This window comes from Pseudomonas sp. 05N36, assembly GCF_056397385.1.
In genome coordinates, this window is the sequence record NZ_JBFTNH010000002.1 from 226,359 (window position 1) to 284,029 (window position 57,671).

At 57.9% G+C, this 57,671-nt stretch carries 47 protein-coding genes (2 of these 47 cut by a window edge); 22 read left to right on the plus strand and 25 right to left on the minus strand.

All coding sequences use genetic code 11. The features are described 5' to 3' along the window. Positions 1–62, plus strand: partial view of a DMT family transporter gene (locus tag AC1DIH_RS04125; protein WP_477770694.1) — the end only. 832 nt of this gene lie to the left of the window's left edge; the window shows 62 of its 894 coding nt (coding positions 833–894); its start codon lies beyond the left edge, outside the window; it ends in the stop codon at positions 60–62. On the opposite strand, the gene AC1DIH_RS04130 is transcribed toward AC1DIH_RS04125, so the two are convergent. The 4 genes from AC1DIH_RS04130 to recQ all read right to left on the minus strand — a co-directional run bounded on the left by AC1DIH_RS04130 (position 56) and on the right by recQ (position 4,925). Next, positions 56–343: an Rdx family protein gene (locus AC1DIH_RS04130; protein WP_054596244.1), complete on the minus strand. Its 288-nt coding sequence runs from the start codon at positions 341–343 to the stop codon at positions 56–58. The two genes, AC1DIH_RS04125 and AC1DIH_RS04130, sit on opposite strands and share 7 nt — an antisense overlap. 116 nt (positions 344–459) lie before the next feature. Then, positions 460–2,115 (minus strand): motility hub landmark protein FimV, encoded by a 1,656-nt coding sequence (locus tag AC1DIH_RS04135; RefSeq protein WP_477770695.1) that lies wholly within the window; start codon positions 2,113–2,115, stop codon positions 460–462. Between the two features lie 127 nt (positions 2,116–2,242). Then, positions 2,243–2,677 carry a MarR family transcriptional regulator gene (locus tag AC1DIH_RS04140; protein WP_427529828.1) on the minus strand — a complete coding sequence of 145 codons (435 nt, stop codon included), beginning with the start codon at positions 2,675–2,677 and terminating at the stop codon, positions 2,243–2,245. Positions 2,678–2,795: 118 nt separating this feature from the next. Then, positions 2,796–4,925 carry a DNA helicase RecQ gene (recQ, locus tag AC1DIH_RS04145; RefSeq protein WP_477770696.1) on the minus strand — a complete coding sequence of 710 codons (2,130 nt, stop codon included), beginning with the start codon at positions 4,923–4,925 and terminating at the stop codon, positions 2,796–2,798. Between the two features lie 275 nt (positions 4,926–5,200). Here recQ and AC1DIH_RS04150 point away from each other — a divergent pair, with 275 nt between their 5' ends. From AC1DIH_RS04150 to lapD, 3 genes are all read left to right on the plus strand, one after another. Beyond that, the gene (locus AC1DIH_RS04150; RefSeq protein WP_103315564.1) at positions 5,201–5,788 is read left to right on the plus strand and encodes a UPF0149 family protein; all 588 of its coding nucleotides are present in this window, start codon (positions 5,201–5,203) and stop codon (positions 5,786–5,788) included. A 10-nt stretch (positions 5,789–5,798) separates the two neighbouring features. Then, on the plus strand, positions 5,799–6,194 hold the full coding sequence (locus tag AC1DIH_RS04155) for a YbaN family protein (RefSeq protein WP_019692443.1): 396 nt from the start codon (positions 5,799–5,801) through the stop codon (positions 6,192–6,194). Positions 6,195–6,342: 148 nt separating this feature from the next. After that, positions 6,343–8,283, plus strand: a complete 1,941-nt coding sequence (lapD, locus tag AC1DIH_RS04160) for a cyclic di-GMP receptor LapD (protein WP_477770697.1) — start codon at positions 6,343–6,345, stop codon at positions 8,281–8,283. Positions 8,284–8,328: 45 nt separating this feature from the next. Here the strand turns inward: lapD and AC1DIH_RS04165 are convergent, their stop codons facing one another. Further along, positions 8,329–8,928, minus strand: a complete 600-nt coding sequence (locus AC1DIH_RS04165; protein ID WP_477770698.1) for a tRNA-uridine aminocarboxypropyltransferase — start codon at positions 8,926–8,928, stop codon at positions 8,329–8,331. Positions 8,929–8,942: 14 nt separating this feature from the next. Next, complete coding sequence (locus AC1DIH_RS04170; protein WP_054596237.1) at positions 8,943–9,836, minus strand: LysR family transcriptional regulator; 894 nt, start codon at positions 9,834–9,836, stop codon at positions 8,943–8,945. Between the two features lie 372 nt (positions 9,837–10,208). Here AC1DIH_RS04170 and speB point away from each other — a divergent pair, with 372 nt between their 5' ends. From speB to AC1DIH_RS04185, 3 genes are all read left to right on the plus strand, one after another. Further along, entirely contained in the window at positions 10,209–11,159 is a 951-nt protein-coding gene (gene speB, locus AC1DIH_RS04175) for an agmatinase (protein WP_477770699.1), read from the plus strand. A gap of 381 nt (positions 11,160–11,540) precedes the next feature. After that, a complete protein-coding gene (locus tag AC1DIH_RS04180) occupies positions 11,541–12,920 on the plus strand; it encodes a sodium:solute symporter family protein (RefSeq protein ID WP_477770700.1) in 1,380 nt (459 codons plus the stop codon). Between the two features lie 85 nt (positions 12,921–13,005). Further along, complete coding sequence (locus AC1DIH_RS04185) at positions 13,006–13,731, plus strand: MBL fold metallo-hydrolase (protein ID WP_103315559.1); 726 nt, start codon at positions 13,006–13,008, stop codon at positions 13,729–13,731. Between the two features lie 73 nt (positions 13,732–13,804). Here the strand turns inward: AC1DIH_RS04185 and AC1DIH_RS04190 are convergent, their stop codons facing one another. After that, positions 13,805–13,933, minus strand: a complete 129-nt coding sequence (locus tag AC1DIH_RS04190) for a PA1414 family protein (protein WP_009042667.1) — start codon at positions 13,931–13,933, stop codon at positions 13,805–13,807. A 73-nt stretch (positions 13,934–14,006) separates the two neighbouring features. Next, a complete protein-coding gene (gene ptrR, locus AC1DIH_RS04195) occupies positions 14,007–14,942 on the minus strand; it encodes a putrescine utilization regulator PtrR (protein ID WP_477770701.1) in 936 nt (311 codons plus the stop codon). 103 nt (positions 14,943–15,045) lie between these two features. Between ptrR and AC1DIH_RS04200 the strand changes: the two genes are divergently transcribed. Then, positions 15,046–16,224, plus strand: coding sequence for an MFS transporter (locus tag AC1DIH_RS04200; protein ID WP_477770702.1), 1,179 nt, complete (start codon positions 15,046–15,048; stop codon positions 16,222–16,224). Here AC1DIH_RS04200 and AC1DIH_RS04205 read toward each other — a convergent pair. Together AC1DIH_RS04205 and AC1DIH_RS04210 are read right to left on the minus strand one after the other, a co-directional pair. Beyond that, positions 16,172–17,101 (minus strand): DMT family transporter, encoded by a 930-nt coding sequence (locus AC1DIH_RS04205; protein ID WP_477770703.1) that lies wholly within the window; start codon positions 17,099–17,101, stop codon positions 16,172–16,174. The two genes, AC1DIH_RS04200 and AC1DIH_RS04205, sit on opposite strands and share 53 nt — an antisense overlap. A gap of 97 nt (positions 17,102–17,198) precedes the next feature. Continuing rightward, on the minus strand, positions 17,199–18,035 hold the full coding sequence (locus AC1DIH_RS04210) for a CvfB family protein (protein ID WP_019692453.1): 837 nt from the start codon (positions 18,033–18,035) through the stop codon (positions 17,199–17,201). Between the two features lie 352 nt (positions 18,036–18,387). On the opposite strand from AC1DIH_RS04210, the gene AC1DIH_RS04215 reads away from it, so the two are divergent. Further along, positions 18,388–18,576 (plus strand): hypothetical protein, encoded by a 189-nt coding sequence (locus AC1DIH_RS04215; protein WP_017337097.1) that lies wholly within the window; start codon positions 18,388–18,390, stop codon positions 18,574–18,576. Positions 18,577–18,752: 176 nt separating this feature from the next. Beyond that, positions 18,753–19,622 carry a DUF6279 family lipoprotein gene (locus AC1DIH_RS04220; RefSeq protein ID WP_477770704.1) on the plus strand — a complete coding sequence of 290 codons (870 nt, stop codon included), beginning with the start codon at positions 18,753–18,755 and terminating at the stop codon, positions 19,620–19,622. Here AC1DIH_RS04220 and AC1DIH_RS04225 read toward each other — a convergent pair. Beyond that, the gene (locus AC1DIH_RS04225) at positions 19,619–20,011 is read right to left on the minus strand and encodes a transcriptional regulator (protein ID WP_477770705.1); all 393 of its coding nucleotides are present in this window, start codon (positions 20,009–20,011) and stop codon (positions 19,619–19,621) included. The two genes, AC1DIH_RS04220 and AC1DIH_RS04225, sit on opposite strands and share 4 nt — an antisense overlap. 192 nt (positions 20,012–20,203) lie before the next feature. Here AC1DIH_RS04225 and AC1DIH_RS04230 point away from each other — a divergent pair, with 192 nt between their 5' ends. The 5 genes from AC1DIH_RS04230 (at position 20,204) to AC1DIH_RS04250 (ending at position 23,640) form a co-directional block, all read left to right on the plus strand. Further along, entirely contained in the window at positions 20,204–20,941 is a 738-nt protein-coding gene (locus tag AC1DIH_RS04230) for a DUF899 domain-containing protein (RefSeq protein WP_477770706.1), read from the plus strand. A 266-nt stretch (positions 20,942–21,207) separates the two neighbouring features. Continuing rightward, positions 21,208–21,807 carry a papain-like cysteine protease family protein gene (locus tag AC1DIH_RS04235; protein WP_477770707.1) on the plus strand — a complete coding sequence of 200 codons (600 nt, stop codon included), beginning with the start codon at positions 21,208–21,210 and terminating at the stop codon, positions 21,805–21,807. 8 nt (positions 21,808–21,815) lie between these two features. Beyond that, positions 21,816–22,424 carry a hypothetical protein gene (locus tag AC1DIH_RS04240; RefSeq protein ID WP_477770708.1) on the plus strand — a complete coding sequence of 203 codons (609 nt, stop codon included), beginning with the start codon at positions 21,816–21,818 and terminating at the stop codon, positions 22,422–22,424. A 668-nt stretch (positions 22,425–23,092) separates the two neighbouring features. Continuing rightward, positions 23,093–23,377: a DUF3077 domain-containing protein gene (locus tag AC1DIH_RS04245; protein WP_477770709.1), complete on the plus strand. Its 285-nt coding sequence runs from the start codon at positions 23,093–23,095 to the stop codon at positions 23,375–23,377. Then, positions 23,374–23,640, plus strand: coding sequence for a short-chain dehydrogenase (locus AC1DIH_RS04250; protein WP_477770710.1), 267 nt, complete (start codon positions 23,374–23,376; stop codon positions 23,638–23,640). Before AC1DIH_RS04245 ends, AC1DIH_RS04250 begins: the two co-directional genes overlap by 4 nt. Positions 23,641–23,798: 158 nt before the next feature. Here the strand turns inward: AC1DIH_RS04250 and AC1DIH_RS04255 are convergent, their stop codons facing one another. After that, on the minus strand, positions 23,799–24,422 hold the full coding sequence (locus AC1DIH_RS04255) for a glutathione S-transferase family protein (RefSeq protein WP_477770711.1): 624 nt from the start codon (positions 24,420–24,422) through the stop codon (positions 23,799–23,801). A 269-nt stretch (positions 24,423–24,691) separates the two neighbouring features. Between AC1DIH_RS04255 and AC1DIH_RS04260 the strand changes: the two genes are divergently transcribed. Further along, positions 24,692–25,393, plus strand: coding sequence for a helix-turn-helix transcriptional regulator (locus AC1DIH_RS04260; RefSeq protein ID WP_477770712.1), 702 nt, complete (start codon positions 24,692–24,694; stop codon positions 25,391–25,393). Positions 25,394–25,685: 292 nt separating this feature from the next. Here AC1DIH_RS04260 and AC1DIH_RS04265 read toward each other — a convergent pair whose 3' ends face one another. The 9 genes from AC1DIH_RS04265 to AC1DIH_RS04305 form a co-directional block, all read right to left on the minus strand. After that, complete coding sequence (locus AC1DIH_RS04265; RefSeq protein ID WP_477770713.1) at positions 25,686–26,084, minus strand: hypothetical protein; 399 nt, start codon at positions 26,082–26,084, stop codon at positions 25,686–25,688. Positions 26,085–26,346: 262 nt separating this feature from the next. Then, positions 26,347–26,778 (minus strand): hypothetical protein, encoded by a 432-nt coding sequence (locus AC1DIH_RS04270; RefSeq protein WP_477770714.1) that lies wholly within the window; start codon positions 26,776–26,778, stop codon positions 26,347–26,349. Between the two features lie 228 nt (positions 26,779–27,006). Continuing rightward, positions 27,007–27,588, minus strand: a complete 582-nt coding sequence (locus AC1DIH_RS04275) for a hypothetical protein (protein WP_477770715.1) — start codon at positions 27,586–27,588, stop codon at positions 27,007–27,009. Between the two features lie 158 nt (positions 27,589–27,746). After that, complete coding sequence (locus AC1DIH_RS04280; protein WP_477770716.1) at positions 27,747–28,139, minus strand: Imm50 family immunity protein; 393 nt, start codon at positions 28,137–28,139, stop codon at positions 27,747–27,749. Positions 28,140–28,146: 7 nt separating this feature from the next. After that, positions 28,147–28,278, minus strand: coding sequence for an HNH/endonuclease VII fold putative polymorphic toxin (locus AC1DIH_RS04285; RefSeq protein WP_477770717.1), 132 nt, complete (start codon positions 28,276–28,278; stop codon positions 28,147–28,149). A gap of 29 nt (positions 28,279–28,307) precedes the next feature. Then, entirely contained in the window at positions 28,308–28,610 is a 303-nt protein-coding gene (locus AC1DIH_RS04290; protein WP_477770718.1) for a hypothetical protein, read from the minus strand. Further along, a complete protein-coding gene (locus AC1DIH_RS04295; RefSeq protein WP_477770719.1) occupies positions 28,607–44,770 on the minus strand; it encodes a hemagglutinin repeat-containing protein in 16,164 nt (5,387 codons plus the stop codon). The genes AC1DIH_RS04290 and AC1DIH_RS04295 overlap by 4 nt, the downstream gene beginning before the upstream one ends. A 25-nt stretch (positions 44,771–44,795) precedes the next feature. Next, a complete protein-coding gene (locus AC1DIH_RS04300; RefSeq protein ID WP_477770720.1) occupies positions 44,796–46,511 on the minus strand; it encodes a ShlB/FhaC/HecB family hemolysin secretion/activation protein in 1,716 nt (571 codons plus the stop codon). A gap of 271 nt (positions 46,512–46,782) precedes the next feature. Continuing rightward, entirely contained in the window at positions 46,783–48,129 is a 1,347-nt protein-coding gene (locus AC1DIH_RS04305) for a DEAD/DEAH box helicase (RefSeq protein WP_019692457.1), read from the minus strand. Positions 48,130–48,322: 193 nt separating this feature from the next. Here AC1DIH_RS04305 and AC1DIH_RS04310 point away from each other — a divergent pair, with 193 nt between their 5' ends. Continuing rightward, positions 48,323–49,621, plus strand: a complete 1,299-nt coding sequence (locus tag AC1DIH_RS04310) for a mechanosensitive ion channel family protein (protein WP_477770721.1) — start codon at positions 48,323–48,325, stop codon at positions 49,619–49,621. Between the two features lie 114 nt (positions 49,622–49,735). On the opposite strand, the gene srmL is transcribed toward AC1DIH_RS04310, so the two are convergent. Further along, positions 49,736–50,884, minus strand: coding sequence for a PheS-related mystery ligase SrmL (srmL, locus tag AC1DIH_RS04315; RefSeq protein ID WP_477770722.1), 1,149 nt, complete (start codon positions 50,882–50,884; stop codon positions 49,736–49,738). 478 nt (positions 50,885–51,362) lie between these two features. Here srmL and AC1DIH_RS04320 point away from each other — a divergent pair, with 478 nt between their 5' ends. Beyond that, a complete protein-coding gene (locus tag AC1DIH_RS04320) occupies positions 51,363–52,298 on the plus strand; it encodes a CgnE/CgnB domain-containing protein (RefSeq protein WP_477770723.1) in 936 nt (311 codons plus the stop codon). Between the two features lie 14 nt (positions 52,299–52,312). On the opposite strand, the gene AC1DIH_RS04325 is transcribed toward AC1DIH_RS04320, so the two are convergent. The 3 genes from AC1DIH_RS04325 to AC1DIH_RS04335 form a co-directional block, all read right to left on the minus strand. After that, positions 52,313–53,179, minus strand: a complete 867-nt coding sequence (locus AC1DIH_RS04325) for a carboxylate/amino acid/amine transporter (RefSeq protein ID WP_477770724.1) — start codon at positions 53,177–53,179, stop codon at positions 52,313–52,315. Positions 53,180–53,524: 345 nt separating this feature from the next. Continuing rightward, complete coding sequence (locus AC1DIH_RS04330; RefSeq protein ID WP_054596217.1) at positions 53,525–54,124, minus strand: FMN-dependent NADH-azoreductase; 600 nt, start codon at positions 54,122–54,124, stop codon at positions 53,525–53,527. A 149-nt stretch (positions 54,125–54,273) separates the two neighbouring features. Continuing rightward, complete coding sequence (locus tag AC1DIH_RS04335) at positions 54,274–54,588, minus strand: 3-phosphoglycerate kinase (protein WP_477769613.1); 315 nt, start codon at positions 54,586–54,588, stop codon at positions 54,274–54,276. A 49-nt stretch (positions 54,589–54,637) separates the two neighbouring features. Here AC1DIH_RS04335 and AC1DIH_RS04340 point away from each other — a divergent pair, with 49 nt between their 5' ends. The 4 genes from AC1DIH_RS04340 to AC1DIH_RS04355 form a co-directional block, all read left to right on the plus strand. Next, positions 54,638–55,561: a PA3225 family LysR-type transcriptional regulator gene (locus AC1DIH_RS04340; RefSeq protein WP_477769614.1), complete on the plus strand. Its 924-nt coding sequence runs from the start codon at positions 54,638–54,640 to the stop codon at positions 55,559–55,561. 14 nt (positions 55,562–55,575) lie between these two features. Beyond that, positions 55,576–56,379, plus strand: coding sequence for an alpha/beta fold hydrolase (locus AC1DIH_RS04345; RefSeq protein ID WP_477770725.1), 804 nt, complete (start codon positions 55,576–55,578; stop codon positions 56,377–56,379). A 3-nt stretch (positions 56,380–56,382) separates the two neighbouring features. Then, positions 56,383–56,949: a peptidylprolyl isomerase gene (locus AC1DIH_RS04350; RefSeq protein ID WP_477770726.1), complete on the plus strand. Its 567-nt coding sequence runs from the start codon at positions 56,383–56,385 to the stop codon at positions 56,947–56,949. Positions 56,950–57,037: 88 nt separating this feature from the next. Next, positions 57,038–57,671 carry the start of an ABC transporter ATP-binding protein gene (locus AC1DIH_RS04355; RefSeq protein ID WP_477770727.1) on the plus strand. It continues 1,199 nt past the right edge of the window, so the window shows 634 of its 1,833 coding nt (coding positions 1–634); its start codon is at positions 57,038–57,040; the stop codon falls past the right edge of the window.

The following is a 57,671-nucleotide window of genomic DNA, read 5'->3' on the forward strand; positions in this document are numbered from 1 at the left end:
CCAGCAGTCTGTCTGGCAGCTCAAGCAAGAAAAGCGTGGCGGCCGAAGCCGCCTCTCACTGAGTTCTATCGTTGTGTCCGAGATCGCGGTCGGGATCGATCTGATCCCGGACCCGCTGCTTGAGCACCTTGGCTTCCGGGAAGCCACCATCGGCCTTGCGCTCCCAGATCTGCACCCCGTCGCAGGTAATGAAAAACACCCCGCCAGTTCCTGGCACCAGTGAAACTTTGCCCAGATCGTCACTGAAGGTACTGAGCAGCTCCTGGGCCAGCCAGGCGGCGCGCAACAGCCACTGGCATTGCGTGCAGTAAGTGATGACAACTTCCGGTTTGTGTGTGGTCATGGCGTGCTGGACTCCTGAGCTCGATCGCGCCGCTATGATAGCCGCCTTTGCCGCTCGGTTTACCTGAGCCTTGGGCAGACGTACTGATCGCAGAGGCTTCGCTGGTTCAGAAGAAGTCAGCGTATGCTGGCCAACAGGCTGCGGGCGGTTTGCTTCAAGGATTCGTCACTGTCCTTGAGCAACTCGTTCAATAGCGCAATGGCGCTGTCCAGATCACCGTCGTCGATGCAGTTCTGCGCCTCTTCCAGTTTGCCTGGGTGGATCTCTTCGTGCTCAGGCACTGCGAGCACACCCGACAACGGCTCAAGTTCCAGGGGCGGCGATGCATCGGCGAAATCGTCGAGAAAGCCATCGTCCAATGGTTCCAGCTGATTCATGGGTTCAGCCGTTGCCGCTGTCGTGTCGGACGGGCTGATCAGATCCCAGCTCGAATCCATCGACAAGTCATCCAGATTCAACTGGAACTCATCCCGTACCGAGGCAGCAGGTTCTGCCGTCGTTTCAGCCGTCGATTCAAGAGTCGCCAACGATTGCGCACTGGCCAGTTTTGGCGAACGTGCGCGAATCTGCTCCAATACCTCGGTGCTGTAACCCGCTTCAAGCAGGCTGTTTTCGTGGTCCGAATAAGCTGCGCTGTCGCCCTGCAGCCCCAGTACCTCCAACAACTTCAGGTTCAAATCGCTGCGCTGCGGCTCTTTGAGCAAGGCTTCGCGCAATAGACTGACCGCCTCAGTGAAACGCTCATAGGTCAGGTAGATACCGACACCCTCGAGCACTTCTGCCCCATGAACGGTTTCGCGGTTCACCGGGGTGGCCAGCGTCGTAGCAAGCTCAATCGATGGTTTCTGCGCAGCATCGGGCGCTCCCCGACCGACCATCGGTTCATGTCGCGGCGCAGACTCTGACGCAAGCTGTACCCGCCGCTGACGGAGCGCAAACAGGCCCAGCAGCAACAGCGCGCCAAGCACCGACAGGCCGCCGATCAGCCACAATCCCCATCCACTGCTCGTCTCATCCACGGCGGCTACAGGCACCGGGATTGGCGCGGCAGCAATGGCAGGTGCAGACACCGGCTTTTTGGCTTCGGCCAACTCGGTTTGCAGATCGCTGACTTGCTTGCGCTGGCTGGCAAGCTGCTCATCTTGGGCTTGTAGCCGGGTGTTCAATTGATCGACCGTTTGTTTCAGTTGCTGGTTTTCCAGGACGCTGGCTGCCAGCAACTCGGAGGTGCGGTCGGTAGTTGCAGATGCCGTGCTTACCGGGGGGGCAGCAGGCGTTTTGACGGGTGCGGTGGCAGTGGGTTGCTGGCTGATCGCCGGGGCCGGCTCGACATCATTCGCCGGTACGATCCCCGGTGAGCCCGGTGGATCGATCAGCAGCGTGTATTCGCGCAGCAAATGCCCATTGGGCTGGTTCGCCTGCACCAGAAAGTTCAGGAATGGTTCATTGACCGGCTTACTGGACACCACCCGAATCACGCTGCGATCACCACGCAGAACGACGGTAAAACGCAGGTCGTTGAGAAAAAACACTCGCTCGACACCGGCGCGGGCGAACTCGTCCGCCGTCGCCAGGCTGATCGAGAGTTCACCGTCACTCAGGGCGCCGGGATCGACCAAGGCGATTTCGGCATTCAACGGCTGGTTCAAGGCTGAGTGCAACGTGATGTCGCCCAGCCCCAGTGCGGGTGCCAATGCGGAGTAACACAAGGCACCGGCGACCGACAACAGGCTGACGGAGCGCCGTAACACAGACTGCAAACTCTTGAGCATGAGCATTCCTTAGCTAACCAGAATCAACCTGTGCGCATTCGCACATCCAGTGTGAACACGTTATTGCCTGGTAGTTCTTATAGTCTGCTCTGCGCCAGTTCTCAAAAGTCTGCGGTGTGGTTATGCCTCAAGATTTTTCCAGATTGGCCAGAATGTGCCCATGGACCCGCATGCACACCCGCAAATCTTCCTCGTCGACGCCCTCGAACAGCTCGTGGCGCAACTCGGTGGCAATGGTTTCAATTTGTTCGATCAAGGGACGGGCGGGCGCACACAGCACGATCTTTTTCGCCCGGCGGTCTTCCGCCACGGCCTGACGCAGCACCAACCCCTGGGTTTCCAGGCTATCGAGCAGGCGTGCCAGCGTCGGCCCTTCAACACCGACACTTTGTGCCAACTCACGCTGAGTCGGGGCTTCTTCGAAACGCGCCAGGTGCAACAGCACCAGCCAGCGGGCCTGGGACAGGCCAAGGCCGGCAAGACGGCGATCCAGTTCGGCGCGCCAGCCGCGAGACATCTGCGCCAACTGCATGCCAAAACGGTGTTGATCGGTTAACGGCATAAAAAACTCATGGTTAGACTGAAATAGGCTGAAACTAATTATTAGTCAGCTAAGCATGACCCTCGACTCTAGGCAAGGCTCGGTCTGTACTGAATCGTTACATCTTGATCTTCGACACTTAAATTTCAAACTCAGACTGCAATGCCGCTCTCACACAGTACAAAACGCCCTCAGGGACACGGCCGGCAAACAATGCGGAAATCTCCGACACTGGCGGCAACTCGCCCTCACCGTCCAGAAATGCGTCCTGGACTTCGCCCATCAGGTCTTCCGGAAGGTCCAGTGCCTGCTCCAGCGACAGTTGCTGCTTGCCGATGGCCTCGGCGAGCATCGTGTACACGTTCTTTTCCGAACACTGCAACTGACCGGCAATCTGCATCGGCGTCATGCCGGCACGCGCCAGCGTGATCAATTCGTGGCGCAAATCGGCAACCACTTTCGGCGCCTCGGCCTGGCCGCCCAGCACTTCGAGGAAGGCCTCGCCATAGCGCTCCAGCTTGCGCGCACCGACGCCGCTGACCCTGGCCATTTCCGCCAAGGAGCTTGGCTGGCTGCGGAGCATTTCGAGCAAAGTCGAATCCGGGAAGATGACGTACGGCGGCACGCCATGCTCTCCGGCAAGCTTGCGGCGCAGGGCGCGCAAGGCTTCCCACTGCTCGCGTTCTTCGCCTCGCACCAACTGGCTGGCCTGGCTGGTGCTGCTGCTTTTCGCCGTGGTTTGCGGTTTGAGATCGCGGCGCAGTTCCAGGGTCACTTCACCCTTGAGCAGCGGCCGGCAGCTGTCGCTTAAACGTAGGCCGCCGTAGCCTTCCAGATCGATGTCTGCCAGACCGCGTGCCACCAACTGCCGGAAAAGCGAACGCCATTCGCCTTCAGCCCGCGCCTTGCCGACACCGTACACCGACAGATGCTGGTGGCCGAAGCTACGGATCTTTTCGTTGTCCTTGCCCAGCAACACGTCCACCAGATGCCCGACGCCATAGCGCTGGCCGGTGCGGTAGATCGCCGACAGTGCCTGACGGGCGGGTTCGGTGGCATCCCAGGTCTGCACACCGTCGACACAGTTGTCGCAGTGCCCGCAGGGCTGCGGCATGTCTTCGTCGAAGTAGGCCAGCAGCGTCTGACGGCGGCAGCGGGTTTCTTCACACAGCGAGAGCATGGCATCGAGCTTGTGCTGCTCCAGTCGCTTGTGGCGCTCATCGCCTTCGGAGTTCTGCAGCATCTGCTTGAGCATCACCACGTCTTGCAGGCCGTAAGCCATCCATGCGTCTGCCGGCAGACCGTCACGGCCACCCCTACCGGTTTCCTGGTAATAGGCCTCAAGGGATTTCGGCAAGTCCAGATGCGCGACAAAGCGCACGTTGGGTTTGTCGATACCCATGCCGAACGCCACGGTGGCGACCATGATCAGGCCTTCCTCGTTGAGAAAGCGCTTCTGGTGGTGGGCCCGCGTATCGTTGGGCAGGCCGGCGTGGTACGGCAACGCCGGGAAACCTTGCTCGCTGAGGAATACCGCTACTTCGTCGACCTTCTTGCGCGACAGGCAATAGACGATGCCGGCATCGCTGCGCCGCTCCGCAAGGAACGCCAGCAACTGCTTGCGTGGCTGCTCCTTGGGCACGATGCGGTAGAAAATGTTCGGCCGATCGAAACTCGACAGAAAGCGCTCGGCGTTCTGCAGGTGCAGGCGTTCGACGATTTCTTCCCGGGTGCGCTTGTCGGCCGTGGCGGTCAGGGCGATGCGCGGGACGTTGGGGAACAGTTCCGCCAACTGGCCCAGTTGCAGGTATTCCCGGCGGAAATCGTGCCCCCATTGCGATACGCAGTGCGCTTCGTCGATGGCGAACAGAGCGATTTCAAGACTTTGCAGGAATGCCAGCATCCGTGGCTGGACCAGGCGCTCAGGTGCCAGGTACAGCATCTTCACTTCGCCGCGCTTGATCCGCGCCGCCAGATCGCGCTGTTGCTCGGCACTCAAGGTCGAATTGAGCGCTGCCGCGGCCACACCGAGTTCTTCGAGGGTCGCGACCTGATCGTCCATCAAGGCAATCAGCGGTGAAACCACCACCGCCAGGCCGTCGCGCAACAGCGCCGGGACCTGGAAGCACAATGATTTGCCGCCGCCGGTCGGCATCAGCACCAGAGCGTCACCGCCGCTGGCCACGCGCTCAATGATGGCACCCTGACGGCCACGAAAACTGTCGTAGCCGAAGATGTCCTTGAGGACGCGCTGAGCCTGTTCGAGCATGAAAAACTCCAAATGGTGCTGAATATCCCTGTATGCAGGCTGGATCAAAAAACCACGTTGTCACGGACAGATCCGTAAGCGGATTTGTCCGGGACCGTCGCGATACCTGCAGGGCTTTGCAAAACGCGCGAGTATACCCGAGCGATACCGGGCAATGGGGGTCACTGACGAATAGCCGCAACAACACACAATGCGGGCAAATCTGCCGTGCGGCTGGCCGGACCGCTCAAGAACGCCTAGAATTGGGCATCGTATATTCCCAAGGTAGCCCTTCAATGTCCTTCGCTGAGCAACTAACCCGCCTGCAAGCCTTCCTCGACGCCGACGAGCTGCATGACGAGGCGCTGGACTATGTGGCCGCCCACGGCTACCTGACGGCGCTGTCGATCTGTTCCGAGACGGTGCCTGATCGTGAGTGGATCGACGCGCTGTTCGCCGAAGAGCCGCATTATCGCGACGACGCCGAGCGTGCAGAAATCGAATCGACCCTGATTGCCCTCAAGGCTCATATCGCTCGCCAACTGGCCTCCGATGAAGAGTTCGAGCTGCCATGCGACCTGGACCTGGGCGAAGAGCCGGATGATTCCGACCTGCGCGGCTGGTGCATCGGTTTCATGGAAGGCGTATTCCTGCGTGAAGAAGCCTGGTTCGAGACCGCCGAAGACGAAGTCAGCGAAATGCTGCTGCCGATCATGGTCGGTTCCGGCCTGTTCGACGAACAGCCCGAGTTCTCCGACATCGCGGCCGACGCCAACCTGATGGACGACATGATCGTGCAGATCCCGGAAGCCCTGACCGCGCTGTACCTGCTGTGCAACGCGCCAGACGAAAAACCGGCGATCCTCAAGCCTCGTCACCACTAAGTCCTTGCCTGTGGCTGACCCCATAGGCAATCGTCCCCTGATCCTGCGCTATGTGCTGCTGGCCATCGGCTGGCTGAGCGTAGCGTTGGGGGTGATCGGGATCTTCCTGCCTGTACTGCCCACCACCCCTTTCCTGCTGTTGGCGGCCGCCTGTTTCGCCCGCAGTTCGCCGCGTTTTTATCAATGGCTGGTCGAGCATCCTCGACTCGGCCCATGGATCCGCGACTATCTGGACGGCAATGGCATCCCGCTCAAGGGCAAGGTCTACGCCATTGGCCTGATGTGGCTGAGCATCGGCCTGTCCTGCATCCTCGTCCCACTGCCTTGGGCACGCGGCTTCATGCTGACCAGCGCAGTGCTGGTGACGGTGTATATCCTGCGGCAGAAAACCCTGATCAAACCCTGAATACGCCTCGCCGCATAAGCTCATCCATCCCCCCGCTCCCGACAATCTGCCCTGCCTCCTGCAAAACAGCGCCTAAACTCCAGGCATCTGCACGTCTGCGGCCAGACATATCCCGTCGTCCAGGAAGGTCAACGCTCCGGAGCGTCTCATGTCGCTACTCAAACAGTTGTTTTTGGCCATCTGCCTGTTCTTGCTGGTCGCCTTCAGCGGCAGTTTCTTTGTCGGCCTGGAAAGCTCGCGTGCGCAGATACTCAGCCAATTACGCGCCCATGCCCAGGACACTGCCACCGCACTGGGGCTGTCGTTGACCACACAGATCGACGACCTGGCGATGATTGAATTGATGGTCAGCTCGGTCTTCGACAGTGGCTACTTTTCCAGTATCCGGGTCATCAATATCGAGGACGAGCGCGTCCTGGTCCAGCGCAATGCGGTCGCCACCACCGAACGCGTACCGGGTTGGTTCGTCGATCTGGTGAACCTGCATCCGCAAGGCGGGGATGCGTTGGTGATGCGCGGCTGGGAGCAAGCCGCGCGCGTTGAAGTGGTGAGCAATCCACAGTTCGTCCTGAGCAAACTGTGGGACAGTACCCTCGGCAGTCTGATCTGGTTACTGCTGTGCGGGTTGCTCAGCGCGATGTTCGGCGGCTGGTTGCTGCGTCGGCAACTGCGCCCGCTGGACGCCATGGTCAAACAGGCCGAAGCCATCAACAAACGCGAGTTTCTCAGCCTGCCGAAGGTGCCCAGAACCCCGGAACTCAAACGCGTGGTGCTGGCGATGAACCAAATGGTCGAAAAGCTCAAAGGGCTGTTTGCCGAAGAAGCCGCACGTAGCGAGCAACTGCGCGCCGAGTCGTTTCAGGACAGTCTCACGGGGCTGGCCAACCGCCGTTTGCTCAACGAACAACTCACCGATCAGTTGCTGGTGACTGAGCAGAGCAGCGCCGGACACCTGCTGATGTTGCGGATCAATGACCTGACCGGGCTCAACCAGCGACTGGGTGGCCAGCGCACCGATGCCCTGATCAGCGCCGTGGGTCAGTTACTCAAACGCCTGACTCAACAGCCGGATCGCCATACCTGGCTGGCCGCACGCAATCGGGGTGGTGAGTTCAGCCTGCTGACCCCTGGCCTGGACAGCAAGGACGCCGCGCGCCTGGCCGCAGAGATCAGCGCCACCCTGGAAAACCTGCGCCTGACCGGCGCCAGCGACTGCATGCCGGTGGCGCATCTGGGAATCGTCGCCTACACACCCGGCGAAGCTTCCACCGACATTCTGCTGCGCCTCGATCAGGCACTGACTCAGGCCCAGCAGCATCCCGAACGGCCGTGGGTGCAACTGCAGCAGTCCGATAACCCACCGAACCATACGCAGCACGACTGGCGCTCCTGGATCGATGACGCCCTGACTCACGGCAAAATGCAGCTGTACTTCCAACCCGTGGTGCAATGCGCCGACACCAGCCAGGTGCTGCACCACAAGGTGCTGGCACGCCTGCTCGATCCACAGGGCAAAACCATTTGCGCCGGGCACTTTCTACCCTGGATAGAACGGCTGGGCTGGTCGGCGCGATTCGACCTGGCAATGCTCGAACACACCCTCGACTACCTTGCCGAACACCCTTGGCCGCTGGCCCTGAGCTTGTCCGGCAGCACCCTGCGCGATGCCGCGCAACGGCGCCTGATCCTCGATATGCTCGACGGCCTGCCCAGCCTCGGCCCCTTGCTGACCCTTGAACTCGACGAACGCCAACTGCCGCCCCCCGAAGAGTTGCGTCAACTGTGCCTGAGCCTGCACAACACCGGCTACGGGATCGGCCTGCAGCACTTCGGTGGCAGCTTCAGCCAGATCGGCAACCTCACCCAACTCGGTTTGGCCTACCTGAAAATCGATGGCAGCTACATTCGCGCCATCGACCAGCAAAGCGACAAATGCCTGTTCATCGAAGCCATTTTCCGCGCGACCAACAGCATCGATTTACCGTTGATTGCCGAACAGATAGAAACGCCGGGGGAACTGGAGGCAATCAGGTCGCTGGGACTGTTCGGCGTCATGGGCCGGCTGATCGGACCACCGGAACCCATGTAGTACGCAGGCGTGGCCGCCCCGTGGCACGAACTAGCGTCGCCGCCTCTAGGCTTTGCCACCATGATTACGCTGGTACGTCTCCTCCCCCATCGCCGCGATCTGCCCTTCGATCAGCGCTTCAAACGGTCGCAATAACGGCTCGAAGGTCGTGGGTGCTTCAAGGGTTTGCAACGCCTGCACGATCGCCTCCACCGTGGACAACGCCCCAGGCCCCGGAGCCTTGCGCAACCGGTAACGCGAAACCGCGCCTTCGGCCAGCGTCACTCGGGGCAACGCTGCCAGCAATGGATTGAGGTGCAACATCTTGCGCGCCTTGCGCCAGGTGCCGTCCGGCACCACCAGCAGCAACGGTTGATCGTCAGGCGTATAGGCCTGCAACGGTTGCGCATCGTCGGCCGGGAACAACAAGCGGGCCCGGTAACCCGGTTGATTCAACAGACGCGGTAAATCCTCGAACACTTCGCCGACGACCAGCTCGGCATTGTTCAGCCCCAACGCCGCCAGCCGTGCGGTGTTCAACGCATGGTTCACCTCGCTCGGATGCTGCAACAGCAGCACCCGGGTGCGGCTGTCGAGGCTCGGAATCAACGGGCACAGGCAATGGGTTTGCGGGCGCAGGCAGCGGGCGCATTGAATTCTGGACATACGATTCCCCCCGATCAGACCTGATTGAGCTGCGCTTTGAGCAAATCGCGGAAGGTCTGGATCAACGGCTCGCGACTGCGCCCACGACGCACGATCATCGAAAACGGTGCCTGGTAGCCAAAGGTCGCCGGCAGTAGCACGCGCAAATCGCCCTTGTCGGCCCAGGCTTGAGCGTAGTGCTCCGGCAGGTAGCCGATGTAGGCGCCGGACAACACCAGAATCAGCTGTGCTTCCATACTCTCCACAGTCGCCGCGCTGTGCTTGAAGCCGTGGCGGGCCAATTCGGCCTGGCTCCAGTATCCGCGACCGACCATGCGCTGCTGGGTGATGACTTGTTCGGGAATGCGCCGCTCGTTGAACAAGGGATGACGATTGCTGCAATACAGCCAATGTTGTTCACGGTACAGCGGCATGTAGACCAGCCCGCTCATGCGCGTGGAGAACGCACCGATGGCCAGATCGAGTCGGTTGTCCTGCACGCCGAGTTGCAGTTCGTAAGGGCTCATCACTGACAGGTGCAAATGCACCGCCGGGTGCTCCTGGCTGTAGGCACCAATGGCTTCGGCGAACGGCAAGGCCTTGTCGCTGACGGTCGAGTCGATCACCCCGAGGTTGAGCGTACCGCGCAATTCGCCCTTGAGCGCCGCGGCGTATTGCTCGAAACCTTCAAGTTCACCGAACAGGCGCAACGTCTCCTGATGGAACAGCTCGCCCTTGCTGGTCAGGCTGAAACCGCCACGCCCGCGATGGCAAAGCACCAGCCCCAATGCCGCTTCGAGCTGGCTCATGTAGGTGCTGATGGCCGATGTCGAGAGGTTGAGCTCCTGCTGCGCATTGGCAAACCCCTGATGACGCACCACGCTGACGAAAATGCGCAACAGTTTCAGGTCGGGTAAAGCGTTGGCCAAGGTGAAGACTCCAAGTGAAATGCTGTTGTCGTCGCGACACAGCCCCCGTAGCAGCTGGCGTAGCCTGCGTTCGGCTGCGCAGCAGTCGTGATTGCGATACTTGAGCTTTCAGGAAAATTGAGTTGCCTGGATGGCGACCGCTCCGCGGCCGAACGCAGGCTGCGCCAGCTGCTACAGGACGTATTCCAGCTTTCATTGGGGGGAAGTCTATCTCCCTCCTCGCCATTAGTTTAGAAAAATATGAACTAAGTATTTGCCGGCAGCGATTCTTCTCCCACCCTGCATTTCGCAGAATCCGCTCAACAGGTGCCTGTGCGATCCCTTTGCGCGGTGCAACCCCATAAATAAAACAATGATGATGAGGCCATACCCGTGGACAAGATTCTTCACCAACCACTGGGCGGCAATGAAATGCCGCGCTTCGGCGGCATCGCCACCATGATGCGACTCCCCCACTTGCAAACCGCTGCCGGCCTGGACGCTGCCTTCATTGGCATCCCGCTGGACATCGGCACCTCCCTGCGCGCCGGCACCCGCTTCGGACCGCGCGAGATCCGTGCTGAATCGGTAATGATCCGCCCGTACAACATGGCCACCGGCGCTGCACCGTTCGACTCGCTGTCGGTTGCCGACATCGGTGACGTGGCGATCAACACCTTCAACCTGCTGGACGCCGTGCGGATCATCGAAGAGTCCTACAACGAGATCCTCGAACACGACGTGATCCCGCTGACCCTCGGTGGCGACCACACCATCACCCTGCCGATCCTGCGTGCCATCCACAAAAAACACGGCAAGGTCGGCCTGGTCCACATCGACGCCCACGCCGATGTGAACGATCACATGTTCGGCGAGAAGATCGCCCACGGCACCACCTTCCGTCGTGCCGTCGAAGAAGGCCTTCTGGATTGCGGCCGCGTCGTGCAAATTGGTCTGCGCGCGCAGGGCTACACCGCTGAAGACTTCAACTGGAGCCGCAAACAGGGCTTCCGCGTGGTTCAGGCCGAGGAGTGCTGGCACAAGTCGCTGGAACCGCTGATGGCTGAAGTCCGTGAAAAAGTCGGTGGTGGCCCGGTGTACCTGAGCTTCGACATCGACGGCATCGACCCGGCCTGGGCACCCGGCACCGGCACCCCGGAAATCGGCGGCCTGACGACCATTCAGGCGATCGAAATCGTTCGTGGCTGCCAAGGCCTCGACCTGGTTGGCTGCGACCTGGTAGAAGTCTCGCCGCCGTACGACACCACCGGCAACACCTCGCTGCTGGGCGCCAACCTGCTGTACGAAATGCTCTGCGTACTGCCGGGCGTGGCGCACCGCTGAGGCAGCGATCCCCAGCCTGCTTCAGCACCGCTAACGGCTTCGCTTTCTGCTCCCCGGCCAACCGCAGCTATCGCGCAATGCCAATCAGGCGTTGTGCGACAGCCGACGTTGTCGAGCCTGTTCCCAGCACCGGTGGCAGTGTTCGGGCAGCAAGGGCACGGATTCGTTCGCTAAAGCGGTCATGTGCAAAACCGCCTGATTCAAGCATTACCCGTAGGGACAGGACGTTTGTGGCGAGGGAACTTGAGCTTGCTCCCGCTCGACTGTGCAGCAGTCGCATTTTTGGGGCCGCTACGCAGCCCAGCGGGAGCAAGCTCCCTCGCCACAGCAAGCCTTGTTCCTACGAGACTCTTATAAGAAAGACAATCGGAGACACGCTTCATGGCTTTGGATTTATTCGTTGTACTCATCTATGCCGCCGGCATGCTCGTGCTGGGCTATTACGGCATGCGCAAGGCCAAGACCCACGAAGACTACCTCGTGGCCGGTCGTAACCTCGGTCCAACCCTGTACATGGGCACCATGGCCGCTACTGTATTGGGCGGTGCATCGACCGTCGGCACCGTTCGCCTGGGCTACGTACACGGTATTTCCGGTTTCTGGCTCTGCGCCGCGCTGGGTTGCGGGATCATTGCGCTGAACCTGTTCCTGGCCAAGCCGCTGCTCAAACTGAAGATCTTCACCGTTACCCAGATCCTCGAAAAGCGTTACAACCCGATGGCCCGCCAGGCCAGTGCGGTGATCATGCTGGCCTACGCGCTGATGATCGGCGTGACCTCGATCCTGGCGATCGGCACCGTGCTGCAAGTGCTGTTCGGCCTGCCCTTCTGGATTTCAGTGGTACTCGGCGGTGGCGTGGTGGTGGTGTATTCGACCATCGGCGGCATGTGGTCGCTGACCCTGACCGACATCGTTCAGTTCGTGATCAAGACCGTTGGCCTGATGTTCATCCTGTTGCCGATCTGCCTGTACCGCGTGGGTGGCTGGGATGAGCTGGTGTTGAAACTGCCGGCATCCAGCTTCAGCTTCACCACCATCGGCTGGGACACCATCATCACCTACTTCATGATCTACTTCTTCGGCATCCTGATCGGCCAGGACATCTGGCARCGGGTGTTCACCGCCAAGAACGAAAAAGTCGCTCAGTACGCAGGCACCATTTCCGGCTTCTATTGCATCCTCTACGGTCTGGCCTGCGCGCTGATCGGTATGGCTGCGCACGTGCTGATCCCGGACCTGGACAACGTCAACAACGCCTTCGCCGCAATCGTCAAACTGTCCTTGCCTGACGGTATCCGTGGCCTGGTCATCGCTGCAGCCCTGGCGGCCATGATGTCCACCGCCAGCGCTGGCCTGCTCGCCGCCTCCACCACCCTGACCGAAGACCTGCTGCCAAAACTGCGCGGTGGCAAACAGTCGAGCCTGAGCATCAACCGCCTGTTCACCCTGCTGACCGGTATTGTCGTGCTCGGTATCGCGTTGGTGGTGAGTGACGTGATCAGTGCCCTGACCCTGGCCTACAACCTGTTAGTGGGCGGCATGCTGGTTCCGTTGATCGGGGCCATTTTCTGGAAACGTGCAACCACCTCCGGCGCTATCGCCAGCATGGGCCTGGGCTTCGTGACCGCCCTGGTGTTCATGTTCAAGGATGGCCTGGATGCCAACACCCCGATCTACTACAGCCTGGCGATCGGCCTGGTGAGTTTCGTCGTGGTCAGCCTGCTGTCCCCTCGCCCGGTTGCCGAGGCGAACGCGATCTAACCTCAGGTTAGACGCCATACACCTTTCTTCGGCGGGTGCAGCGTCGGTTGCTGCACCCGTTTTTTTTCGTCTGGAGAAAAGTCCCATGAAGATCGTCAGTCGCGACCAATGGTTCGAAGTCAAACACCTGAGCGACGGCATTCGGCTGATTCACGAGCCCTATATTCGACCATTCTACCGCTGCAACCTGTGGCACATTCAGGGCCGCGACAAAGACCTGCTGCTCGATAGCGGCTCGGGCCTGGTCAGCCTGCGCGAGCAACTGCCCTGGCTGACCGACCGGCCGCTGGTGGCCGTGGCCAGTCATTGCCATTTCGACCATATCGCCGGCCATCACGAATTCCCCGAGCGGCTGGTGCATCCGGCCGAAGCGCAGATCCTCGCCGAACCCGACGGCGACAACACCCTTTCCAGGGCGTTTGTCGGCGACGAGATGTTCGAAGCCCACCCCGATTGCCCGCTGTGCTACGCCGAATACCGGGTCAAAGCCGCACCCGCCACGGGATTGATCGAAGAAGGTGACGTGCTGGATCTGGGTAATCGAACCTTGCAGGTGCTGCACACTCCCGGTCATTCACCGGGTGGTATCAGCCTTTTTGAAGTTGCCACCGGCACGCTGTTCAGCGGCGACATCATCTACGACGGACCGCTGGTCGAAGACGCCTACCACTCCAACCTCGAGGATTACGCCCGCAGCCTGCAACGCTTGCGCTCGTTGCCGATTCGCACCGTGCATGGCGGACATTTCGGGAGTTTTTCCGGGGAGAAGTTGCACACGATGATTGACCAGTGGCTGCAACAGCACGCTTGAGGCGAGTGCGCTAGCGCAGCCGCGCCTCCGACGCGGTGGTCGAAGGCTGCGATCTATTCACGCCTTGCCTCGTTTACCGGCGGCGTTGCTGACGGCGACGTTGCTCATCGTCGGTGCGGATGGGCACGGGTTGCAGAGGTGGTTCGATCAAACCAAGCGCGACACCGAGGTCATGGAGCCAGTTTTGCAATTTCTCTTTCATGGTGCCCCCCCTTCAGGGTAGTGCTGAGCGACCGTGTTCTATAGACGCTTCATACAGATAGTAGTCCGAAGTCTTACGCAATGCTCGCCTCAATAGGCAAAGATCTGTTACCGAATTCATCAAAATCAGCCCCCACCGGGCGGCCACTACCGAATACCGCTTGTTGCACCTCGATCCAGGCATTGAGATTGGCGCCGAGCATGCCCTTGCGCCACATCAGCCAGGTGGTGGCACTGGCGAAAGGCTCGGCCAATGGATGAACGGCCACACTCTCGCGCCCCGGCAGACTGGCCAGCATCGACTCGGACATCAGCGCCACGCCGGAACCGGCAATCACACACGCCAGCATCCCCTGATAGGACTCGATTTCCATCGCCCGCCCCATCGCCGCATGATCATGGGCGAACCAGGCCTCCAGGCGCATCCGATATGAACAGCCCTGGCGAAAGGTGAACACCGAGCGCCCCTGCACATCCAGCGCACTGCGTACCGGCGGGTGATCGGCTTCGCTGATCAGCACCAGTTTTTCGTCACACAGCGGCACCCCGTCGAGCCCGGCCAGTTGCAGCGGGCCATCGACCAGCGCGGCATCCAGGCGTCCGGTGAGCAGGCCTTCAAGCAATTCGCCACTGGGCGCCGACTGCACTTGCAGGTTCACCGCCGGATAAGTGCGGTGATAGCGCGCCAGCAAACCCGGCAAGTGAATCGCCGCGGTGCTGTACATGGTGCCCAGCACAAAATCGCCGGCCGGTTGCCCGCCCTGCACGGCTGCGTGGGCTTCGTCATGCAGGGCAAACAGCTTGGCGGTGTAGTCCAACAGCACTTTGCCTGCGGGCGACAACTGCAAACGCTGACGCTCACGCAAGAACAGTTCTACACCCAGCTGATCTTCAAGCTGCTTGAGCCGGGTCGACAGATTGGACGGCACCCGATGCAAGCGTTCGGCGGCGCGGGTGATGGAACCTTCCTCGGCCACCGCCTGGAAGATGCGCAATTGGCTGAACTCCACACCTTTCTCCAAATAAGAACAAGTTACTCACTATTATTCATTTTTAAAGAAAGTCAATCAGTCCTAGCCTGACGGTCATTGCTCCGTTGCAGGAATCCCGACCATGTCGCCGCTTATACGCTTACTCGCCAGCTTCATTGCCTTGATGATGGCCATGGGCATTGGGCGCTTTGCGCTCACTCCGCAGCTGCCGCATTTGCTGAGCGAAGGTCAGATCGACCTGACTGCCGCGGGTCTGATTGCGGCAGCCAATTACCTGGGCTACTTCATCGGTGCCGTGGACGCGATGTTCGCCCGTCGCCCCGAGCAAGTCCGCCGGCGCTTGCTCGGCGGATTGTGGCTGTGCGTGCTACTGACGCTCGCCTCGTTCTGGGCCACGGGCTTCTGGCCGCATCTGGTTTTGCGCTTCGGTACCGGCGTAGCCAGCGCCTGGGTGCTGGTGATGATCACCGCGTTGAGCCAGCCATTGGCGATGGCCGCCGGACGTCCACGGCTCGGCGCACTGGTATTCGCCGGACCGGGCCTGGGGATTTTTCTGACGGGTTTGCTCGCACTTGGCTCGAACCTGTTGGGACAAAGCTCCGCAACCTTGTGGCTGGTGTATGCCGGCGTAGGCCTGGCAATGCTGTTGGTGATTCTGCCGATCCTGCCGCAACCGACTGCGAGCGTGGCAGCCACAACAACGGCCGGCGCCTCAAAGAGTGCCGGTATCCCGCGACTGGGCTTGATCTACGCGCTGTACGGCCTGGGCTACATCATTCCGGCGACCTTCCTGTCGCAGATGGCCAGTGCCCGTTTTCACGGTCAATGGCAGGCCGATCTGTTCTGGCCATGTTTTGGCCTGGCGTCCGCCACCGGTGTGCTGCTGGTGAGTTTGCGCCGGCATAACCCCAACGCCACGCGTCACTGGCTGATCGCGACGTTGTGGCTGCAAGCGGCCGGGGTCTTCGCTTGCCTGCTGGGCAGCGGTCTCGGTCTGGCGCTGGGGGTGATTCTCTGTGGCACGCCGTTTCTGGCCTGCATGCAATTGGTGATGCAGCGCTCGCGAGAACTGGCGCCGCAGGCCACCCAGCGCAATGCCGGCCTGCTGACCGCGTGTTTTGCCGTGGGTCAGCTCAGCGGGCCGTTGCTGGCAGCGCTGAGCAGCCACTTCAGTGGTGGCTTGCAACCGGCGTTGATGATGGCGGGCAGCGGTCTGCTGGTAGCCGGTGGTTTGCTGCTGCGTCCACTCAACGCTCCAGCATTGTGCGCAAACGACGGCGCACCCACTGTTCTGCGCTGACAAAGGTGATGCCGAGCAACACCAGTACGGCACCAACGACGAAATTGACACTCAACGGTTCACCGAGCAGCAACACCCCGAAGGTGACACCGAACAGCGGCGTCATGAAAGAGAACACCGCGAGGTTCGACGCCAGGTAACGGCGCAGCAGCCAGAACCACGTCAGGTAGCTGAAAAACGACACCACCAGCCCCTGGAACAGCACGCTGGCCACCGCCACGTTAGTCAGGTGGACGTGGGTGATCTGCCCGCTGAGTGCGGCAATCAGCAGCAGGCCGAGAAAGCCGACGATCAGTTGATAAAACAGGGTCAAGGTCGCCGGTGCCTCCGATAGCCGTGAGGCGCGCACGACCACGGTGGTCGCGCCCCAGGCGGCGCCGGCCAACACACCGAACGCATCGCCGAGCAGCATCCGCCGGTCCAGATTGTCCCAGGACACGCCCCCGGCGAATGCCACGGCAATACCGACAAACGCCAGCAAAATCCCCAGCCATTGCAACCGTCGCAAACGCTCGCTCGGCAGTAGCCAGTGCACGCCCAATGCGGTGAAGATCGGCGCGGTATAGAGGAACACCGACATGTGCGCCGCCGTGGTCAGTTTCAGGCCTTCGGCGATGAACAAAAACTCGGTGGCAAACAGACCGCCCGCCAGCAAACCGCCGCGCCAGGTGCTGCCAACCTGGTTCCAGCCGCCCTTCCAGCAGATCAGCAAACCCACCAGCAATGCGGAAATCCCGGAACGTGCGGCGGCCTGCATCACGGGTGCGATGTCCGCCGCCGCCCATTTGATCATGACCTGCTGGATACCCCAGACCAGGCACAACCCGAACATCACTTGCAGGGCAAAACCATCGGCGCTGCGCCGAGTGGCAATCACCGCGAAACCTCGCGAACGGTTAACGACATGGCAGTTACTCACTAAAAACAAAATGCCCCGGTACGTGGCCGGGGCAGTCGGGTCACGTCAACTCGGCTCAACTCAGTTCTATGCGATCCGCATGAATGACGATCTGGCCGTTCTTGTAGAGCGCGCCGATGGCCTTCTTGAAGTTGCCTTTGCTGACGCCGAACAGGCTGCTGATCAGCGCCGGGTCGCTCTTGTCGCTGACCGGCAAGGTGCCGTTGTTGTCGCGCAGCTTGGCGAGAATCTTCGAGTTCAGGCTGGTGGCGGCTTCTTCGCCCACGGGCTGCAGGCTCAGGCTGATCTTGCCGTCGGCGCGGATTTCCTTGATGAACCCCTTCTCTTCCTTGCCGGCACGCATGAACTTGAAGATTTCGTTCTTGTGGATCAAACCCCAATGCTTGTTGTTGATGATCGCCTTGAAACCCATGTCGGTCGCTTCGGCTACCAACAGGTCAACTTCCTGGCCAGGTTTGTAGTTGGCCGGGGTTTTGTCCAGGTAGCGATCCAGACGCGCGGTCGCGGTAATACGGCGGGTGTGCTTGTCGAGGTAGACATGCACCACGCAGTATTCGCCCGCGGTCATCTGACGCTTTTCTTCGGAATACGGCAACAGCAGGTCCTTGGGCAGACCCCAGTCGAGAAACACACCGATGCTGTTGACTTCAACGACTTTAAGACTGGCGAAATCACCGACCTGAACTTTCGGTTTTTCGGTAGTTGCGATGAGTTTGTCATCGCTGTCCAGATAAACAAAAACGTTCAGCCAGTCTTCATCTTCGCTGGGAATATCTTTGGGGATATAACGATTCGGCAGAAGGATTTCGCCATCCGCGCCACCGTCCAGATATAAACCGAAGTTAGTGTGTTTAACCACTTGCAAGCTGTTGTAGCGCCCGACTAAAGCCATTTCCAATACCCTCATTGCTTGGGCGCCATTCTACCCGGTTTTGCTGGCGCTGTTGGGTGACTGGCCGGCTTGCGAAGAAAAATCAGCTGCAAGGCTCATTTTTCCTGGGTTTTGCACCAGAGCAGAGCCCGCTCGTCAGACCGTCCGGAGACCTTTTGGCCGATATCGGTAAGCCGTACACGGTACTTTTCAGGCCTGTGTTCTTATTCAAAACAGCAGCTTAGGCGATTATTGCGAACAGTAACTTATGAATAATCAACACCTGCCTTCGGTTATTTCAGGCAGATATTTACCAAGCAATTGTCAAGTATTTCCTGTACGATGCCTGGCCAAGTTAATTTTCTACAGGTTAATGGCCGCCATGCGTGTAAAAGCATCCAACAGCAAAGCAAAGCCAGCTCCAGCCGTTGAAACCAGCGAATCGATCAACAACCAGATTGCTGCTTTCCTCAAATCCGGCGGCGAGATCCAGCAAATTGCCAAAGGCGTCAGCGGCCAGACATTCGGCCCGTCCAAACAGATCACCCTGGGCAAAAAGTAATACCCCCCTCGCGTCACCCTGGTCCCTAAGCGCTTTGAGCTTCGAAGCGCTAGGACTGGAACCCTCCTCCCCTGCTACACCCTTCAAGACCAAACGTGCGTTCGATTTGATCAGCTGAACAGCCGGGTCCATCCTGCATTCAGATACCAGAACTACGCCCTTGCAAGGATTGGCTCATGTCGCGCTGGTTGAAACACCTCGCCCTGTTCCTGACCCTGTGCCTCTCGCTACCGGCCTGCAACCGGGTGAGCCTGGCCTATCGCAATCTCGACATCATCATTCCCTGGACGCTCAACGACTACCTGGACATGAACAGCGAGCAGAAAGGCTGGCTCAGCGAACGTCTCAAGGAACACCTCAGCTGGCATTGCTCCACGCAATTACCCGGCTACGTCGACTGGCTCGACCGCTTGCAGCAGATGGTCGAAACCAATCAGGTCACAGACGCCGCACTGCAAGCCCGCATCCAGGAAGCCAAGCAAGCCATTGCCCAGACCGCCCGGGAAATCACCCCGTCGGCGGTCGAGTTGTTGCAAGGCTTGAATGACCAGCAGGTCAACGAGATGAAACAGGCCTTCGCCAAAGACCAGCGCGTGCATCAGGAGAAATACCTCAAAGCGCCGCTGGCACAACAGATCAAACATCGCATCGAACGGATGGATAAACGCCTGGGCGACTGGCTTGGCCCGCTCAACACTATTCAAGCGCAGCGCGTTGTTGCCTGGGCCAACGCATTGGGCGAGCAAAATCAGCAATGGATCGCCAACCGCGCTCATTGGCAGGCACTGTTCAGCGCAGCAGTGGAACAACGCCACAACAGCGACTTTGCGCAACGCATCGAAACCCTGCTGGTCGATCGCGAGACTCTATGGACGCCGGCCTATCGCCAGGCTTACACCCACACCGAAGCCGAGGCGCGCAGCCTGATTGTCGACCTGATGGCCGACAGTACCGCCGCTCAACGCCAGCACTTACTGAAAAAAATCGACAAGATGCGCAGCGATTTCAGCGCGTTGAAGTGCTTGAAGGTAGCCGAAACCTCTTAAGCGATCTGCGCTTTAGACGCCACCTCATCAAAGGTCGCCGGGTCCAATGCATCCACCTGCTCGTCGAGCACCTGCCGTGAATGATCATTGCCCGCACTGCTGCTGTCGATCATGTACAGCAGGCTCGAACCGCGCGGTATCAGAATGAAGTTCTCGCCGTTACCACCTTCGTCCTCGGGACGAGTCTCGATATAGCCACGATCCAGCAGGAGCTTTTCATACATGGTGGCGGTCACTTTCAGCTCATCCAGATTACCGATGGGCTCACCCTCTGCCGCCTTCTCTGCCGCATGCTGCTCGGCATAGACGCGCGGAGCAAAGCTGTGGTCGGCGCTGTTCTGCACTTCGTGCAGCATTCGTTCAAGCAAATCCCAGTTATAAGCCGTCATCCGATATCAACCTCCAGCCAGACAGTGAGAGGCCTCTCATAGGTTGTGACCGGCACCATCGGTAGCCGTTCAGCCAGGTTGTCATGCGGGTGGATAACGGCGACAACCGATCAGCGGCTTGTCGATTACAGCGTCGGCCAAACGACTAGGCTGTGTAAGCCACAACACGCCAACCTCGCAGGAGGGAACGTCATGAACAGCGTGCAACAGCACAAGGTCGTGTCCCGAGAAGAATGGCTCGCGGCCCGTAAACAGCATCTGATCCACGAAAAAGCCTTTACCCGGGAACGCGACAAACTCAGCGCCGAACGTCGCGCACTGCCCTGGGTAAAAGTCGACAAGAACTACGTGTTCGAAGGCCCCGACGGGCGGCAAAACCTCGCCGATCTTTTCGGTGGCAACAGCCAGTTGATCATCTATCACTTCATGTTTGCCAAGGGCTGGAAAGAAGGCTGTCATGGCTGCTCGTTTCTGTCCGACCACTTCGACGGCGCCAACCTGCACCTGGCCCACCACGACGTTTCACTGGTGGTGGTTTCCCACGCACCATTGGCAGAATTCCAGGCGTTCCRCAAACGCATGGGCTGGAAGTTCAAATGGGTCTCATCGGCCGGCAGCGACTTCAACGCCGACTACAAGGTGACCATCAGCGATCAGGAACTCGCGGACGGCACCGCGACCTACAACTACGAAAAAAGCACCAGCACTGAAGGCGAACTGCCGGGGCTGAGTGTGTTTTATCGCAATGACGCCGGGGAAATCTTCCACACCTATTCCACCTACGCGCGCGGCCTGGACTTGCTGGTCGGTGCCTATAACTTCCTCGACCTGACGCCCAAGGGCCGCAACGAAGAGCACGGCATGAAATGGGTGCGCCATCACGATCGTTACGAGACCGCACCAGGCGCCAAAGACTGTGGCTGCGAGTAATGCTGCCGGCCCCTCGCCCCGGTTGGGGCGAGGGAGTGCAAGCGCCCTCTCAACTCGAAGACGTCCGCCACATAAAATGCATTAACGCATTATAAATTTGCGCTAACGCATATTGCATCCTAAGGTTACAGCGAGACCCGATCGGAGCCGGCCATCGAAGATGGCAAATAGCGCAAGCCGATACCTCACTGACGACAAAGCCGTTTTATTTCAAAAAGGTACACATACCCAAGCTGGACGCTACGTTCATTCATGGAGGATGAATCATGTTACTGACTGAAGAAACACAGCTTAAAAGTTCGGCCACCGGCGAAGCACTTCCCAAATGCCTGTCCCAACACCTTATTAACCCTGAACTGGCCGATATCGAAACATCGGTAGAGTCAGCAGCGTTGGCCGCTGCCAGTCTCAGCTTCAGCATGCAGCGGCAAACCCAGACCAACTGGTGCTGGGCAGCGGTTTCGGCGTCTATTGGCAACTATTACGGCACCGGGTCCTGGTCCCAATGCGTCGTCGCCAACTACGAACTCGACAGGAACTCCTGCTGTAACCAACCAGGCCCCTGCAACGTTTATGGCTATCTGGATTCGGCCCTCAGGACCACAAGAAGCTTTGCCAGCATGAGCCAGGGCTCGATTCAAATGAGCGCCATCGAAAACCAGATCAACATGGGAAGACCCATCGGCATACGCGTTGCCTGGTATGGCGGTGGCGCTCACTTCCTGACGTTTTATGGGACCAATGGCAACTATGTACTGGTCGCAGATTCCATCTATGGCTATTCCACGCGCGCATTAAATACCTTCCCCGGCTCATACAACGGCGGCGGCAACTGGACCAACACTTACTTCACCCGGAAAAATTAGGAGGCAGCATGAAACTTTCTTACCCAATGGCGCCTTCCAACGGCGTACAAACACTGCGCCCTGCTCTTCAAGCAGCCTTGCGGACACAAGGCTTTGGCATCAACCGCCAGTTTGCAAATGCCGTCCCGAGCAAAATCAGCCTCTCCGAGCCTTACCGCGGTTATTCACTGAGCCTGGAAGACCTGACTCAGGGCAAAGGCTTGAAAGCGGCCACCCAAGGTAACTGGCACTACCTGGTGTTTTCCGATGGAACGACCATTGCCGATGCCGAACTGGCCGAAGTACACGGCCATGTCGAGTTCTCATCGCTGAACCATGGCGCGATGGCCCCCGCCACCGTCAGCGCGCTGAACCTGGCAGAAAACTCGGCGAGCCTGCAGGGGAAATCCTATGAGCTCAGGGTGTTGTTTGTCTCGGCACTGCACTTTGTGGCGATCTGGCTGCATGCAAACGACGCCGGTAATGAGGACATCATTATTCCGATAGAACCGACACCCAAGAGTCTGGCCAGTACGCAGTTGTATAACGAGGTGAAATTGCTTGCCCTGCTGACGCCTGCCGCCAACCAGACCAAAAAACTGTTTGATGCAGACACTACGGGATTGTTGGGGAGTTAAATCAGCTGTTGGTGAGCTGAAATGTAAAAAAGCCCGGACAGTGTTCACAATGCTGTTCACTTAAGGAAGTTTGGAGGCCTGAGAAGTATCTGTGGCGAGGGAGCTTGCTCCCGCTGGACTGCGTAGCAGGCCCAATTCAGGGCCGCTTCGCGCCCCAGCGGGAGCAAGCTCCCTCGCCACAACTGCGGATRTGCCTGAAACATCGGCTTAAGTGAACAGCATTGCGGACACGTGTCCGGGCTTTTTGGTGAGTGTCTGGTCCTGAAACAGGTGTAATCCTTGTTCAGGACGGGACCGGCGAATGGGTGTCCCCTTTCCGCATCGGTATCCGCGCACACGGCAGCTGTCAGCTTCGGAACAAACCTACAAACAAACCACCTGTGTCAGACCTTAGGCCGATTGACTGACCTCGCCCCACTCCCTATCCTCGCGCCTGTCACGACTCATTCGTGATCGGGTTTGACGGCTCGGCAATTCCAAGATGCGCATGGTTCCTCTACTTTGCTCGTGCACTTGTGTGCCCGCTGCACAGCTTAATGGTAACTGTGTGCGGGGCACTTTCGAGTGCGCCGGGTATCTTGGACCGGTCCGTCAACCTGCGCACAGTTGCCACCCATTCGTTGACGGCGACTCAGTGGCAGCTCTCTGACTTCCAAGGAGCTACACCCATGACCGATCCAACCACAAAATCCATCCCCTTCGCCCGCTGCGACCACGTCGACCATTACCTGTTCGCCGTCCAACCCGACATCCCGTTACTCGACGCACTCGAACACGCCTCGATCTACCTGAGCTGCGCCGAAGCCCTCGCCCATCAAGCCCCCACCGCCACCACCCCGGAACACATCGTCTCGTTACGCTGGGCCAGCCAGCAGATGCTCGGCACCGCCCGCTCATTGCTCCAGGCCTCGATCGACGGACTGCACGCCGCCCAACCGGGAGATGACGCATGAACCCGCACATGCCGATGACCAACAACGATTGCGATATCCCGGTGCTGCTGATCGCCACCCAAGCGCCGCTGGATGTGCTGCACAGCAACGCCGCTGCACGGTTTCTGGCGGTCACGCAGATGATGGAAAGCCTGGCCAGCCTCGACATTGCCCATGCCAAAGGCGCAGACGTGCAGCAAATCGCCCACGCAGCGGCCATGCTGCTGCGGGACGGTTGTGATGTGATGGATGTATTGGGGCGCCAGATTCGGGCGCAGCCCTGAGGTAACGCATAGGCTGTTCCCGCACGTTGCGGGGAAGATAGAATCAATGAGCCTTTATTGAGTGTGTCAATAAAGGCTCAATAGGACTACATCCTGACGCATGTCGGACGTAATGCCTGACGCCTAGTTAGGCATTGCTCCAACCGGACGCCTTTAGCTTACAGAGCACCTGTTTGCGTCTTCTTCCAAGAGTCAAGCGCCTGGATTTGCATGAACCACCGCTGGAGGTTGGGCAGATCAGTGACGGGGAATTTGGCACTGTGCTGGTCAGCTAGTGGCGCGGCTATAGCAAAATCGGCGAGTGAAAGACCGGTGTCGCAAATCCATTCTCGATGACTAAGGTGCGCGTCAAGAATTGTCGCAGCCTCAGTCAAAAGCCGCTCTCCACGAGCGACCTCAATGGGGTCGGGCGAACCCATTCCAGCCAAAGACTTGATCGAGTTCTCCCAGTTTAGAATGCCGACGCCCGGCATGAAATACTGCCCACACCAAAAAAGCCAGCGGTTAACGTCAGCACGGCCACGGGGTTCGATGGGATAAATAGTTTGGCCAGGGGTCATATCCGCCAAGTACTGCATGATGGCGTAAGATTCCCAAAGAACAAATCCATCATGTTCGAGAACCGGAACCCGATGATTCGGGTTAAGTTTCAGAAACTCAGGAGAGTTCTGCTCCCCCTTAAACAGATTCACCAGCACGAGATCGACTTTGATTTCGAGGTAATGTGCGGCCATCAGCACTCGGCGGCTGCAAGTTGATGCGGGATGGTAGTGAAGACGCATGGTGTTAACTCCTTGTTTAGTGATCAACGCTGCCATTGTCTTCCTGCACACTGACAGAAAATGTCAGTAGTGATGCGTGCGTGGCGCCTGCTCTCATCAGCCCACCAGGAGAGCGCTTCCTATCAGGTCGTTTCCGTTGAACATCGCTGTCAGCATGGTCCAAATGGCCTTCAGTAGCCTTCCCCAGAGGTTGATGGCAATCAGTTCTTTGACTTGCTGCCAAATGATGGCAGCATCTCGTTGAGATCACACCACCCACAAAGCCACTCATGTCTCGCACCGAAAGATTATTCGATCTGATTCAGACCCTGAGAAGCCATCGTTTTCCAGTTACTGGCAATCATTTGGCCAAAGAACTGGGGATAAGCGTTCGTACGCTTTACAGAGATATCGCAACGCTTCAGGGACAAGGTGCCAACATTGAAGGAGAGCCAGGACTTGGTTACGTTTTACGCCCCGGCTTCATGCTCCCGCCACTGATGTTTACCGAGGAGGAAATAGAGGCCCTTGTCTTGGGTTCTCGCTGGGTGTCCGAGCGTGCCGACCTTCAACTGAGTAGAGCCGCAAAAGGAGCATTGTCAAAAATAGCTTCTGTTTTACCCCAGGACCTGCGAACCGCACTTGATACCAATTCATTGGTGGTTGGTAAAGGGGATCAAACAGAATTAGAGGCCATCGATCTGTCGCAGATTCGAAGGGCCATTCGAGTCGAGCATAAGATACTAATCAAGTATCTAGATCTGAAGGGAGCTAGTTCAGAGAGAACGATTTGGCCCGTTGCGCTGGGCTATTTTGATCGCGCTCGGATGCTTGCCGGGTGGTGCGAACTACGGCAAGAGTTCCGTCACTTTAGGACTGATCGCATATCTGCTTTGAAAGTAAAGCCCGAGCGCTACCCCCGTCGGAGGCAAGTCTTACTTAAAGAATGGCGCGAGGTGGACATTCTTCAGCGACATCAGCGACCGCCGTAGCATTTGTCTTAGCGACGCAAAAAAGTGGACCCAAAAAGGGGACACCCATTAGCCTTGACTTGAGACCGGCTAATGGGGGTCCCCTTTTCGTTACTTATCGTTGGAATACTGGCGCAGCGGACGCGGCTCAAGCTCTCGAAAAGCCTTGGAGAGACTTGAGCACGCGTTGCGAAACGAGGTACATCTACAGGCGCAGGCTTTGGAGTAGATTTGTGGGGATCCCTCAGGGTCTGTCCCCTATTCTGCTTTGGAATGGGTGGCTCAATTCTCCCCAATCCTCCTTTTGCACCAACTACCCTTCAGGAGATATCTGCCTCACCCAATCTTCTCTAAGCCCAACCAAAATATTCATAACATTAGAGTAAGTCAAGAATGGTAAAAATATCGCAAATTGAGACAAGCCACATATCACATCTAAGGGAACGTAAAAATCAACATCCCCCGAGCGACTCGCATTCGAAAACAGTTCTACATTCAGGTGACTTTTAATACTAGAAATATCAGAAAACAACACCTTATTCGTAACTTCACTCCTTCCAAAGGAAAAACCGTCAACATATACATCTAACCTTCCACCCTCTATACCAGTAGAAAATAAAACTTCACCCTCTTCAGCTTCATCATGAAAGCGCCCTCGACCTGAGGCTTCAACATCTTTCATCCTTTTTTCAAGTGTTCGACGAATCTTCATTGTCCAACCCCTTTTCGGTGGTGGCGACTGCAATAAAAAAGGGGACGGATTTATTTACGACGACTGTCCCGTCCTCGGTAGGAGCAACCTCCTTCCATGGAGCTTTCAGCCTAGCAAATCAGCAGAAAATAAATCCGTCCCCTTTTCGTTTGGAGGTACGGAGGAATGGGCACCCGAAGAAGGTTAAGTAAGTGCCATTCAAATCTACCCCCTTTTCCTAAAAATCAAAGGAGATCTTTCACTTCTATATTCGTAGAGAAACTTAAAGGCAATACATGAACAACATCCTTAATACTCCCTGGCAAATCACAAACCCCTCTATTTTTTTAGGCCTAACTATTAAACTGTAACCACCACTATCATTAACATCATAACTAAACAAACCTCTTCTAGCCATATCAACAAATGACCGCAAGTAGCGCTCACGCTGAACATCATCACTAAACCCAGGGAGATTCTCCTCAACAACCTCAACAACCTCAACAACCTCAACAACCTCAACAACCTCAACACCAACACTATCTTCTATGGAAAAAAAGTAATCATAAATATTTTCATATACGGCGATTGATTTTCTTACTGCCACCGGGACAAAACCTCGACCGCCTGTCGCAAAATGCGCGAGCAGGCCATCTTGACAAGAAGCAAACCAATCCAAATCATTGATTTCTAAAAACTCCTCATCCATTTCCATCACTCAGCTCCAAATATGTTAGTGCAATTCTCACAGCGAGGAACTACTTCTCCCGTCCTCGGACGAATCGCCGGAGTATATTTAATATAAAGGCAAAAAGGGGACGGATTTATTTACTATGAAAAAAGGGGACAGATTTATTTTCGACAACCAAAATCGTTTATCAATAAATAAATCTGTCCCCTTTTCGTGCAAGACCGGCTAATGGGTTTCCCCTTTTCGCAGCAACTAGCGCGAAGGAATATCCCTGATGTCGGACACGATAAATGTCGGCAAGGTACGGATATAGAAAGGCTCCACGTCAGAATTATCTTTGTGAGTCAGCGCCGCCACCATGGTCTTCATATTGCGAAGCTGACCAAATGCACCGGCAGGCTGCAGCCCCTCACGCTCATTGGAAAAATGCAGAACTTCGGCACCGGCCTTTTTGACCTTGACCTGATAACTGAAATCAACACTGGCAAGGATCGTATTGTCGTCGACAATAACCGACACCAATCCCCCATTGGAGTTGCCGATCCGACGCTTGTAGACGGTGTTCACATCCAGCAGGTAATCGGCACTTTCCTTGCTCGTTGCATAGCGATTAGCGCTCGACAATTGATTGATCAGCTCAACACGGAGCTGCTCACGCAACGTGTCTTGTGGCATAAACCGCTCATTCTTGCCGACCAGTTCAACATCGAAGTTATCGATCCAATAGGTAGCGGTCGCCGGGATCTGAACTGGTGTGGGGGAGATGTAGTAATCCGGTTTTGAGGCACAGCCGGACAAAAATGAGATTGCCAAGAGTAGAGCCAACACACGCATGTGAGTTCGTCCTTGAGAAGGGGTTATGTTATTTTTTAAGAGCGGTATCTTACGAATTTTGAAGTGACGCTCAAGTTAATTAAGGGAAAATCGGGAGGTTATTTTTACTGCTTTGGCTAAAAAAATAAGCCCTCCCCCATTCCTCTGCTTCTTATTTTTTATGTAGCACGATAGGCACTCACGCCATCAAAAACCAAAAAATCAGCAACAATCTTTATTTTAACAAACTCACTTTCAACACACAGCTCAACGGATTTCCCGCGAGAGCCAATAACAATATTGCACTTGCACTCCGAGCACCACCCTTCAACAAAAAACTCACGAATCCCTACAGCCACTAACTTTAGCTGCACGCAGCTATATCCAGCCTGCACCCACTTCTTCGGAGGGTTGATTGGAAACTCTGACAAATCAAACCGCAGCACCACTCTTGGACCGTCCCGATGCATTATTACTTCATGCAGATCGACCTGATTCAAAGTCGGTAACTCATCACCAAAAATCGCCCGCAGGCCGTCGGCGTCAGTCAGGAAATCAGTCCAATTAGTCATGTCAGTCCTATTCAAAATAATAGTGCTCTTCAGTACCAGGCACCGTGCCATTACGGGTATTTTCGGGTGGTCGTACGTTGATGTGAGGCCCTTGGTCTCCAACGCCACCCTGGCCAAACTCGGACCAAAAAGGGGACACCCATTAGCCGGCCCTATAGTTCCAGAGCATCAGTACTTGAAATTTGTTTTTACTTCCCCACCACGCCTATAAGACATGACAAATGAATTCCAGCTTTCACCACGCCTCTTAGAGTTTTCTTTCAATCGCTTCACCAGACTATATAGAATCGCACCATTGAAATCAGTTTCGGCATTTGTCACCTCAACCCCATTATTTTCAACTACGAGTTCTTCCTCCGAGTAGCCGTCACCCACCTCAACCTCGTAACGAAAAGAGTCATAACCATGCACAATGCCAGCCTCTATCAGTGCAAAAATCTCTTTTACCAACTCTATATCTTCAGTAATCACTCTATAACCTCCGGAATTTTATTAGCCTCATTTTCAAAACGCAAAGTCTTACTCTTCCCATCTATCGTATATGTCAACTCCATCGTATCGGGTCTCACCGCCCCAGGATCCGCGCGATTAAACCTTATAGTAGTCGGACCAACAGTTTTGGACGGATCATTTAAAGCCTCCTTGATTCTATTTTCATAGAACACCTTATAGGCCGAGTTATTGAAATTCTTGTCCTGTGGAAACAGATTATAACCATCACAGGTCCCACCCTGGCTACACGCCTGAGCATGGCCGCCAACGTCAGTGTCCCGCCCTTCCTTGCCTGCCGCTGTCTGCCTAGAATCTCGAGGGACCTTCGTCTGGTTCGGAGTAAACGTAAGCTCTTCTACGAAGCCTTTACTGTTTGTCGTAAAGGAGTCGCCATTATCAAGCTCGTATCGGGTATTGGGGCTCCTGGCACTCGGATTATTGAGAATTTCGTACTCACGAGATCCTTTGACCGCGTTGCCGGTATTGACCTTTACCACAGGAATATCGGCATGCCCCCCAACGTTAGGTTTGAGGCCATGGTCGGACACAGACGTCGTTGGCTGCTTGCCTGTCGGGCCTGCATCCACCCATCCCTTCTGCGGCGTCTCCCCAAACTCTTTCTTCCAGTCAGGATGTTTAAGGTCAATGTTCAGCGGGTCCGTAACCTTGGTTGTGCCGCCAGCAGCCCCCTTGCCACCTATGATGCCAATGACCTTACCAGTCGCAGCACCTGCGGCGTTGGTCACCGTACCCAAGGCAATATTCAGCAGCGTGGTTGCACCACGAACATAGATATCGCCCTGCTGCTCACTCTCCCCGAGTCCGTACAGTTTCTTGAACTTGTTATCGCTGATCTCCAGATTATCCTTGCTCTGACCACTCAGCTCACTCGCGATGTTTTTTGACAGAGAGTCCTTGGCCGCAGCGATCTTGTCGCCGAACAGCTTGTTGACCAAGACGTTCCCTGCCAGACCCACGGCCATTTTCGCTGGCCCCATGACGGCCTGAATTCCCAGCCCCACAAGCTGCGCCTGCTCTGCCGGCAACTGATCCAGATACCCTTGCAATAGCTCAGACTGCGCCAGCAATTTGCCGCCCGGCGTATTCGGATTCAGCGATTTGAGCCCTGTTGCCTTGTTGCTGCCGTCTGTATCGCGATAGTGGGTATAAACCGTGTCTTGCTGGTTCCCATCACCTGAAACACAGCCACCCGAGGCGGCGCAGCGCCCTTGCTGCTCGGTAAACTCTGCGAATCGCTTCGCAAAGGTCTGGATGGCGATCACATCACCCGGCTTCAGGTCCTTGACCTCATCCGGATTCCTGCCATTTCGCACCAGGTTCTTGGCAATATTGAGTGCCAGTTCATCACCCAACTGAGCTCTCGCCGAGGCAGGCACCTCGTCGAGGGAAACCCGCTGCGCCTGAATATTGCTCCAAGCCTGTCCGGCTACCTGAACCGGGCCTGTAATCAGTGCGAGGGCGGCCTCATAAGCCTTTTCAGTATTACCGGCATAGTTTCCTATATTGGTTTTCCAGGCTTGCAGCGTGCCAGTGGTGTCAGCCACGGCCTCGGTAGAAGACTTGGTCACATACAGGTCAGTCCGTGACTCCTTGTCCTTGGTAATTTCATACGCCTTGCTCACATCCCGGTTCAGCCCGGCCGTAGAGTCATTACCTGTCTCGGCATCCTTGCGCACCACAATCTCGCCGGCTCCGACGGTCCCCCGTACGACCTGCTCACGCTCTTTATCGTATTTCCAGCCGTCGACACTCCAGCCAGTCTCGCCTTTCTTGCCTTTGCCGACCTGACTGCTGTCCTGGGTGGTTTTGCTGTTACCAGCTGCGTAACTGCCACCGACGTTCAGGTAGTAACCGTGCTCCTTGTCTTCACCGGCGATATCGCTGAAGCCCAACGTGCCGGTATCCAGTTTGAGGTTGCCGTTGTCAGCAGAGATCAAAGCACCATCGAGCTGAGTGTGATCCTCGGTGCGGATGTCGACCTTGTTTTTGCCAGTGATGCTGGTTTGCTGTTCGACCCAATTGGTCTTGCCGGTGGTCTGACCATAGCCGACCGAGCCGCTGACACTGGCTCCCAGACCGATGGTGGCTGTGACGCTGATGTCGAACTCTTTGCCTTTGACCTTGCCGGTATCGGCCATGGAGGAAACGTTGAGGTCGCCGCCCACACGACCAACTACCTCATCACCACGCAGAGTTGCACCGGCAATATTTGTGTCCTTGCCGCTGGTGAAGCCCAAGCGGTCACCGGCATAGAGGTAAGCCTCTTGCTGGTGCTCACCCTCGCGTTCGAGGTTGCCCTTGCCCATGCTGACGCTGGCATAGACGCCGACACCTTGGGAACCGGCTGTCAGACCAACTTCCCCGCCACCACTGTGCCGGTTGCTCTCGCTATTACTGTCGTTCTGCGCCGCGCGTATGTTCAGGTCGTTGCCGACATGCAGATCGATATCCCGACCTGCCTTGACCTGAGTCCCCACCAGGTTCATATCGTGGCTGGCATCCAGGTTGATATCCCGACCTGCCGCAACCTGAGTCGCGGTTGAGGTGCCATGCCCCCCATCCTCGGTGGCCATACCGGAGCTACCGCCAATACCGATCTTGAAGCCGCCGCTGGTGCCGCCATGGATACCGCCCCAACTCTGGCTTTGGTTACTTTCCTGGCTGACGCTGCCCTTGGCCACGTCTAGGGTGACGTCACGACCTTTTACATTGATGTCACGTCCAGCTTGCAGCTGACCGCCCTTGACCGTGACATCGTTATTAGCGATGAGGTTAAGGTCGTTGCCAGCATTCAGGGTCGAAGATCTGTTGCTCTGCTCGATGGTCTCCTGACTGCTGGTCTGTTTGCTGTTACCGAACTTGTCGTCAGCCGTCGGCCCCGCCAGGAATTGACCGACAGCATCAACCCCTTTCAACGTGCTGGAACCCTTGCTGACGCCGTTCTCACCTTTGCCTGTACCGCTGACAGCATTTTTGGTTTGGCCGTAGTTGTGATTGAGCGAAGCGCTCAGACCATTGCGCTCGGACTCACGCTGCTGCTCGATCACCTGAGTCTCGCGGGCTGCATCAATATTGATGTTGCGCCCGGCGGCCAAGTCGATGTCATGAGTCGCCTGCAGATCAGAACCCGTCTGGTTGATATCGCGTTTGGCATTGATGGCCAGATCCTTACCCGCATTGATCTGGCTGGCGGCTGCGGCCTGTTGTTCGAGACGATTCTTTTCCTTGAGGCGATCGGCACCGGCGAAGAAGTTCACGCCGTTGGCGTCACTGGAAACGCCGATACCTACCTGCCTGGACTTGGACCAGGCCTGCTCGGCATTTTCGTTGAGCCCCGCGGCCACATTGACGTCGCGTCCGGCATTCAGGCTAACGTTACGCCCACCATTGATGCTGCTACCCAACACGTTGATGTCACGCTCGGCCTGCAAGGTCGCATCACGATCAGCCACTACCTGGCTGCCCACACTGGTACTGCTTTGCGCTTGCCGGCCCGATTCCTTGGCCGAAGAAATCGACAGGAAACCACCCGAGGTGGAGAACCCGGTTTTGCTCTTGTACTGCTCGCTACGGCTATAGGCCGTGTCGTTGGCCGAAACCAGGTTGATGTCGCCGCTGTCCTTGACCAGGCCCGCACGCAGTTCGACATCATTGCCGGCCGAGGTCTTACTGGCCCGCAGACGGAAGTCGTTACCCGCTGCGACCACCAAATCGTTACCTGCTTCCAGATCACTTGCCACCTGAGAGGCGGTGGTCTTCAACTGGCTTTTGCCACTTTTCGACAACCCGAGGAATCCAGACTTGGTGGTCTTGCTGTAAGAACCGTGCTCTTCAACACCCGACAACACCGCGACGTCGTTGGTAGCGCCGAGGATCAAGTCGTTACCGGCCTTGAGCTGGCTGCCGATGATGCTGACATCACGTCCGCCATCCAGGCTGACGCCGCCCTGTGCGTCTTTGCTGGTGTTCACCGTCAGGTCGTGGCCGGCCTCGATCACCGAGGCAACGTTGGTGCTGTCGTAGCTTTCTTGCTGCTTGCTACTGCTGCGACCGAAGGAGCCCTTACTCTTTTTCGTGTAGAAGTACGAACTCTCGTCTTTGTCAGAGGCAATGGTGATGTCCTGACCGGCATCCAGACCGACATCTGCACCGGCCTTGATCCGGCTGGCAATAATCGCGAGATCCTTGCCCGCATCAATGGAAATGTCGCGTCCGGCGTTCACCTCGGTGGATTGTTGGGTCACCCGATGGGTTTCAAGGGTGGTTTTCTTGCTGCGCGACGCATACGTGCTTTCATCGGCAGCCGAAGCCAGGGTGATGTCCCCTTCCGATTGAAGGGCGATATCACGCTTGGCGTCCAGGCGACTGGCAATTGCACTGATGTCGCGACCGGCACTGATTGACAGGTCGCGGCCAGCGGTGACTTCTGCGCCGTGCTGGGTAATTTGCTGATTGAGGAATGAGCTGCCACGAGCATCCGTGGTGCGCTCTTGAATCGAATTGATGCTCACGTCCCGACCGGCACTCATCTCCATGTCTCGGCCGCTTTGCAGTACGCCTCCGGTATTTTTGATGTCGCGACCGGCTACGATACTGAGGTCATTCGAGGCCTCGATGCGAGCGGCGTTGTCGAGGTAATCGCGGTGCTGACGAGTACCGCCAATGCTGGAGTCCAGGCCTGTGACATCGCGCTGATTGATCACATTACCGTTGACCGCTGTGAGGCTGACGTCACGCCCGGCGATGATGCCGCCGGACTTGTTGATGATGTTGTTACCGGCCAGCAGATCCAGACGATTGCCGGCCTCGATCAACCCTGTATTGATGACGTCGTTGCCGGCCTTGGCCGACAGGTTGTTACTGGCACGCAAGGTACCGGCGTTGTTCAGATCGTTGCCGGCGATCAGCGTTACGTCGCTACCCTGGATCAGGGCGCCGTTGGCCGCCAGGCGGTTGTTGGCGCTGGCCAGGTACAAAACTGGCACCAGCACTCGCTCACCATTAACTTCGGCATTTTCCATCCAGACGATATCGTGGGTCAGGGCCGCGACTTGTTCGGAAGTCAGGCTTACACCGAGTGACAGGTTAAGTTGGTTTTTACTGGTGACGGCGTTGTTCATCAGGTACTTGAACAGCGCGGCGTCCGAGGTCTGGCCGTCGATGAAGCGCTGGCCGGTACGGGCGACTACGGCTTGCTGAATCAGCTTCTGCTCGTAGAGGCCGTCACCCAGACGTTTGGCGCTTTTATCCGGGTCGTAACCGAGGTTCGCCAACAGGTAGTCCGAACTCATGAACTGCTTGAGGTCGGTGAGCACCGGGTTGGTTTCGATCAGGTACTTCTGCGGGTTGGACTTGAACGAGGTGTCCGGCAGGCCCTGAACACGGGCCACGGTCTGACTGGCCACAGGAGTAGCGATCACTGGTGCACTCACTACCGGAGTCGTGATTGCGGGATTGCTAACCACCGGAACACTACCGGTCGGTGTGGTCACCACACCGGGGACGGCAGTCGGGGCACTGATCAAGGCGCCGGGATTTTGAGTATTCACGGGCGGCACGAGAGGTGCGGCCACAGGAGTGGTCACGGTGGCCAACGGGTCACGTTGGTTGAGCGGCAGCGTCGGTACGCTCAGGTCTGGACCTGTTGCGACCGCACTCTGGCTGGCGCCATCGACATGCACGGCACCTACTTGGGTGATAGCCCCAACATTACTGTCATGGCCGGGCAACAGCAGGGTGCCGCCATTGTCGGCGGGAGCACTGACATTGATCGTGCTGGCGCCCATGTTGCTGTCGGTGACCTGACGGGTGATCCGGCTCAGTTGCCGGTCGCTGGAGGCGACTTGGGCGATGTCACCGATCTGGACGCTACGTGCCTGCACATCTGGCAGGCTTTGTTGGCGCTGAGCGGTGCTGACGGAGGCGCTGCCCATGGTCCAGCTTTGCGGGCCGATGTTGGCCTGGGTCGCCTGCTGAACCGTCCCGCCTTGCCCGCTCAAGCGAAACAGACCGTTTTGCCCAGAGGGCAGACTAAAACCAGGCAGAGCCAGCGGGTTGACCTGTTGTTGTGCAAGATCCGGAGGCAACTGATGGTTAATGTTGATGATGGTCGCGGTGTTGCTGCTCGACTGAGTCGAGCCTACGCGAGAAGCGTTGTTGGCGATCGTGACGCCTTGACGAACGACGCCATTGGTCAAGTTTTGGGCGGCGTTGATGGCCACCACACCACCTGCCTGAACGATCGCGTTGGCGTAACTTGAGGGACTGTTGTAAGTCACCTTGGGGTCGAAGTAGGTTGCGTTCTGAATTGCAGCCGGAGCTGCGGTACGCACGCCATCGTCATAATGGGGACGGGCAAAGTCGGCCCATAAATCACCAGCGTCGACTTCGACATGTTGCGAACCGAACCTGATGTAGGTCTCCAGGTTTTTTCCGCCTGGATGAGGGGCTACCTGTATTACGGATTCAACGCTGGCGCTGTTCCAAAAATGGAGATTAGGCCGTGAAAATGTTGGATCACTGCCCCCAACGTACCCTAATTGTCCAGGATCGTAGGAAGGATCATTGGCGGCGTTATAAGCCATGATCGACTTCCATAGGCTCAATCCAGGTGAAAGCGCAATAGACCGCCGTTCACTGTAGTCACCTACAGAGGCCCCCTGATTCGTGAAGTTCTGCAGGTTAAACGTCAGATTGTTGCCGGCACTGATGGTCGACGCCTGATTGATGAGGTCACCGCCATTGACAGTGAAGTTTCTCCCAGCAGTTAAACTGGACGAGGCAGAATCCTTGACGATCTGCGACTTGTAGTTTTGCACCCAGACCACATAGCTATCTGATCCCACGGGGGAAAGGGGATCGTATGAGGAGCAGGAGGAGCACTGCACTCCTATGTAGCCGCTCATCAGCCCGCCTGTGGTCTCAAAAATGTCCTTACGATTTTCGATGTGACTGGCCGCCAGACTCAAATCACCGGCACTTTCAAGCGTCGCGGAAATGTTGTTGATCGAAGAACTCAAACCATTACCGTCATCCCTGGCGATGCTGATATTGCCGAGGCTGTACACATCCGCATAACGGTTAGTGAAGTCATTCACCCGCAATGCCATGTCACCACCGCTGAAGATCAAACCATTCTGATTCAGCAGGCTGGACGTGCTCAGACGCAGATTGCCACTGCTGCCCAAGGTCCCGTAGTTGTTGATTGATCCGGCATTGACCGTCATCCCGGTGGCAGACGTCATCCGACCGTAGTTGTTGAGTTGGCCACCGACATTGATCGTGGCGTCTCCACCACTGGCAATGCTGCCCGCACTGCCCAGAGTCATCGAGGCAGCTGTCAGCCCCAGATTGCCCAGGCTGCTGATCCTGCCATTGCCGCTATAGTTGCCGCCCAGCGCCAGGCTCATGCTGCCATCACTGGCAATCAAACCATCGTTGTTCCAGTTCCCCCCGTTACCCACCAGACTGTTAGAGGCCAGCAATTGCCCACTGCCGGTCTGGTTCAGGTTGTTGACGTTGACGGTCAGGCGCCCAGCCTGGATGACGCTGCTGTTGGTCAACGAGTCGGCGTTGAGAGTCAGCCCACCACGAGTCACGATGGAGCCGCCGGCCCCGGTGACGTTGGCCGTGGAAATATCAAACGTGCCGGTGCCCACGTGCAACAAGCTACCGCCCTGGTTCAGGAAGCTTGCCGCGTTGAGCGTCAGGTCACTGTTGGCGGTTTCCAGTGTGCCGTTGCGGTTATCAAACAAACCACCAATCTGGAAGTCGGTCTTGCCGCTGGTGCCCAAGGCACGCAGTTGGCCGGTCTGGTTGTCGAGGCTGGCGGCGCGCACGCTCAGGGTGCTGTCGCTCTCGATGATGCCCAGGCGGTTGTTCAGGGCGCCGCTGAGGTTCAGGTCGATCCCGTTGCCGGCGATCTGGCCATCGTTGTCGCCGCTGTTGTCGAAGTTGTTGCCGGTGACGCTGACCCGGCCTTTGGCGTAGAGGCCGCCATTGCGGTTATCGAAGTCGCGGGTGGCGACGATTGCATCGCCGCTTTGCGCCGAGATGCGGCCGCCGTAGTTATCGATGCCGCCCAATGCGCTGAGGTTCAGACGCTGTGCCTGAACGATGCCGCCCTGACGGTTGTTGGTCAGGTCGTAACCGTTTTTCAGCACGCCGACGATGCGCGCTTCGAGCGCGCCCTTGACGCTGGCGAGGGTGCCGCCGCGGTTGTCCAGATTGGTGGCGCTGACCGTAAGGTCGCCGTTCTGGGCCAGGAGCCGGCCGCTCTGGTTGTCGATATCGCCCGCTACAGACAGATTCATCGCGCCCAGGCTTTGCACGGTGCCTTTGGCGTTGGCCAGGCTCGCGGCGGTGAGTTGCAGGTTGCCGTTCTGGCTGTAGATCAGGCCGTCGCCGTTGTTCTGGACGGCGCCGGAAGTGTTGATGACGAGGTTGTTGTTGCTCGCGACGGTGCCGCGATTGCGGTTGTCGAGGCTGCCGGTGAGCAAGGTCATCAGACCTTGGCTGGCCAGTTGACCGCCCTGGTTGTTGATCTGGCTGCTACGACTGATCAGCAGTGGACCGGCGCTGGCGAGTTTGCCGTTGGTGTTGGTCAATGCGCCGAGCAGGTCGAGGGTGAGCGCACCGTTACTGACCAGGCTACCGGCGCTGTTATCCAGCGTGCTGCCAGTGAAACTCAGGTTCTGTTGCGCGTTTATCACGCCCGCCGCGTTGCCGAGGGTCATGGCTTGCACGGTGAGCGCCGCGCCGCTGTCGATCAGGCCGTTCTGGCCGTTGTTCAGCAGGCCGCTGACCGTCAGGGTCTGGCCGGCGCCGCTGGACAGAATGCCGCCGCTGTTGTCGAGGCTTGCCGCGTTGACGGTGAGCGCTTTCTGGCTGACCAGCGCGCCGGCACCGCTGTTGAGCAAGGCACCGCTCAAGGTCACGCCGAGGTTGCCGCTGCGGCTGGAAAGCGTGCCGTTGTTGCGGTTGTCGAGGCTGGCGCTGTTGACGTCAAGGCCCTGCCAACCGGAGATCAGGCCGTTCTGGTTGAGCAGATTGCCGGCGTTGAGGCTCAGCAGGTTGTTGCTGATCAGTTTGCCGCCGCTGTTATCGAAGGTGCGTCCAGCCAGGGTGAAGCTCTGGCTGCTGGAGACTTCACCGCTCTGGTTGTTCAGGTCGCGCAGGCGGCTGATGGTCAGCGGACCTTTGGCGGTGATCAAGCCGTTCTGGTTGCTCAGGTCGCTACCGCTCAGGTCAAGCGTGATCCCCGCATCGCTCAGCAAACGCCCGCCGTTTTGGGTCAGTGCTCCCAACGTCAGTGCGATGTCACCTTTGGCCGAGACTTCACCGCCATTGTTGGAGTTCAGGCTGTTGGCGGTCAGGCTCAAACCGCCCTGGCTGTTGATCAAGCCGTTGGCGCTGTTGTTCAGCGCCATAGCATTGAGGGTCACGGCACTGCCACCGAGCAGGATGCCACCCTGGTTGTTCAGGTCGGCGCTGGTCAGCGTCAGGTTCTGTGCCGCGTTGATCAGGCCTTTGTTCTGGTTGCTCAGCAAACCCGCGACATTCAGGGTCAGATCGCTGCGACTGTTCAGGGTGCCGTCAGTGTTATCCAGGCTGGCGGCGCGGACGTCGAGGGCCGCTGCGGCAATCTGGCCCTTGAGGTTGGTCAAGGCCTGATTGATCCGCAGGGTCACGGCCTGGTTGCTGAGGAGCTTGCCGTTGCTGTTGTCGAGGCTGTCAGCGGCGAGGCTAAAGGCCTGGGCGCTGGAGATTTCGCCGCCCTGGTTGTTAACACCCTTGAGGTTATTGAGCACCAGCGACGGGGCATTGATCAGGCCATTCTGGTTATTCAACTGACCTTGGTGCAGGTCCAGGACGAGGCTGGTGTTGCTGAAGAGTTTGCCACCCATCTGGTCGAGACCAGTGACGCTGGCCGTCAGTGCCTTGGCGCTGCCGATGCTGCCACCGCTCTGGTTGGTGACCTGGCCGGCCGTGAGGCTCAGGCTGTCGCCACTGTTCAGACGACCGTTCTGGCTGTTGTCGAAGGCGCCGGTGGTCACGCCAACCGGGCCCTTGCCGCTGATCACGCCTTGTTGACGGTTGTCGAGGCTGGCGCTGGTCAAGTCAACGCTGCGGTCACTGACCAGTTGCCCGCCCTGGTTGCCGAGCGCACCGCTGACATTGACCTTCAACGCCCCGGCACTCGACAGGCTGCCACCGGTGTTGCTCAGGTTGGCGCTGCTGACGTCGAGTTGGCCTTCACTGCTGATCTGGCCCTGATTGTTCGTCAGGTCGCTGCTCAGACCCAGCCGAATATCTTGCCCGCTGAGCAAGTGGCCAGCGCTGTTGTCCAGGGTCTGGCCATCCAACGTCAAACCGGCCTTGCCGTTGATCAGGCCCTGATTACGGTTGAGCACCTGGCCGAGGGTCATGGTCAAGCCCATGGCCGCGATGATCTCGCCGCTGTCGCTGTTGTCCAGGCGATTGCCCGTCAGGCTGATATCGGCGCTGCTGGAGAGTTCGCCGCCACGGTTGTCGATATCACCGACATTGAGTTTCAGCGCTTTTGTTGCACCTACCAAACCGTTCTGGCGGTTGTCGAGTGTGCTGCTGGTCAGGCTCAGGGCACCACTGGCGATCAGTTGACCGTTCTGGTTATTGAGCGTGGTGACGGTTGCCGACACATCGGCCTTGCCGGCGACCGAACCGTTGCTGTTGTCGAGACTGTTGGCCGCCAACAGCACCGCACCGTCGCCGATCAGGGTGCCGCTCTGATTGGTGAAGGACCCGGTCACACCCAGATCAATGTCGCCACTGCTGCTGATCAGGCCATGGCTGTTGTCCAGGCTGGCACTTCGGCTGTTGAGGGACGCAGCAGAAATCAGCCCGTTAAGGTTGTTCAGGGTCTGAGCGATCCGCAGGGTCAGGCCCTGGTTGCTCAGGAGCTTGCCACCGCTGTTGTCGAGGTTTTGCGCGGCGACGGTGAACGCTTGGGCGCTGGAGATTTCGCCGTTCTGGTTGTTAACGTCCTTGAGGTTGTTGAGCACCAGCACGGGCCCATTGATCAGGCCGTTCAAGTTGTTCAGTTGGCCGTTGTTCAGGTCCAGGTCCAGGCGGGTTTTGCTGAAGAGTTCGCCGCCTTGTTGATCCAGGCCGGTGACGCTTGCCGTCAGGTTTTTTTCGCTGGCAATGCGGCCGGTGCCGCCGTTGCTGACCTGGGTCGCGGTCAGATCCAGCATGTCGTCGCTGGTGAGATGGCCGCCCTGGCTGTTGTTCAAAATACCCGTGGTGACGCGGGTTGCGCCCTTGCCGTTGATCAGGCCTTTCTGGCTGTTATCGAGGCTGGAGCTGGTAAGGGTCAAACCCTGATCGGTGATGATCGAACCACCCTGGTTGAGCAACGCCCCCAGGCTGGTGACCGATAGAGCGCCGGCGCTGCTGAGCTTGCCTGCGGTGTTATCCAGCGTGGCGGCGTTGAGGGTGAATCCGCCTTCGCCACTGAGCAACCCGGCGTTATTGAGCAGCGCCCCATCAAGACGAATATCCAGGCCCTTGAGGCCGGAGAAACTACCGCTGGTGTTGTCTAGCGTGGTACCGGCCAGATGAGCGCTGCCCTTGGCGAACAGCTTGCCCTTGTTCTGGTTGATCAGTTGCGCCACCGTCAACTGCAGGTCGGTCGCGGACAGCAGTTTGCCGCCGTCGCTGTTGTCCAGACGCTGACCGGTGAGGTTCACGCTGTTGTCGGTGCTGGAGATTTCCCCGGCGCGGTTGTCGATCTGATCGACATTGACGGTCAGCGCCTTGGTGCTGCCCACCAGACCGCCGTTGCGGTTGTCGAGGGTCTTGGCGGTCAGCAGCAAATTACCCTGGGCGACCAACTCACCACCCTGTTGGTTCAAGGTGTCGAGGGTAGCGGTCAGGTCAGTCTGACTGGCGATCCGGCCTTTGGTGTTGATGAGGTCCCGGGCCTTGAGCGTCACGGGACCGACCGCACTGAGCAGGCCACCGCTGTTGTCCAACTGCGAGCCTTCGTAGCTGATCGCGGCCTTGCCGGTCAGCACGCCTTTGTCGCGGTTATCCAGTTGCCCGACGAGCAGACTCAGGTCCTTGTCAGCTTCGATCAGCCCACCGCGGTTATCTGCCGAATTGCTGCGCAAGGTCAGCCGGTCCTTGCCGGCCAGACTGCCGCCACGGTTATCCAGGCTGCCGGTGGTCAGGTCGATGCTGCCGGTGGCTCTTAGTTTTCCCAGCTCCCGATTATCGAACGCTCCTGCAATTTTCCCCGTCAGGCTGCCATCGACGGCCAGCAGCATTCCCGCCGCACGGTTGTCGAGGCTGTCGACAGTCAGGCTCAGTGCCTTGCCGGAACCGAGCTTGCCGCCCTGGTTATTCAGGGCGCCGCTCAGGTCGATACTCAGACCAAGGTCGCTCGTCAGTTGGCCTTTGGTATTGTCCAGACTCGCGGCCTTGAAGGTCGAGATCCCGGCACTGGATACCGTTCCATTGAGGTTGGTGACTCCGCCCTCGACATTCACGGTCAGGTCCGAATCGCTGCCGATCTTGCCAGCGCTGTTGTCGACGCTAGCGGCGCGGACATCCAACCCATTGGCCGACACCAGCCCCCGGAGGTTTTTCAAGGTCTGGTCAACGCGCAGGATCAGCGCCTGATGACTGCCAATCGTGCCATCGGTGTTGTCGAGCGTTTGCGCAGCCAACGTGAATCCCTGATCGCTGGATATCTCGCCACCCTGGTTCGCTACGCCCTTGAGGTTTTTCAGCAATAACTGGCCTGGGGCATTGATCAGACCGCCCTGGTTATTGAGCTGGCCGTTATTCAGATCGAGACTCAGCCCAGTGCTGCTGAACAGTTTGCCGTTTTGCTGATCAAGGCCGCTGACGCTTGCGGTCAGGGCTTTGGTGCTGGAAATACTGCCTTTGGCGCCGTTGTTGAGCTGGCCGCTAATCAGGTCGAGCGTATCGCCGCTGATCAGCGTGCCACCCAGGTTGCTGACGGTGCCGAGGCTGGTGAGTTTCAGGTCCTTGACGCTGGAGAGGTTGCCGCCGTCGTTGTTCAGGCTGCCGACGCTGAGCAGAATCGCGCCATCACCCTTGAGCGTGCCGTGGGTGTTAAGCAACTGCTCGCTCAGTGTCAGGTCTAGCTTGTCTTTGGCGTAGAGATTGCCTCCGTCAGCGTTGTTCAGTTGCGCAGCCTTGAGGTGTAAACCGGCCTGACCGGACAGCTGACCGCCAACTTGGTTATTGAGCTGGGCGAGGGTCAGATCGATGTCGCCATTAGCAAGCAGTTGGCCGCCATGGCTGTTGTCCAGCGTCGTGCCTGTCAGGTTCAACTGACGTTGGCTGGAGACGTTGCCGCCCTGATTGTCGAGGCTGTCGATGGCCAGGTTCAGGCCTTGGGCAGCGCTCAGCGACCCCGCCTGACGGTTGTCCATTCGGTTGGCATTGAGTGTCAGCGCGCCACCGGCGCTGAGGCTGCCGGTACGGTTATCCAGCAACCCGAGCGTGTTCAGGTTGAGATCGGTATTGCTGACGATCCGCCCTTTGAGCTGGTTGTCGAGACTGGCACTGCCCAAGGTCAACAGACCGTTCGAGGACACCAAGCCGGCCTGGTTCAGCAACTGTCCGGCAATCTTCGCCGTCAGCCCCGAGCTCCCCGTCAGTGTGCCTTGGGTGTTGTCGAGACTGGCGCCTTGCACCTTCAGCAATTGGCCGGCGGTCATCGAACCCGTGGCGTTGTTGATCGCGCCCTGACTGCCCAGCGTCAGATTGTTATCGCCGGTCACATGACCCAGACGGTTGTCCAGATCAGCCACCTGCAGGGTGATATCCCGGGCGCTCAGTTTGCCACCCTGGTTGTTCAGGCTGCCGGCGAGCAACAGGTTCAGCCCTGTGCCAACGTTCATCGTGCCAAGCTGGTTGTTCAGGCTGTCGGCCTGCAAATCGATGGCCGAGGCGGAAATCAGCGCCCCGGTGTTGTCCAGGGCTCGGGCGATCCGCAGGACCAGCGCTTGCTGGCTGAGGACTTTGCCGCTCGTGTTGTCCAGGCTGGCAGCCGTCAACGTGAAACCTTGTTTGCTGGAGATTTCACCGTTCTGGTTAACCACCGCATTCAGGTTCTTCAGCAGCAGCGCGCCGGGTGTGGTGATCAGGGCGTTCTGGTTGTTGAGCAGACCGTTGTTCAGGTCCAGGGTCAGGCCTGTGGCGCCGCTCAATTGGCCCTGATTGTGCTGGTCCAGACCGCTGACACTGGCGGTCAGGGCCATGGCGCTGGCGATGCGTCCACCTTCGCTGTTGTCCACCTGGCCAGTGGTCAGGTTCAAAGCGTTGCTGCTAGTGAGCACGCCTGCTTGATGGTTATCCAGACTGCCGCTATTGATCACCGCGCTGCCGGTGCTCTGGATCGTGCCCGCTTGATGGTTGTCCAGTGCACCGAAAGCCGTCAGGCCCAAGGTGCCTTGGCTGATGATCGAGCCTTGTTGGCTGTTATCCAGGGATGCCGCCGTAACTTGCACGCGCTGCTGGGCAGCCAGGCGACCGCGCTGATTGTTGAAGGCACCGCTGGCGTTGATATTCAGGGTGCTGCCGGCCGAAATCAGTCCGGCGACGTTATCCAGAGACGCAACATTCAAGGTAACCCCGGCAAGGCTGGAGATTTCAGCAGCGCCGTTACTCAGTGCTCCCACATTGGCGACCAGTTCGCCGTTGCTGGTCACCAGTCCGCCCTGGGCATTGAGCAACTGGTTGGCGTTGAGGTTCAGGCTACCGGTGCTCAGCACCCGTCCCTTGTTCTGGTTATCCAGCGTCCCGGCGTTGATGCTCGCGCCTTGCTTCGCACTTAAAGTGCCGCCCTGGTTGGTCAGGGTTTGCGCGGTGTTGACCGTCAGGTTGCGGCTGGCGACGACGCTTTTGCCGCTGTTGTTGAAGTTCTGTGCGCTGATGTTCACATCACCGCTGGCATTGCGGCTGGTGTCGGCGTTGACCCCAGCTTCGATCACGTTGTTGTTGGTCAACTGGCCGCCGGCACTCAGGTTGATGCTGTCGCGAGCGGCGAGGGTTTGCTGGTTGCTCAGGTCGCCCTGGGTCTGCACGGTGAGGGAGCTGCCGGCGTAAATCGGTCCTTGGGCATTGAGGCTGGCGGCTTTGATATTTACTGCGCCATTGGCCGCCGAGGTGTCGGCCATGCTCAGCTGGCCGTTGGCATCGAGCTGGATATCGCCGCCGCTGGCGATCAGTTTGCCGTCGAGCTTCACCCCGACGCCGGCTTCGGTGCCGACCAGTTTGATCGCGCCGGCGTACATGCCGCCAAGCGCCGAGGAGTCGATCGCCAGCTCCGGCTTGGCGCTGCCGTCATTGGCCCGCGCCGTGGCGTTGAGCGTGTCGGCATTGACGTCGTTGCGACCGGCAACGATGGTCAGGTTATTTGCCTGGATCTGCGCGTTGATTTTCGCGCTGCGGGTGATGATTTCGAAACGGTCGACGTTGGTGGCGTTGATCCCGGCGCCGTCGATGGAGACGCTGCCCTGATCGACCTGGAAATGATCCAGTCGACCGCTGTCGAGCACCGGTTTGCCGGTGGTCAAGGTCACCCGTGGGGTGTTGATAAACCCGCAGCCATTGCAACTGATGCCATAGGGGTTGGCGACGATCACCCGCGCCGACTGCCCCGCCACTTCGGTGTAACCGTTCAACTGGCTCGGGCTGCCGCCGTTGACTTCGTTGAGTATGGTTTGCGCCGGACCGCTGTTCTTCAGGTTCGGGTTGCCGACGATGTACCCACCCAGCTGGGTAGCCGAGGTCTGGGTGGAGGCGTTGTTGAGGATCAAGCCTTGCAAGGTGACGTTGTAATCGTGGAACTGGTTATGCGAGAGACCTGTGGCATTGGGCGTGGCGATGTTGACGATCGGCACGCCATTGCCGGCGCGATCCAGGCTGGTGCCCGGCGCGCTGACCACGATGCCGTCCGCCTGCGCCCACATCGGTTGCCAGAACATGACGTTGGCCAGCAGGAACGCCAGGCCGCGCTTAGGCATACCCATGAAACGTTCACGGGGAATCACGGCAGCAGAAGGCTGGCCGGCCAGAAAGGCCAGTTGGCGAACGTCCATATTCAGGTCTCGACAAAGCGGAAAGTTAGAGGAAGAAATCCACGCGGAAATAGATCGGGGCTTCGCGCTCGGTCAACGCATCCGGGCGTTCCAGAGAATGGGCGAAGGTCACGCTGGCAGACACATGCTGCCCTTTGGCAAACAGCTCGATCGAGTTGCTGGACATCCGCCCATGTTGCTCGCCGTTGTAGCGGCCATGACTGATCACGCCCTGGTCGTAGCCCAGGCTGGTGCCGTATTCAGCGAACACCGGACGCAGCCATTCCCAGTTCACCGGGCGACTCCAGCGCAGGTCATTGCGCCAGTAACCACCGCTGTCACCGGACAACGACTGGTCCTTGTAACCACGGATCGACGACAACCCGCCCAGGCTGGTGCGCTGCGGACTGAACAGCACGTCCTCGCTGCGCTGGCCGGTCATCAAACTGCTGAAGCTCAGCGACTCGCCCCAGAGTTTGAACGGCTGCAAGTAGCTCAGGGTGCCGGTGTATTTGCGGTACCGCGCATCCGCGTCCCCAGGGCCTGGGTGGCCGTTGCTCTGGGCATCGAAGGCGCCGATGCCTTTCTGCATGCCCAGGTCGAGGTTGACGAAGGCCGAGCCGACACGCCGCCCGTGGTTGATCCCGAACTGCGCTTCGCTCAGATGGTTGCTGCTCAGGGCCAGCTTGCTGTCTTCGATGAAGTTGTTGATGCGCAAGTGGGACACGCCGGCATTCAAGGACGTCTTGCTCACGGCATCGCGATAGATCACGCGCTCGGCCTTGAACTGGTGAGTCGTGCTGTCGCCGGTCTGCTTGAAGTTGTAGCCATTGGCGGCAATCTGCGAGCGGTAATCGCTCTGGTTGTAGCTGTAGTTGAAGTTCCACCAGCCCCACGGCAGGTTGTAATTGAGCATGGCGTTGCTCGAGGTGTGGTTATGATCGCTTACCGCATCGTGACCACCGCGCAGCATCAACTGATCCGCCAGGCCCAACGGGCTGTCCCAGTCAAAGGTCGTGCCCCACTGCTGCTCGCCGGTGCTGCGCTGGCCTTCGTTGTTGCGCGACAAACCGGCGCGCCATGGCTTTTGCGGGGTGTTCTTGACCAGTACTTCGCTGCCGCCCACGGCTTTGCCGGGTGCCAGTTCCATCTGCGCCTGATTCGACGGCAAACGGTTCAACTGATCGACCAGTTGCTCGATCTCGCGCAGGTTGACCAGGTCACCGGTCTTGCCAGGAAAAGCCATGGACAGTTCACGGTCCGACAGCTTGCTGCCCTCCGCGCCTTTGAGGCCTTCGAGCTTGCCCTCGACCACCAGCACCTTCAAATGACCGGTAGACAAATCCTGCTGCGGCAAGTAGGCACGACTGGTCACCAGACCTTTCTCAAGGTAGCTATCGGTAATGACTTTCAGCAGCTCGTTGAGCTGGGTGACGCCCAGGCACTGACCGATGTAAGGCTTGAGCAAACGCTCGCGCTCACGGTCCGAAAGGCTGTCGGCACCCTTGAGCTCGATGTCTTTGATCGGGAAGCAGCGGGTATCGGCTGGTGCTGTAGGGGCCGTCGGTTTGGCCGCTTTGCCGGGCAGTTCCTTGAGCTCTTCGAGACGTCGGCGCTGCTCTTCGAGCAGACGATCCTGACGTTCGCGGATCAGGTCGGTTTCACCGGGGGTGGGTGCGGCGTGGGCAAGGTTTACGCTGAAACACAGCAATAGACACGGCAAAGCCGCACACAACCTCTTCCCGAGGGTGTGCAGGTACATGTTCGATCCCTCGAGACGACAAGTGATATCAATATGATGGCGCAATGTTAAGTTGCCATCATTCTGACGTCAATAAGCCGGACACCCATTTGTTGCGAAATATGTCTTTATTGACACATACCTTCACCGCTCGAAATTTATGGTCTCGAAAGCCTGTGGAGCTTCTGACTGCCTGAGTCCGAGGAGCGAGGCTCGATCTCAAGATCGCCATAGGCTAAAAATGAAAAAACCCGGACACTGTCCGGGTTTTTTATGGGATCGCTAAGGCGCGTTATTCAGCGGCCGGAGCTTGCGGCTTGCGGCGCTTGAGCGGCGCCATGCCGTCCTTGCTGACCAGCGACAGGGCGTCGGTCTTCGGTCGGTTGGCGATCTTGCGTTTGGTCGGGGCCTTGGCGCCGGTCTTTTTCTTGTCGCCCTTGGCGTCGACTTTTTTCTTCTTCACGCCAACGGCTTTGCCCGAGGCCTTGACCTTTTTCGGTCCACCGTAGGTGCCTTTGACTTCCTTGATCGTGCGGCGCTCGAAGCTCTGCTTGAGGTAGCGCTCGATGCTCGACATCAGGTTCCAGTCGCCGTGGCAGATCAGCGAGATGGCCAGGCCATCGTTGCCGGCACGACCGGTACGACCGATACGGTGAACGTATTCGTCGCCGCTGCGCGGCATGTCGAAGTTGATCACCAGGTCCAGGCCTTCCACGTCGAGGCCGCGAGCGGCAACGTCGGTGGCGACCAGGATCTTGACCCCGCCCTGCTTCAGACGGTCGATCGCCAGCTTGCGATCCTTCTGGTCTTTCTCACCGTGCAAGACGAACGCCTTGTACTCCTGCGCCACCAGACGACCGTAGATACGGTCGGCCATGGCCCGGGTGTTGGTGAAGACGATGGCCTTCTGGTAGGTCTCGTTGGCCAGCAACCAGTTAACGATCTGTTCTTTGTGCTGGTTGTGGTCAGCGGTGATGATTTGCTGACGGGTGGTGTCGTTCAACTGGCTGACGGCATTGAGCTGCAAGTGCTCAGGGTTGTTCAGGACCTTGGCGATCATCTCGCGCAGGCCCGAACCGCCGGTGGTCGCGGAGAACAGCATGGTCTGCTGACGGTTGGTGCACTCGTCGACCAGACGCTGTACGTCTTCGGCAAAACCCATATCGAGCATGCGGTCGGCTTCGTCGAGCACCAGCACTTCAACTTCTTTCAAGTCGAGGTTGCCGGCGTTCAGTTGCTCGATCATCCGGCCCGGGGTGCCGATCAGGATATCCGGCACCTTGCGCAGCATGGCGGCCTGGACCTTGAAGTCTTCACCGCCGGTGATCAGGCCGGACTTGATGAACGTGAACTGCGCGAAGCGTTCCACTTCCTTGATGGTCTGCTGGGCCAGCTCGCGGGTCGGCAGCAGGATCAGGGTTTTGATGCTGACGCGGACTTTGGCCGGGCCGATCAAACGGTTGAGGATCGGCAATACGAATGCAGCGGTTTTGCCGCTACCGGTTTGCGCAGTCACCCGCAGGTCACGCCCTTGGAGCGCGAGCGGGATAGCCGCTGCTTGCACTGGCGTTGGCTCGACAAATTTAAGCTCGGCCACGGCTTTGAGCAGGCGTTCGTGCAGGGCGAATTGGGAAAACACGGGTGCTACCTCGAAGAAATACAAAAAATCAGCTGCATAGGGTAACGGTTTCGAGCGCGAAGGCCGAGTTTCTTTATGCAATCGGACGCAAACAATGGCGATTTTGTTAGCGGATTTGTCCCTGAACGTAACTCGATGCGTCTTAAATGCTCTAATCGCCCCCTCTCGTCCTACAGAAGAATCGTTTTAACCCATGGATCTCAAACAGCTCTGGCTCAATACCCAAGACCTTTGGGGCGCTCTCGACCAGCACCCGCTTCTGCATTCCAGCCTGGCGCTGATGGTGTTGTTGGTGATCGCCTTGCTGCTCGGACGAGTGGCGCGTTACGTTGTGCTGCACGCCGTCAAATTGCTTGGCCGGCAACCGGCGATGCAGTGGTTCAACGATTTGTTCCAGAACAAGGTGTTCCATCGCCTGGCGCAAATGACCCCGTCGCTGGTGATCCAGTTCGGTTTGAACCTGGTGCCGGAACTGAGCAAAACCATTCAGAATTTCCTCGGCAACGTCGCCCTGTCCTTCACCATCCTGTTTTTGGTGCTGGCCCTGAGCGCCCTGCTCAACGCCTTGCTGGACATCTACGCACGCACCGAACATGCCCGCACGCGCTCGATCAAAGGCTACGTGCAGTTGGCGAAAATGGTGCTGTTCGTGTTCGGCGCGATCATCATCGTTGCGACCCTGATCGACCGTTCGCCGCTGTTGCTGCTGTCGGGTCTGGGCGCCATGTCGGCGGTGATTCTGTTGGTCTACAAGGACACCCTGCTGTCGTTCGTCGCCAGTGTGCAGCTGACCAGCAACGACATGCTGCGGGTCGGCGACTGGATCGAGATGCCGCAAGTGGGCGCCGACGGTGACGTGGTGGATATCACTCTGCATACGGTCAAGGTGCAGAACTTCGACAAGACCATCGTCTCGATCCCGACCTGGCGCTTGATGTCCGAATCGTTCAAGAACTGGCGCGGCATGCAGCAGTCAGGCGGCCGACGGATCAAGCGCAGCCTGTTCATCGACGCCAGTGGCGTGCGCTTCATCCATGACGACGAAGAACAGAAGTTGACCCAAGTGCGTTTGCTCACCGACTACATCAACCGCAAACAGGCCGAGCTCAAGAGCTGGAACGAGGCCCAGGGCAACGTCGCGGCGATGTCGGCCAACCGTCGGCGGATGACCAACATTGGAACCTTTCGCGCCTATGCACTGGCGTATTTGAAGAGCCATCCGGAAATTCAACCGAACATGACCTGCATGGTCCGCCAGATGCAGACCACCGCTCAGGGCGTGCCGCTGGAAATCTATTGCTTCACCCGCACCACGGCGTGGGCCGACTACGAGCGGATCCAGGGCGATATCTTCGATTATCTGCTGGCGGTGCTGCCGGAGTTTGGGCTGAGTTTGTATCAGCAGCCGAGCGGCAGTGATTTGCGTGCTGGATTGTTGCCGGCGGTGCTCGGCGCAAGCCATATTCCCGAGCCGGAAAGACGCTCGATGTAGCTGCCATATCCCTTGTGGGAGCGAGCCTGCTCGCGATGCAGACACCGCGGTCTATCGGGTAAACCGCGTTATCGCTCATCGCGAGCAAGCTTTGCTCCGAGGGGCGAAGCAAACCTAGCGCTTCTGACTATCCATTTTGTAGCCCGCACCAGGAACTCCCTCGTGCAGCGCCGATTGGATTCTCTCGTACAAACCATTGGCCTCGGCAGTGGTTATCGAACGTGAACTATCACGCAGAACTACTCGTAAAAGCACATTCTCCTGCCCGGGTAAAATCCCCAGACGCTCAATCGCTTGAAGAGGCAACTCTGCCAGAGGCCAGCGCCCTTTGATCTGCATTTCCTCGATCCAGCCTGAACACTCTCCGGCTGCCTGCAACATCTTTTCGGTCAATACTTCTTCGCTTTGGCCTGGCGTTACCGCTAAGGAAATATCTCGGGCAATTGAGGGTAAGCGTGATACTGCTTTCCAAGGTTTCAAGTCATTCATCTGCGCTTGTACGCGTGCATTGGGGTCACGAAGCAGACGAATATCCGGAATACCTTTGCGCAACATGGTCAAGCGATCCAATCCCATGCCCAAGGCCAGTCCACCATGCTGCATTGGATCAATCTGTAACCGCTTCAATAACGAAGCAGCAATACAACCGCACTCCAATACCTCAACAGGCAGGTCATTGTTTAGCAGATTTACCTCGATCCCACCTTCGGTGTAGTGATGTGGGCTGTCGCGATGGATCCAGGGCTTGTCAGGAACTGCCAACTGGAGGATATCGCCCACCAAACGCAATAAATGCTCACGCGTCGAAAGCTCCGGATCGCCCAGCACCCAGATATCCATTTGATGGGGTTCAGCGCAATGCCATCGATCACGACTGTCACGGCGAAAGGTAATTCCGGGCGCAGCCAACAGGATCGTTTCGCCCGGCTGCCGCCTCTGCGCCGCACGCTGGAGCGCAGCCGGGATTTGACTGGTGGTCTGCGTACGTAATAAGGAATGGTCGTCGACCCAGCGGGTGTGTTCGCTACCGAGCGTGATTTCAGCAGGCTCATAACCCAACAAACCATAATTCTCCTGCGCAGAAACAATACGCGGACCGGTCTGTACCTCGGCGCTGGGCCAACCTTTTTTAGCAAGCCCTTCGACAACTTCAATGAGCAATATCCGTATGGCATGTTCGGGGACACTTGACTCGGTAAGATCAACCAACGCCAATGCCGACTGAACAGAATCATCCGTGAGGTATTTCTTCGAAGAGTACATCGCCAGCTCTCTATATAATTGATGTAGGACGCCCCTGTTCAAGCGAGCAACACATAACAGATAAAAACCAACCTACCTGCTTAATACGTCCACCCACAACCAACCAGACTCAAATTTCCAAAAATCAGAACAAGCCTACAGAGACAACCTACACAAATAACTTTAGGCGCCCAGAAAGCCCACCCAAAATGCCAAATCACTCTATAAAGAACCTTAAAATCAATTGAACCCTCGAAAAAACCATGACCTAATGCAGGCACTTCTTGAGCACCTCAAGGAGGCTAAATAATGAAAATCAAAAAGGATAAACTCTTATGGATAAGCAAAACAGCCATTATGAAAAACTCAACCGAATCACTTCAGACCCTGACAATTTTGGCTGGGCTCCATTGGCATGGGCTCACACTGAAGACTAAGTAACGGCAATGGGCGCCAAGAAATCTCGTGGCGCCCATTGCCCCAAAGTGAGAACCAAGCCATGTCCACGTCAAACATGATCCATACGCTATTTGGTCAGGAGGACGTAGCAGTAATCGCCGACTCCCCAGATTTTCTGAATGAGTGTTCAATGCTAGAGCTCAATACATTGAGCCTGACAAACATAACAACACTACCCAAAAACAGCATTATTTTTTCTTTTAGCAATAACGCTGCCAAACGTACCTTCGAACTCGCGAAAAACACCAAAATCAAAAAAAGCATTTTCTGCGCAGCTCAAGTATTTGACCCATCCATTGCAAGTGCGATTTACAGCTTAAAACTACTATTAAGCAGTGACTTTGGGCAAGCACTAAAGACACAGCGAGCAATATTGAACATGTTGAACACCTACAGGAGCTTTCAGCTTTCAGGTAGTGACGCCGATGCTGTAGTCACCATTAACAAGCACGCCTCACCTTATGCACTGATTGAAGAAGACGTCACCCACAACTTCATCCAATCCGTGGCCGAGTTCTTCGAAGTTCATTACGCCCACATGAAACCACAAGAGCCCTGCCCATTTATATTTAACGGGAGATTGAAAATATCTGGAATATTGACTGTTTTGAGGAGGACCAATCCAGCGTTATCAGAAGGCCTGAAAGCATCACTTCACATACTGACACAACGTATTGCAGACGAAGAGGCGCTTCTCACGGTAGAGAACAACACAATAATTTCCTTTAAAACGAAGAATGCTGAACACATAAATCTTCTTGAGCTCGCAGCGGGTCCTCGCGGCCTTAAACTGACCGAGTTCGCTATCGGGGTGAATGAGTCAATCGCGCCCACTATCAGTTACCAGGTCAATTCCCAGATGAACGAGGGCATCAGTGGTGTCCATTTGGCGATAGGAGATGGTTCTTCGGGCTACCACATTGATTTTTTAAGTCCGGGCGTCAACGTAACCCCAGTAGAACAGCAGCTCCCTTAGGAGCCCCTCTCCACCTACCCTTGCGTTGCGACTTGCCGAACACCCAGCCGACTGATCCACACCGCCGCCAGTATCACCGAGCCGCCCAGGAACAACCGCCCCAGCGCTTCATGCTGGTTCCAGATCAGCAAGTTGATCAGCAGCCCCACCGGCACGTGCAAATTGTTCATCACCGCCAGTGTCCCGCCGTTGACCAGACAAGCGCCCTTGTTCCACCAGTACAACCCCAACGCGGTGGACACCAGTCCGAGGAACACCAGCACGCCCCACTGCAAGGCTGCTTCCGGCAGGAAGTTCTGTTTGCCGAACAGCAGAAACGCCGGCAGGGCCACGGCCAGCGCGCCGAGGTAGAAGTAACCGAAGCGTCGGTAATGCGGCAGGTCGCTCGGGTGCTTCGCCACAAGATGCTTGTACAGCACCTGACCTGCGGCGTAGGTGAAGTTGGCCAGTTGCAGCAGCAGGAACCCCATGAAGAAGTCCGGATTGATCCGGTCATAACGGATCACCGCCGCGCCGAGCACCGCGACCAATGCCGCCACCAGCGCCCAGGGATTGAAGCGGCGGTTCAGCGCATCTTCGATCAGGGTCACGTGCAATGGCGTGAGAATGGTGAACAGCAGGACTTCCGGCACGGTCAGCACGCGGAAGCTCAGGTACAGGCAGACGTAGGTCACACCGAACTGCAACGCGCCGATCAACAGCATCCCGCGCATGAACGCCGGTTCCACCTGACGCCAGCGGGTCAACGGAATGAACACCAGCCCGGCCAGCAACACCCGCACCAGCACCGCGAAATAGCTGTCGACATGACCGGCCAGGTATTCGCCGATCAGACTGAAGGAAAACGCCTGGATCAGCGTGACAAAAAGTAGATAGCCCATGCTCGCCTCGATTTCGAATGGCGGCGACGATAGCGGGTTTTGCTATTCACTGCGAATCATCAGGCAACACACAAATCCCCTGTGGGAGCGAGCCTGCTCGCGATAGCGGTGTGTCATTCAACAATGATGTCGACTGACACTCCGTCTTCGCGAGCAGGCTCGCTCCCACAGGTTCGTGCCCGGCCACAAAATCGCAGGCAAAAAAAAGCCCGATCTCGCTAAAGCGTTCAATCGGGCTAGAGCACTCAGGAGCAACAAGTGCAAAGGGAGGTTCGATGCGCGAACCGGTTTGAAGGAGGTACAGGAGCTACTTAACCATCAGGTGATTATCCGGCGATTAACGGCTCAGGCGACCTGGGCAAGCTTGGCGTTGGCCTGGTTCAGACCCTTTTCGTGGAAGTCACCGCCCAGGTTCATGCCTTCAGCGTGAATGAAGGTGACGTCGTGGATACCGATGAAGGCCATGACCTGACGCAGGTACGGTTCCTGGTGATCGGAGGTGCTACCGGCGTAGATGCCACCRCGAGCGGTCAACACGTAAGCACGCTTGCCGCTGAGCAGACCTTGCGGGCCGGTTTCGGTGTACTTGAAGGTCACACCGGCACGCAGCACGTGGTCGAGCCAGGCTTTGAGGGTGCTTGGGATCGCGAAGTTGTACATCGGTGCGGCCATGACCAACACATCGGCGGCCAGCAACTCGTCAGTCAACTGGTTGGAGCGCTCCAGCGACGACTGTTCGGTTTCGTTGCGCTGCTCGGCAGGTTTCATCCAGCCGCCCAGCAGGTTGGCATCCAGGTGTGGAACCGGATGGGTCGCCAGGTCACGAACGGTGATCTGGTCGGCCGGGTGCGCGGCTTTCCATTGGCTGATGAAGGTTTGGGTCAGCTGACGCGAWACCGAGTCTTGCTGGCGGGCACTGCTTTCGATGATCAGAACGCGGGACATGGGATGTAGCCTCCATCGGWGAATGCTGTAAGTCGATGGAGTGGAGATTAAACAGTGTTGTATCGATGAAAAAGCACAAATAACTGCTATAAACCATCAATAAATTCGTTTATAAGCGGAGCGTATCTGCCCCGCCTGTGCAACAGCCCTTATTTGGGTTTGCAGGTCAGGGTGATGTACAGCTTGATGATTTCACGGTTGAACCTGGCCGAGAGGTCGGCGCTTTTGCCGGCCTCCAGGCTGACGCGGCGAGTACGCGGTAATTCCGGGCCATTGCGAAATGCCACCGTGCATTCGGCGGCTTTGCCGCTGGAGTTGTTCAGCGTAATGGCGCCCATGTCGCGTGCGGTGTCATGGGTGGTGTAGTCGATTTTCAGGCCGTTGAGTTCTTTTTGTACATCGATGGGGTAGGCAAACGCGGTCAGCGGCAACATCGCCAGCACCACACAACAGATTTTTTTCATTCGGCAGCCTCCAATGGAAGCTGCCAGCTTAGGACAAGAGGAGCTCCTCATGAAAGCGCCCCGCGTGACCCTTGATCAATGGCGAACACTCCAGGCCGTGGTCGACCACGGTGGTTTCGCCCAGGCCGCCGAAGTGCTGCACCGTTCGCAGTCCTCCGTCAGCTATACCGTCGCACGCATGCAGGACCAGCTCGGTGTGCCGCTGCTGCGCATCGACGGCCGTAAGGCAGTGCTGACCGAAGCCGGCGGCGTGCTGCTGCGCCGCTCCCGGCAACTGGTCAAACAGGCCAGTCAGCTAGAAGACCTGGCGCACCACATGGAGCAAGGCTGGGAGGCGGAAGTGCGGCTGGTGGTCGACGCCGCATATCCGAGCGCCCGCCTCGTCCGCGCCTTGACCGCGTTCATGCCGCAAAGCCGCGGCTGCCGGGTGCGTCTGCGCGAAGAAGTACTGTCCGGGGTCGAGGAAGTCTTGCTCGAAGGCGTAGCCGACCTGGCCATCACCGGCTTCAGCATTCCCGGTTACCTGGGTGCGGAGTTGAGCGACGTAGAGTTTGTGGCCGTGGCCCACCCCGAACACCCGCTGCATCGTCTGAACCGCGAACTGAATTTCCAGGATCTGGAAACCCAGATGCAAGTGGTGATCCGCGACTCCGGTCGGCAGCAGCCACGGGACGTTGGCTGGCTCGGCGCTGAACAGCGCTGGACCGTCGGCAGCCTCGCCACCGCCGCGACTTTTGTCAGCAGCGGCCTGGGCTTCGCCTGGTTGCCCCGGCACATGATTGAGCGGGAACTGAAGGAAGGTACGCTCAAGCTGCTACCGTTGGATCAGGGCGGCAGTCGAAACCCGAGCTTCTATCTGTATTCAAACAAGGACAAACCCCTGGGGCCGGCGACGCAGATTCTCATCGAGTTGCTGCGCACCTTCGACACCGCGCCACTGGATGCGCCGTTCGCGGCCCCGGAACAAGCCTGACAAGGAGTTGCACCATGGCCTATTTCGAACATGAAGGTTGCACCCTGCACTACGAGGAATATGGCCACGGCACACCCCTGCTGCTGGTTCACGGGCTGGGCTCGAGTACGCTGGACTGGAAAAAACAGATCCCGGAGCTCTCGACCCGTTACCGGGTGATCGTCCCGGATGTACGCGGCCACGGTCGCTCCGACAAACCCCGCGAGCGCTACAGCATCGCCGGTTTCAGCGCTGATCTGACTGCACTGATCGAACACCTGAACCTCAGCCCGGTGCATCTGGTCGGGTTGTCCATGGGCGGGATGATCGGTTTTCAGCTGGCGGTGGATCAGCCGCAGATGCTCAAGAGCCTGAGCATCGTCAACAGCCAGCCCCAGGTCAGAATGAAAAAACTCAGCGACTACTGGTGGCTGCTCAAACGCTGGAGCATGGCTCATCTGTTGAACATGGAAACTATCGGCAAGGCCTTGGGACGCATGTTGTTTCCAAAACCCGAACAAGCCGATCTGCGGCGTAAGATCGCCGAGCGCTGGGCAAAAAACGACAAACGTGCTTATCTCGCCAGCTTCAAGGCCATTGTTGGCTGGGGAGTGCAGGAACGACTTTCAAGAATCACCTGTCCAACCCTCATCATCAGCGCCGACCATGACTACACCCCGGTTTCGGTGAAAGAAGACTATGTAAAACTGCTGCCCGATGCGCGGCTGGTAGTGATCGAAGATTCACGCCACGCAACGCCATTGGACCAGCCACACCGTTTCAACCAAACCCTGCTTGAATTTCTAACCGCAGTCGACACCACTACCCAGGATCACTGACCCATGCTGAAAAAAATCGCCCTAGTCACAGGCGCAGTATTGTTCGCCACCAACCTGATGGCCGCCACCGATGCTGCCAAGGCGCCACACGTAGAACTGGTGACCACCAACGGCACCATTGAAATCGAGCTGGACCCGGTCCACGCGCCGGTCAGTACCAAGAATTTCCTCGCCTATGTCGACAAGGGTTTCTATAACAATACGATTTTCCACCGGGTGATCCCGGGCTTCATGGTCCAGGGAGGAGGCTTCACCGCACAGATGGTGCAAAAGCCAACCGAGGCACCGATCAAGAACGAAGCCAGCAACGGCCTGCATAACGTGCGTGGCACCCTGTCGATGGCGCGCACCTCGGATCCGAACTCGGCCACCAGCCAGTTTTTCATCAACGTGAAGGACAATGACTTCCTCGACCCTGGCCGCGACGCCGGTTATGCGGTATTTGCCAAAGTGATCAAGGGTATGGACGTGGTCGACGTCATCGTCAACTCGCCCACCACCACCAAACAAGGCATGTCGGACGTGCCGTCCGACCCGGTGTATATCAAGTCGGCCAAGCGCATCGACTAAACTGCATTAGGCGTCCCGAGCGGCAGCGGTGTGTTCACCGCGCCGCTCGCATCGAAAAAAGGAGAGCCCGTACGCGGGCGTTTAGCTGATGCTCTATCGTCGTTTCGAAAAACTGATCGATATTTTCCGTGACGCCCCGACGGCGGCTCCGCCGAGCCGGGTTCTCCCCTTCTATACCTATTATTTACGTCAGGTCTGGCCGAGCTTTGCCGCGCTGCTGGTCGTCGGTCTGATCGGCGCGCTGATCGAAGTGGCGCTGTTCAGTTACTTGAGTCGAATCATTGATCTGGCCCAAGGCACGCCAAATACGGACTTCTTCAAAATCCACGGCGTCGAGCTGGCCTGGATGGCGGTGGTCGCACTATTTCTGCGGCCGATATTCGTCGGCCTGCATGACCTGCTGGTGCATCAAACCCTGAGCCCCGGCATGACCAGCATGATTCGCTGGCAAAACCACAGTTACGTGCTCAAACAGAGCCTGAATTTTTTCCAGAACGATTTCGCCGGGCGCATCGCCCAACGGATCATGCAGACCGGCAACTCCCTGCGCGACTCGGCGGTGCAAGCTGTCGACGCGTTATGGCATGTGCTGATCTACGCGATCAGCTCGCTGGTGCTGTTCGCCGAAGCCGACTGGCGCCTGATGATCCCGCTGCTGACCTGGATCGCCTGCTACATCGGCGCACTGTGCTACTTCGTGCCGCGGGTCAAGGAACGTTCGG

What these genes read in the sequence shown, in the direction of transcription:
- AC1DIH_RS04130 (WP_054596244.1), bottom strand. Translation starts at nt 343, where the DNA reads ATGACCACACACAAACCGGAAGTTGTCATCACTTACTGCACGCAATGC.
- AC1DIH_RS04135 (WP_477770695.1), bottom strand. Translation starts at nt 2,115, where the DNA reads ATGCTCAAGAGTTTGCAGTCTGTGTTACGGCGCTCCGTCAGCCTGTTG.
- AC1DIH_RS04140 (WP_427529828.1), bottom strand. Translation starts at nt 2,677, where the DNA reads ATGCCGTTAACCGATCAACACCGTTTTGGCATGCAGTTGGCGCAGATG.
- recQ (WP_477770696.1), bottom strand. Translation starts at nt 4,925, where the DNA reads ATGCTCGAACAGGCTCAGCGCGTCCTCAAGGACATCTTCGGCTACGAC.
- AC1DIH_RS04150 (WP_103315564.1), top strand. Translation starts at nt 5,201, where the DNA reads ATGTCCTTCGCTGAGCAACTAACCCGCCTGCAAGCCTTCCTCGACGCC.
- lapD (WP_477770697.1), top strand. Translation starts at nt 6,343, where the DNA reads ATGTCGCTACTCAAACAGTTGTTTTTGGCCATCTGCCTGTTCTTGCTG.
- AC1DIH_RS04165 (WP_477770698.1), bottom strand. Translation starts at nt 8,928, where the DNA reads ATGTCCAGAATTCAATGCGCCCGCTGCCTGCGCCCGCAAACCCATTGC.
- AC1DIH_RS04185 (WP_103315559.1), top strand. Translation starts at nt 13,006, where the DNA reads ATGAAGATCGTCAGTCGCGACCAATGGTTCGAAGTCAAACACCTGAGC.
- AC1DIH_RS04190 (WP_009042667.1), bottom strand. Translation starts at nt 13,933, where the DNA reads ATGAAAGAGAAATTGCAAAACTGGCTCCATGACCTCGGTGTCGCGCTT.
- AC1DIH_RS04200 (WP_477770702.1), top strand. Translation starts at nt 15,046, where the DNA reads ATGTCGCCGCTTATACGCTTACTCGCCAGCTTCATTGCCTTGATGATG.
- AC1DIH_RS04210 (WP_019692453.1), bottom strand. Translation starts at nt 18,035, where the DNA reads ATGGCTTTAGTCGGGCGCTACAACAGCTTGCAAGTGGTTAAACACACT.
- AC1DIH_RS04215 (WP_017337097.1), top strand. Translation starts at nt 18,388, where the DNA reads ATGGCCGCCATGCGTGTAAAAGCATCCAACAGCAAAGCAAAGCCAGCT.
- AC1DIH_RS04220 (WP_477770704.1), top strand. Translation starts at nt 18,753, where the DNA reads ATGTCGCGCTGGTTGAAACACCTCGCCCTGTTCCTGACCCTGTGCCTC.
- AC1DIH_RS04225 (WP_477770705.1), bottom strand. Translation starts at nt 20,011, where the DNA reads ATGACGGCTTATAACTGGGATTTGCTTGAACGAATGCTGCACGAAGTG.
- AC1DIH_RS04235 (WP_477770707.1), top strand. Translation starts at nt 21,208, where the DNA reads ATGTTACTGACTGAAGAAACACAGCTTAAAAGTTCGGCCACCGGCGAA.
- AC1DIH_RS04240 (WP_477770708.1), top strand. Translation starts at nt 21,816, where the DNA reads ATGAAACTTTCTTACCCAATGGCGCCTTCCAACGGCGTACAAACACTG.
- AC1DIH_RS04245 (WP_477770709.1), top strand. Translation starts at nt 23,093, where the DNA reads ATGACCGATCCAACCACAAAATCCATCCCCTTCGCCCGCTGCGACCAC.
- AC1DIH_RS04250 (WP_477770710.1), top strand. Translation starts at nt 23,374, where the DNA reads ATGAACCCGCACATGCCGATGACCAACAACGATTGCGATATCCCGGTG.
- AC1DIH_RS04255 (WP_477770711.1), bottom strand. Translation starts at nt 24,422, where the DNA reads ATGCGTCTTCACTACCATCCCGCATCAACTTGCAGCCGCCGAGTGCTG.
- AC1DIH_RS04260 (WP_477770712.1), top strand. Translation starts at nt 24,692, where the DNA reads ATGTCTCGCACCGAAAGATTATTCGATCTGATTCAGACCCTGAGAAGC.
- AC1DIH_RS04265 (WP_477770713.1), bottom strand. Translation starts at nt 26,084, where the DNA reads ATGAAGATTCGTCGAACACTTGAAAAAAGGATGAAAGATGTTGAAGCC.
- AC1DIH_RS04270 (WP_477770714.1), bottom strand. Translation starts at nt 26,778, where the DNA reads ATGGAAATGGATGAGGAGTTTTTAGAAATCAATGATTTGGATTGGTTT.
- AC1DIH_RS04275 (WP_477770715.1), bottom strand. Translation starts at nt 27,588, where the DNA reads ATGCGTGTGTTGGCTCTACTCTTGGCAATCTCATTTTTGTCCGGCTGT.
- AC1DIH_RS04280 (WP_477770716.1), bottom strand. Translation starts at nt 28,139, where the DNA reads ATGACTAATTGGACTGATTTCCTGACTGACGCCGACGGCCTGCGGGCG.
- AC1DIH_RS04295 (WP_477770719.1), bottom strand. Translation starts at nt 44,770, where the DNA reads ATGGACGTTCGCCAACTGGCCTTTCTGGCCGGCCAGCCTTCTGCTGCC.
- AC1DIH_RS04300 (WP_477770720.1), bottom strand. Translation starts at nt 46,511, where the DNA reads ATGTACCTGCACACCCTCGGGAAGAGGTTGTGTGCGGCTTTGCCGTGT.
- AC1DIH_RS04310 (WP_477770721.1), top strand. Translation starts at nt 48,323, where the DNA reads ATGGATCTCAAACAGCTCTGGCTCAATACCCAAGACCTTTGGGGCGCT.
- srmL (WP_477770722.1), bottom strand. Translation starts at nt 50,884, where the DNA reads ATGTACTCTTCGAAGAAATACCTCACGGATGATTCTGTTCAGTCGGCA.
- AC1DIH_RS04320 (WP_477770723.1), top strand. Translation starts at nt 51,363, where the DNA reads ATGTCCACGTCAAACATGATCCATACGCTATTTGGTCAGGAGGACGTA.
- AC1DIH_RS04325 (WP_477770724.1), bottom strand. Translation starts at nt 53,179, where the DNA reads ATGGGCTATCTACTTTTTGTCACGCTGATCCAGGCGTTTTCCTTCAGT.
- AC1DIH_RS04335 (WP_477769613.1), bottom strand. Translation starts at nt 54,588, where the DNA reads ATGAAAAAAATCTGTTGTGTGGTGCTGGCGATGTTGCCGCTGACCGCG.
- AC1DIH_RS04340 (WP_477769614.1), top strand. Translation starts at nt 54,638, where the DNA reads ATGAAAGCGCCCCGCGTGACCCTTGATCAATGGCGAACACTCCAGGCC.
- AC1DIH_RS04345 (WP_477770725.1), top strand. Translation starts at nt 55,576, where the DNA reads ATGGCCTATTTCGAACATGAAGGTTGCACCCTGCACTACGAGGAATAT.
- AC1DIH_RS04350 (WP_477770726.1), top strand. Translation starts at nt 56,383, where the DNA reads ATGCTGAAAAAAATCGCCCTAGTCACAGGCGCAGTATTGTTCGCCACC.